General features: G+C 66.1%; 52 protein-coding genes (2 of these 52 only partly in view). 31 read left to right on the forward strand and 21 right to left on the reverse strand.

The genetic code is table 11. The annotated features are described in order from the left end of the window. Positions 1 to 412: the 5' portion of a Holliday junction branch migration protein RuvA gene (ruvA, locus tag ARADN35_RS0112930; protein ID WP_010462759.1), read on the reverse strand. Its footprint begins 164 nt before the window's first position; 412 of the gene's 576 nt are visible here — the first part of the coding sequence; its start codon is at positions 410 to 412; its stop codon lies off the left edge, out of view. Between the two features lie 47 nt (positions 413 to 459). Between ruvA and ARADN35_RS0112935 the strand changes: the two genes are divergently transcribed. The 5 genes from ARADN35_RS0112935 (at position 460) to ARADN35_RS0112955 (ending at position 6,964) form a co-directional block, all read left to right on the forward strand. After that, a complete protein-coding gene (locus ARADN35_RS0112935) occupies positions 460 to 1,416 on the forward strand; it encodes a PhoH family protein (protein WP_010462761.1) in 957 nt (318 codons plus the stop codon). A gap of 62 nt (positions 1,417 to 1,478) precedes the next feature. Beyond that, the gene (gene ybeY, locus ARADN35_RS0112940) at positions 1,479 to 1,943 is read left to right on the forward strand and encodes an rRNA maturation RNase YbeY (protein WP_010462763.1); all 465 of its coding nucleotides are present in this window, start codon (positions 1,479 to 1,481) and stop codon (positions 1,941 to 1,943) included. Between the two features lie 136 nt (positions 1,944 to 2,079). Then, positions 2,080 to 4,029, forward strand: a complete 1,950-nt coding sequence (locus tag ARADN35_RS26320; RefSeq protein WP_081474622.1) for an FG-GAP repeat protein — start codon at positions 2,080 to 2,082, stop codon at positions 4,027 to 4,029. Between the two features lie 67 nt (positions 4,030 to 4,096). Continuing rightward, positions 4,097 to 5,929: an FG-GAP repeat protein gene (locus tag ARADN35_RS26325; protein ID WP_081474623.1), complete on the forward strand. Its 1,833-nt coding sequence runs from the start codon at positions 4,097 to 4,099 to the stop codon at positions 5,927 to 5,929. Between the two features lie 294 nt (positions 5,930 to 6,223). Then, entirely contained in the window at positions 6,224 to 6,964 is a 741-nt protein-coding gene (locus ARADN35_RS0112955) for a sulfite exporter TauE/SafE family protein (protein ID WP_010462768.1), read from the forward strand. A gap of 4 nt (positions 6,965 to 6,968) precedes the next feature. On the opposite strand, the gene ARADN35_RS0112960 is transcribed toward ARADN35_RS0112955, so the two are convergent. The 3 genes from ARADN35_RS0112960 to ARADN35_RS0112970 form a co-directional block, all read right to left on the reverse strand. Then, complete coding sequence (locus ARADN35_RS0112960; protein ID WP_050812507.1) at positions 6,969 to 8,228, reverse strand: MFS transporter; 1,260 nt, start codon at positions 8,226 to 8,228, stop codon at positions 6,969 to 6,971. Positions 8,229 to 8,372: 144 nt separating this feature from the next. After that, a complete protein-coding gene (gene dtd, locus ARADN35_RS0112965) occupies positions 8,373 to 8,828 on the reverse strand; it encodes a D-aminoacyl-tRNA deacylase (protein WP_010462771.1) in 456 nt (151 codons plus the stop codon). Beyond that, positions 8,825 to 9,763 carry a cation diffusion facilitator family transporter gene (locus ARADN35_RS0112970; RefSeq protein WP_010462774.1) on the reverse strand — a complete coding sequence of 313 codons (939 nt, stop codon included), beginning with the start codon at positions 9,761 to 9,763 and terminating at the stop codon, positions 8,825 to 8,827. Before ARADN35_RS0112970 ends, dtd begins: the two co-directional genes overlap by 4 nt. Positions 9,764 to 9,882: 119 nt before the next feature. On the opposite strand from ARADN35_RS0112970, the gene ARADN35_RS0112975 reads away from it, so the two are divergent. The 4 genes from ARADN35_RS0112975 to ARADN35_RS0112990 all read left to right on the forward strand — a co-directional run bounded on the left by ARADN35_RS0112975 (position 9,883) and on the right by ARADN35_RS0112990 (position 13,404). Next, entirely contained in the window at positions 9,883 to 11,424 is a 1,542-nt protein-coding gene (locus ARADN35_RS0112975) for a sensor histidine kinase (RefSeq protein WP_010462775.1), read from the forward strand. Next, positions 11,414 to 12,043: a response regulator transcription factor gene (locus ARADN35_RS0112980; RefSeq protein WP_010462777.1), complete on the forward strand. Its 630-nt coding sequence runs from the start codon at positions 11,414 to 11,416 to the stop codon at positions 12,041 to 12,043. The genes ARADN35_RS0112975 and ARADN35_RS0112980 overlap by 11 nt, the downstream gene beginning before the upstream one ends. Before the next feature lie 132 nt (positions 12,044 to 12,175). Continuing rightward, entirely contained in the window at positions 12,176 to 12,673 is a 498-nt protein-coding gene (locus ARADN35_RS0112985) for a GlcG/HbpS family heme-binding protein (RefSeq protein ID WP_010462779.1), read from the forward strand. Between the two features lie 41 nt (positions 12,674 to 12,714). Next, positions 12,715 to 13,404: an ankyrin repeat domain-containing protein gene (locus ARADN35_RS0112990; protein WP_010462781.1), complete on the forward strand. Its 690-nt coding sequence runs from the start codon at positions 12,715 to 12,717 to the stop codon at positions 13,402 to 13,404. 38 nt (positions 13,405 to 13,442) lie between these two features. On the opposite strand, the gene ARADN35_RS0112995 is transcribed toward ARADN35_RS0112990, so the two are convergent. The 4 genes from ARADN35_RS0112995 to dbpA form a co-directional block, all read right to left on the reverse strand. Further along, positions 13,443 to 14,261 carry an amidohydrolase family protein gene (locus ARADN35_RS0112995; RefSeq protein WP_010462783.1) on the reverse strand — a complete coding sequence of 273 codons (819 nt, stop codon included), beginning with the start codon at positions 14,259 to 14,261 and terminating at the stop codon, positions 13,443 to 13,445. Positions 14,262 to 14,264: 3 nt separating this feature from the next. Beyond that, positions 14,265 to 15,275, reverse strand: coding sequence for a tripartite tricarboxylate transporter substrate binding protein (locus tag ARADN35_RS0113000; protein ID WP_010462784.1), 1,011 nt, complete (start codon positions 15,273 to 15,275; stop codon positions 14,265 to 14,267). 122 nt (positions 15,276 to 15,397) lie between these two features. Continuing rightward, the gene (locus ARADN35_RS0113005) at positions 15,398 to 16,141 is read right to left on the reverse strand and encodes a GntR family transcriptional regulator (RefSeq protein ID WP_010462787.1); all 744 of its coding nucleotides are present in this window, start codon (positions 16,139 to 16,141) and stop codon (positions 15,398 to 15,400) included. A gap of 227 nt (positions 16,142 to 16,368) precedes the next feature. After that, on the reverse strand, positions 16,369 to 17,772 hold the full coding sequence (gene dbpA / locus ARADN35_RS0113010; protein ID WP_010462789.1) for an ATP-dependent RNA helicase DbpA: 1,404 nt from the start codon (positions 17,770 to 17,772) through the stop codon (positions 16,369 to 16,371). 165 nt (positions 17,773 to 17,937) lie between these two features. Here dbpA and ARADN35_RS0113015 point away from each other — a divergent pair, with 165 nt between their 5' ends. From ARADN35_RS0113015 to ARADN35_RS0113025, 3 genes are all read left to right on the forward strand, one after another. Next, positions 17,938 to 20,010 (forward strand): putative bifunctional diguanylate cyclase/phosphodiesterase, encoded by a 2,073-nt coding sequence (locus ARADN35_RS0113015; protein ID WP_010462790.1) that lies wholly within the window; start codon positions 17,938 to 17,940, stop codon positions 20,008 to 20,010. Between the two features lie 69 nt (positions 20,011 to 20,079). Next, on the forward strand, positions 20,080 to 21,561 hold the full coding sequence (locus ARADN35_RS0113020) for an AMP nucleosidase (RefSeq protein ID WP_010462791.1): 1,482 nt from the start codon (positions 20,080 to 20,082) through the stop codon (positions 21,559 to 21,561). 30 nt (positions 21,562 to 21,591) lie between these two features. Continuing rightward, positions 21,592 to 22,728: a GGDEF domain-containing protein gene (locus ARADN35_RS0113025; protein ID WP_010462793.1), complete on the forward strand. Its 1,137-nt coding sequence runs from the start codon at positions 21,592 to 21,594 to the stop codon at positions 22,726 to 22,728. Between the two features lie 84 nt (positions 22,729 to 22,812). On the opposite strand, the gene ARADN35_RS0113030 is transcribed toward ARADN35_RS0113025, so the two are convergent. Next, positions 22,813 to 23,439 carry an FMN-binding negative transcriptional regulator gene (locus ARADN35_RS0113030; RefSeq protein ID WP_010462796.1) on the reverse strand — a complete coding sequence of 209 codons (627 nt, stop codon included), beginning with the start codon at positions 23,437 to 23,439 and terminating at the stop codon, positions 22,813 to 22,815. 115 nt (positions 23,440 to 23,554) lie between these two features. Further along, positions 23,555 to 24,346 carry a helix-turn-helix domain-containing protein gene (locus ARADN35_RS0113035; RefSeq protein ID WP_010462798.1) on the reverse strand — a complete coding sequence of 264 codons (792 nt, stop codon included), beginning with the start codon at positions 24,344 to 24,346 and terminating at the stop codon, positions 23,555 to 23,557. Between the two features lie 127 nt (positions 24,347 to 24,473). On the opposite strand from ARADN35_RS0113035, the gene ARADN35_RS0113040 reads away from it, so the two are divergent. Next, positions 24,474 to 25,415, forward strand: a complete 942-nt coding sequence (locus ARADN35_RS0113040; RefSeq protein ID WP_010462800.1) for an ATP-binding cassette domain-containing protein — start codon at positions 24,474 to 24,476, stop codon at positions 25,413 to 25,415. Positions 25,416 to 25,623: 208 nt separating this feature from the next. Next, entirely contained in the window at positions 25,624 to 26,457 is an 834-nt protein-coding gene (locus ARADN35_RS26970) for an SDR family NAD(P)-dependent oxidoreductase (RefSeq protein WP_010462802.1), read from the forward strand. On the opposite strand, the gene ARADN35_RS26335 is transcribed toward ARADN35_RS26970, so the two are convergent. Then, a complete protein-coding gene (locus ARADN35_RS26335) occupies positions 26,405 to 27,421 on the reverse strand; it encodes an AraC family transcriptional regulator (RefSeq protein ID WP_010462804.1) in 1,017 nt (338 codons plus the stop codon). The two genes, ARADN35_RS26970 and ARADN35_RS26335, sit on opposite strands and share 53 nt — an antisense overlap. An 89-nt stretch (positions 27,422 to 27,510) precedes the next feature. Further along, entirely contained in the window at positions 27,511 to 28,737 is a 1,227-nt protein-coding gene (gene purT / locus ARADN35_RS0113055) for a formate-dependent phosphoribosylglycinamide formyltransferase (RefSeq protein ID WP_010462805.1), read from the reverse strand. A gap of 332 nt (positions 28,738 to 29,069) precedes the next feature. On the opposite strand from purT, the gene ARADN35_RS0113060 reads away from it, so the two are divergent. Beyond that, on the forward strand, positions 29,070 to 29,642 hold the full coding sequence (locus ARADN35_RS0113060; protein ID WP_010462808.1) for a DUF3455 domain-containing protein: 573 nt from the start codon (positions 29,070 to 29,072) through the stop codon (positions 29,640 to 29,642). A gap of 109 nt (positions 29,643 to 29,751) precedes the next feature. Here the strand turns inward: ARADN35_RS0113060 and cynS are convergent, their stop codons facing one another. Then, on the reverse strand, positions 29,752 to 30,195 hold the full coding sequence (gene cynS / locus ARADN35_RS0113065) for a cyanase (protein ID WP_010462809.1): 444 nt from the start codon (positions 30,193 to 30,195) through the stop codon (positions 29,752 to 29,754). A 123-nt stretch (positions 30,196 to 30,318) separates the two neighbouring features. Here cynS and ARADN35_RS0113070 point away from each other — a divergent pair, with 123 nt between their 5' ends. The 4 genes from ARADN35_RS0113070 to ARADN35_RS28765 are packed head-to-tail and all read left to right on the forward strand — an operon-like array spanning position 30,319 to position 33,038. After that, positions 30,319 to 31,173, forward strand: coding sequence for an ABC transporter permease (locus ARADN35_RS0113070; protein WP_029413996.1), 855 nt, complete (start codon positions 30,319 to 30,321; stop codon positions 31,171 to 31,173). 22 nt (positions 31,174 to 31,195) lie between these two features. Next, positions 31,196 to 31,687: a hypothetical protein gene (locus ARADN35_RS0113075; RefSeq protein ID WP_010462813.1), complete on the forward strand. Its 492-nt coding sequence runs from the start codon at positions 31,196 to 31,198 to the stop codon at positions 31,685 to 31,687. Further along, on the forward strand, positions 31,684 to 32,340 hold the full coding sequence (locus ARADN35_RS28760) for a pyridoxamine 5'-phosphate oxidase family protein (RefSeq protein ID WP_341864659.1): 657 nt from the start codon (positions 31,684 to 31,686) through the stop codon (positions 32,338 to 32,340). Before ARADN35_RS0113075 ends, ARADN35_RS28760 begins: the two co-directional genes overlap by 4 nt. Then, positions 32,223 to 33,038, forward strand: coding sequence for a GAF domain-containing protein (locus tag ARADN35_RS28765; protein ID WP_341864660.1), 816 nt, complete (start codon positions 32,223 to 32,225; stop codon positions 33,036 to 33,038). Before ARADN35_RS28760 ends, ARADN35_RS28765 begins: the two co-directional genes overlap by 118 nt. Before the next feature lie 3 nt (positions 33,039 to 33,041). Here ARADN35_RS28765 and ARADN35_RS0113085 read toward each other — a convergent pair whose 3' ends face one another. Both ARADN35_RS0113085 and ARADN35_RS0113090 read right to left on the reverse strand, forming a co-directional pair. Next, positions 33,042 to 33,779, reverse strand: a complete 738-nt coding sequence (locus ARADN35_RS0113085) for a hemerythrin domain-containing protein (protein WP_010462817.1) — start codon at positions 33,777 to 33,779, stop codon at positions 33,042 to 33,044. Between the two features lie 188 nt (positions 33,780 to 33,967). Next, positions 33,968 to 35,557 (reverse strand): GMC family oxidoreductase, encoded by a 1,590-nt coding sequence (locus ARADN35_RS0113090; protein ID WP_010462819.1) that lies wholly within the window; start codon positions 35,555 to 35,557, stop codon positions 33,968 to 33,970. A gap of 129 nt (positions 35,558 to 35,686) precedes the next feature. On the opposite strand from ARADN35_RS0113090, the gene ARADN35_RS0113095 reads away from it, so the two are divergent. The 10 genes from ARADN35_RS0113095 (at position 35,687) to ARADN35_RS0113145 (ending at position 44,838) form a co-directional block, all read left to right on the forward strand. Further along, positions 35,687 to 36,535, forward strand: coding sequence for a 3-hydroxybutyryl-CoA dehydrogenase (locus ARADN35_RS0113095; protein ID WP_010462820.1), 849 nt, complete (start codon positions 35,687 to 35,689; stop codon positions 36,533 to 36,535). 83 nt (positions 36,536 to 36,618) lie between these two features. Beyond that, positions 36,619 to 37,440, forward strand: coding sequence for a crotonase/enoyl-CoA hydratase family protein (locus ARADN35_RS0113100; RefSeq protein ID WP_010462823.1), 822 nt, complete (start codon positions 36,619 to 36,621; stop codon positions 37,438 to 37,440). 270 nt (positions 37,441 to 37,710) lie between these two features. Then, a complete protein-coding gene (locus tag ARADN35_RS0113110; RefSeq protein ID WP_010462825.1) occupies positions 37,711 to 38,175 on the forward strand; it encodes a MarR family winged helix-turn-helix transcriptional regulator in 465 nt (154 codons plus the stop codon). Positions 38,176 to 38,247: 72 nt separating this feature from the next. Beyond that, complete coding sequence (locus ARADN35_RS0113115; protein WP_010462826.1) at positions 38,248 to 38,664, forward strand: organic hydroperoxide resistance protein; 417 nt, start codon at positions 38,248 to 38,250, stop codon at positions 38,662 to 38,664. A gap of 4 nt (positions 38,665 to 38,668) precedes the next feature. After that, the gene (locus ARADN35_RS0113120; RefSeq protein WP_010462827.1) at positions 38,669 to 39,052 is read left to right on the forward strand and encodes a DUF1304 domain-containing protein; all 384 of its coding nucleotides are present in this window, start codon (positions 38,669 to 38,671) and stop codon (positions 39,050 to 39,052) included. Positions 39,053 to 39,187: 135 nt separating this feature from the next. Then, positions 39,188 to 39,946: a metallophosphoesterase family protein gene (locus ARADN35_RS0113125; RefSeq protein ID WP_010462828.1), complete on the forward strand. Its 759-nt coding sequence runs from the start codon at positions 39,188 to 39,190 to the stop codon at positions 39,944 to 39,946. Then, a complete protein-coding gene (locus ARADN35_RS0113130) occupies positions 39,943 to 41,379 on the forward strand; it encodes a serine/threonine protein kinase (RefSeq protein ID WP_010462829.1) in 1,437 nt (478 codons plus the stop codon). The genes ARADN35_RS0113125 and ARADN35_RS0113130 overlap by 4 nt, the downstream gene beginning before the upstream one ends. A 356-nt stretch (positions 41,380 to 41,735) precedes the next feature. After that, the gene (locus ARADN35_RS0113135) at positions 41,736 to 42,833 is read left to right on the forward strand and encodes a DUF2855 family protein (protein ID WP_010462830.1); all 1,098 of its coding nucleotides are present in this window, start codon (positions 41,736 to 41,738) and stop codon (positions 42,831 to 42,833) included. Positions 42,834 to 42,878: 45 nt separating this feature from the next. After that, positions 42,879 to 43,943, forward strand: a complete 1,065-nt coding sequence (locus ARADN35_RS0113140; protein ID WP_010462831.1) for a serine/threonine protein kinase — start codon at positions 42,879 to 42,881, stop codon at positions 43,941 to 43,943. A gap of 190 nt (positions 43,944 to 44,133) precedes the next feature. After that, positions 44,134 to 44,838 (forward strand): response regulator transcription factor, encoded by a 705-nt coding sequence (locus ARADN35_RS0113145; RefSeq protein WP_010462833.1) that lies wholly within the window; start codon positions 44,134 to 44,136, stop codon positions 44,836 to 44,838. A 141-nt stretch (positions 44,839 to 44,979) separates the two neighbouring features. On the opposite strand, the gene ARADN35_RS0113150 is transcribed toward ARADN35_RS0113145, so the two are convergent. Continuing rightward, positions 44,980 to 48,462, reverse strand: a complete 3,483-nt coding sequence (locus tag ARADN35_RS0113150; protein WP_100199417.1) for an IPTL-CTERM sorting domain-containing protein — start codon at positions 48,460 to 48,462, stop codon at positions 44,980 to 44,982. Positions 48,463 to 48,774: 312 nt separating this feature from the next. On the opposite strand from ARADN35_RS0113150, the gene ARADN35_RS0113155 reads away from it, so the two are divergent. Then, a complete protein-coding gene (locus ARADN35_RS0113155) occupies positions 48,775 to 49,083 on the forward strand; it encodes a hypothetical protein (RefSeq protein ID WP_029413997.1) in 309 nt (102 codons plus the stop codon). A gap of 122 nt (positions 49,084 to 49,205) precedes the next feature. On the opposite strand, the gene htpG is transcribed toward ARADN35_RS0113155, so the two are convergent. After that, complete coding sequence (gene htpG, locus ARADN35_RS0113160; RefSeq protein ID WP_010462837.1) at positions 49,206 to 51,182, reverse strand: molecular chaperone HtpG; 1,977 nt, start codon at positions 51,180 to 51,182, stop codon at positions 49,206 to 49,208. A gap of 324 nt (positions 51,183 to 51,506) precedes the next feature. Here htpG and aqpZ point away from each other — a divergent pair, with 324 nt between their 5' ends. Further along, entirely contained in the window at positions 51,507 to 52,202 is a 696-nt protein-coding gene (aqpZ, locus tag ARADN35_RS0113165) for an aquaporin Z (RefSeq protein ID WP_010462839.1), read from the forward strand. A 39-nt stretch (positions 52,203 to 52,241) separates the two neighbouring features. Here aqpZ and ARADN35_RS0113170 read toward each other — a convergent pair whose 3' ends face one another. The 4 genes from ARADN35_RS0113170 to ARADN35_RS0113185 form a co-directional block, all read right to left on the reverse strand. Next, entirely contained in the window at positions 52,242 to 53,177 is a 936-nt protein-coding gene (locus ARADN35_RS0113170; protein WP_010462841.1) for an exopolyphosphatase, read from the reverse strand. Between the two features lie 135 nt (positions 53,178 to 53,312). Then, positions 53,313 to 54,578 carry an esterase/lipase family protein gene (locus tag ARADN35_RS0113175; protein ID WP_010462843.1) on the reverse strand — a complete coding sequence of 422 codons (1,266 nt, stop codon included), beginning with the start codon at positions 54,576 to 54,578 and terminating at the stop codon, positions 53,313 to 53,315. Between the two features lie 54 nt (positions 54,579 to 54,632). Next, positions 54,633 to 55,631: a pseudouridine synthase gene (locus ARADN35_RS0113180; RefSeq protein ID WP_373404701.1), complete on the reverse strand. Its 999-nt coding sequence runs from the start codon at positions 55,629 to 55,631 to the stop codon at positions 54,633 to 54,635. Between the two features lie 201 nt (positions 55,632 to 55,832). Continuing rightward, positions 55,833 to 56,703: the end of a putative bifunctional diguanylate cyclase/phosphodiesterase gene (locus ARADN35_RS0113185; protein ID WP_010462848.1), read on the reverse strand. 1,472 nt of this gene lie beyond the right edge of the window; 871 of the gene's 2,343 nt are visible here — the last part of the coding sequence; its start codon lies off the right edge, out of view; its stop codon occupies positions 55,833 to 55,835.

A 56,703-nucleotide genomic window follows, 5' to 3' on the forward strand; every position in this document is an offset into this window, starting at 1 on the left:
CGCCCATGTCTGCGCCCAGCTTGCCCTTGAGTTCCAGCAACAGCCGCTCAGCCGTCTTCTTGCCGATGCCCGGCACCTTGACCAGGCGGCCCGCCTCCTGCAGCGTGATGGCCTGGGCCAGATCGGCCACCCCCATGCCCGACAGTATGGACAGTGCCGTGCGCGGGCCCACACCCGATATCTTGATCAGCTCGCGGAACGCCTGGCGCTCGGGCGCCGTGGCAAAGCCATACAGCAGCTGCGCGTCCTCCCGCACAATGAACTGGGTGAGCAGGCTCACCCGCTCGCCCACGGCGGGCAGGTTGTAGAACGTGCTCATGGGCACATTCACCTCATAGCCCACGCCATGGCAGTCCAGCAGCACCTCGGGGGGATTCTTCTCCAGCAGGGTGCCGGTCAATTTGCCTATCATTGATGTCCTTTGCCGCGCACTGCGGCGATCCAACGGGAATTATCCGCGTGATCCTGCGCCACACCTTCACCCCCCACAACAACACCCGGCTCACCCACCTGTGCGGCCCGGCCGACGCACACCTGCGCACCATCGAAGTGGCCCTGCAGGTGAGCATTGCGCACCGGCATGAGCAGTTCAAAGTGGACGGCCCCAAAGCCAAGGCGACCCAGGCCATGGAGTTGCTGCAGGCGTTGTACGAGATGGCCGAGCGCCCTGTCACGGAAGACTACCTGCAGCTCATGCTGGCGGGCGACACCGCGCTGGTGGAGGCGCCCGAGGGCGCCATCGTGCTCAACACCCGCCGGGCCGACCTGCGGGGCCGCACACCCACGCAGAACCTGTACCTGGAAAACATCGCCAGCCACGACATCACCTTCGGCATCGGCCCTGCCGGCACCGGCAAGACCTATCTCGCCGTGGCCTGTGCCGTGGACGCGCTGGAGCGCAGTGCCGTGCAGCGCATCGTGCTCACCCGCCCGGCGGTCGAGGCGGGCGAACGCCTGGGCTTCCTGCCCGGCGACCTGGCGCAGAAGGTGGACCCGTATTTGCGCCCGCTGTACGACGCGTTGTACGAGCTGATGGGCTACGACAAGGTGCAGAAGGCCTTCGAGCGCAATGCCCTGGAAATCGCACCGCTGGCGTTCATGCGCGGGCGCACGCTGAACAATGCCTTCGTGATCCTGGACGAGGCGCAAAACACCACGCCCGAGCAGATGAAGATGTTCCTCACACGCATCGGCTTTGGCGCCAAGGCGGTCGTCACAGGGGATGTGAGCCAGATCGACCTGCCCAAGGGGTCGATGAGCGGCCTGATCGATGCCGAGCGGGTGCTCAAGCGGGTCAAAGGCATCTCCGTGACCCGCTTCACCACGGCTGACGTAGTGCGCCACCCGCTGGTCGCGCGCATTGTGGATGCCTACGACGCGCCGCGCCGCGCCCCGGCTTCTCGCAGCCGGGACTAAAACTATCATTTTTATAGCTATCAGCGCTTATCCATCAAGCGCTGGCGGCAAAAAAAGCAAAAATGTCCTTGAACCAACTCTCCCTGTCGCTGCAGTTCGGCACGTTTGACGGTGCGGCCGCGCACCGCGCCGTGCTGCCACGCCACAAGGTCACCCGCTGGATTCGCCACGCGCTGGCCACCGATGCCGAGATCACCGTACGCATCGTGGGCACCGAAGAAGGCCAGCAGCTCAACCGCGAGTACCGCAAGAAGGACTACGCCACCAACGTGCTCACCTTCGACTACACGCAGGAACCCGTGGTGACTGCCGACCTGGTGCTGTGCGCCCCTGTGATCGAGCGCGAGGCCAAAGAGCAGAACAAAAGCCTGGAAGAGCACTACGCCCACATGCTGGTGCATGGCACGCTGCATGCCCAGGGCTGGGACCACGAGACCAGTGAAGAAGATGCGCAGGCAATGGAGTCCTACGAAACGGACATCCTGGGCGAACTGGGGTTTGCAGACCCTTACGCCACTGGTCCATAGCTCCTCTGTTACGGGGGGGCACTCAGCCCCAGTCTTTGGAACCCAGACCAAAGCGCCCCGGAAACAAAAGGTATCAATTCTTCTGCTCCTTTACCAGATGGTATAAAAGTTTCCAACTTTCAGGGAGTTGGAAATAATGCACTTACCAGATGTGAAGGTACGGCGCATGCTGCTGCGCGCCTTTCAGTTCAGTGCAACGGGTGTTTTTGCTGCTTTGGCGATCAGCGCCTGTGGTGAAGGCAGTGGCGATGCGTCTTTGGACAAAACAACTGCCCCCTCCGGCTTCTCGGTCAGCTACGACACCAAGGGCTACCTTTTCCACTGGGGCTCCACGGCAGGCGCCACACACTACGAACTGGTGGAGGACCCAGACGGCCTCGGCCCCTTGCCCGAAGCCCAGGTGGGTGGAGCCATCGCCCCCACCAGTTACGCGCACAGCCTGGCCGCACAACTGTTGTACGAGCGTGTGAACGCCAGCTACCGAATGCGCGCCTGCGATGCCAGCGGCTGCGGCACCTTTACCAGCGCCGTGGTGCCTGACCTGGCCAAGGCCATCGGCTACTTCAAGGCCAGCAACAGTGACCAGGGCAAGGGCTTGTACGGCGCTAGCGTTACGCTGTCAGCCGATGGCAGCACCCTCGCGGTCGGGGCGCCTGATGAAGGCAGCAAATCTACTGGCATCAATGGCGACCAGGCCGACAACTCCCTCCGATCCGCCGGGGCCGTGTATGTCTTCACGCGGGCCTCCGGTAGATGGCGCCAGCAGGCCTATATCAAGGCCAGCAACAACCGGGAAGTCCTCCTGTTTGGCAGCATTCCACTTGCCACCGCCCGGTTTGGCACCAGCGTTTCGCTCTCGTCCGATGGCAACACGCTGGCCGTGGGTGCACCCGACGAGTCCAGCAATGCCAGAGGCGTTGATGGCGACCCAACGAATGCCCTGGCCCCCGGCGCAGGTGCCGCCTACGTTTTCACGCGCAGCAGCGGCGCATGGAGCCAGCATGCCTACGTGAAGGCCAGCAATACGCAGGCCAAGGCCGATATCGTGATTGGACTCGGGGTCTTCGGCGTGCGCTACCCCGCCCAGTTCGGCAGCAGCGTGGCGCTGTCTGCCGATGGTCGCGTGCTGGCGGTGAGTGCGCCAGGTGACACCAGCAATGCCAAAGGGATCAATGGCAACCAGCAAGACACGTCCGCGCCATTTGCTGGCGCCGTGTATGTGTTCGCCCGCACCCCCGCTAGCTGGGCCCAGCAGGCCTACATCAAGGCCAGCAACACCGCCGAACAGACCCAGTTCGGCAGCGCCCTTGCGCTGTCGGAAGACGGGCGTACGCTGGCTGTAGGGTCCAGACATGAGCACGGCACGTCCAGCGGCATCAACGGCGACCAGAACGGCTCCGGCACCCTCTTCTCAGGCTCCGCCTACGTATTTGTCCACAACGGCGACGGTCAATGGAGCCAGCAAGCCTACGTGAAATCCAGCAATGCGGACGCGTTCGACTCCTTCGGCTACAGCGTTGCCCTGTCGGCCGACGGAAACACCCTGGCCGTGGGTGCGCCCAAGGAATCCAGCGACACGGACGGGATCAACAAGGCACCCGGTCCGCGCTCTCTGATAGGTGCTGGCGCCGCCTACGTGTTCACACGCAGCAACTCCAATTGGAGTCAGCAGGCCTTCATTAAGCCCAGCAAAGCCGGGGTCAATGCCGCGTTCGGATCGAGCCTGGCGATTTCGGCCGACGGCAACACGCTGGCCGTGGCTTCGACGTCTGAAGCCGGCAGCGGAAGAGGCTTCAACGCCAACCAGGCTGAGCTGTCGGCCGGGGCCGCAGGCGCTGCATACATATTCCAGCGCAGCGGCAGCGCCTGGACGCAGAAGGCGTACGTGAAGGCCAGCAACACCGACCCCTTGGACCACTTCGGTGCCAGCATTGCACTGTCGGGGGACGGGGCCACGATGGCCGTGGGAGCAACGGGTGAAGGTAGTCTGGCTACGGGCATCCAGGGCAACCAGGCCGACAACCGCGGGGCACCCGTCATATCCGCCGGGGGCATGGCGGGCGTTGGCGCGGTGTACCTGTACTGATCACAGATAGACCCACACGCACCATTCCGCCGGGCAGCAACGCGCCATCACCACCAGGAAACCCACCATGCCATGGATCCCCCGGCGTCTGAGCGCATTGTTGCTCGCTGCGCCCCTGGCGCTGGCTTTGACGGCCTGCGGTGGCTCCGGCAGCACCGAGCCCTCTGATCCTGCGCCCTCAGGCCCCGTGCCCCCCACGGGCTTCACCGTGGGCTATGACGTCAAGGCCTACAACTTCAGCTGGAATGCCAGCCCTAACGCATCAAGGTATGAACTGTTCGAGGACCCCGATGGCGCAACGGGCTCCCAGCCAGCGGCGCAGATCGGCGGCGCCCTTACAACCACCGCTTACGCACACAGTCTGACATCCCAGTTGCTGCACGAGCGGGTGAATGCCATCTACCGCGTTCGCGCCTGCGATGCCAGCGGCTGCGGTGCCTTTACCGCCGCGCTACTGCCCAACCTCACGAAAGCCATTGGCCAGATTCAGCCTAACCACACGGGCCTATCGGCACGATGGGGCAGCAGCGTGGCCCTCTCTGCAGACGGCAGCACCCTGGCCGTGGGGGCAACGGGCGACGACAGCGGCGCCACCGGCATCAATGGGGATCCGGCGAACGCCGCAGCGTCCGACTCCGGCGCCGTGATGGTGTTTGTGCGCAGCGGCGGCGGCTGGACCCAGCAGGCTTACATCAAGGCCAGCAATACCGCGTCCCAAACGTCATTTGGCTTCAGTGTGGCACTGTCGGCGGACGGCAATACGTTGGCCGTGGGCTCCATTGGGGAACGTGGCGGTGCCACGGGCATCAACGGCGACCAGACGGATACCTCCAAGCCGGGCAGCTCCGGAGCGGCGTATGTCTTTACCCGCAACAACAGCCAATGGAATCAACAGGCCTATGTGAAACCGAGCAACACCGGCGTGGCCCAATCGTTAGGCTGGAGTGTTGCGCTGGCGGCAGATGGCAACACACTGGCCGTAAGCGCGGTGGGTGAATCCAGCAACGCCACCGGCATCCATGGCGACCAGACGAATTCCATGATGCCAACCGCCGGGGCCGTTTACGTATTCAGCCGTTTTGCGAACACCTGGAACCAGCAGGCCTATGTGAAGGCAAGCAACACCGAGCAGACGCCCGAATACGTGACAACCCCCGGGTTCATCAATGTCATCGCCAACGCCCAGCAATTTGGCACCAGCCTTGCCCTCTCAGCCGATGGGAACACGTTGGCGGTTGGTGCGCTGGGCGAACGCAGTGCGGCAACGGGCATCAACGGCAACCAGACAGACAGGTCCGCGAACAAAGCGGGGGCCGTATACCTGTTCACGCGAAGCAGCAGCGTCTGGAGCCAGCAGGCTTACGTCAAGGCCAGCAACACCGATGCCAACGACTTTTTCGGTTATCGCCTCGCCCTTTCAGGGGACGGGGCAACACTGGCTGTGGGCGCGCAGGGCGAAGCCAGCAAGGCCACGGGCATCCAGGGGGTGCAGAGTGACAACTCTGCACAAGGAGCCGGGGCCGCCTACGTCTACACGCGAGGCGGCGTCGGCTGGAACCAGCAGGCCTATATCAAAGCCAGCAATACCGACACCGGGGACGTGTTCGGCAATGCCCTGGCGCTATCGTTTGACGGCAACACACTGGCCGTCGGCGCCCCCCAAGAGGCAAGCAGCGCCACCGGCATCAATGGCAACCAAGCCGACAACACCGTCTGGCAGGCAGGCGCCGCGTATATCTACCGCCGCGACGGCAGCACCTGGAACCAGCGCGCCTATGTAAAGCCCGTGAGCACCAATATGTCGCTTGCCTTCGGCCGGACCCTGGCCTTGTCGGCCGATGGACACACGCTGGCCGTCGGAGCGGACAGCCAGTTCGACGGTGCGCTGTATCTTTACTGACCGCCCTCCAGAAGAAGGGCACCACCATGCTTTCGATCTCCCGTACCGGGGCACCCTTTTTTACAGCCGCGCTGCTGACGCTGGTTGACTGCCTGTGGCGATGACTCCTCCGGCCCCTCGGCGCCCTCAGGCTTCGCCGTGGACAATGGCGCAAAGGACCACAACTCCAGCCGGAACGCCAACGCCACACGGTACGAACTGTCATGTGGACGTTGGCCCTTGGATGTACGCAGACAAAACTGTTGCACCCGCGCCAGTACTAATGACCGCTGCGCCGCCTTCTACCATCGGTGCATGTTTAACACCGCCCTGCTGCTCACCGCCGCCTTCGTCGCTGGCGCCCTCAATGCCGTCGCCGGGGGCGGCAGCTTTCTGACGCTGCCGGCCCTGGTCTTTACCGGTGTACCCCCAATCATGGCCAATGCCACCGGCACCGTGGCACTGCTGCCCGGTTACATGGCCGGAGCCTGGGGATTTCGCGAGGACACCGCCCCACCACCAGGCCTGTCAATGCGGCTGCTGGTGGTGTTGTCGCTGATCGGCGGCGCGGCGGGTGCGGCGCTGTTGCTGGTCACGCCCGACGCCACCTTCCGCCGCGTGGTGCCCTGGCTGCTGCTGGCGGCCACGGCGCTGTTTGCCTTCGGGCCACAGTTGCGCAAGGCCATGGCGGGTGGCCACCCCTCCTCCACCAAAGCCACCGTGGGGGTGCTGGCAGTGGCGGCCTATGGCGGCTACTTCAACGGCGGGCTGGGCATCCTGCTGCTGGCGCTGTTCGGTCTGCTGGGGCAGACCAACCTCCACGCCATGAATGGCCTGAAGAACTGGGTGTCAGCCCTGCTCACCGCCATTGCCGTGGCGATCTACGCTGCTGGCGGCGTGGTGCTGTGGCAGCAGGCGCTGATGATGATGGTGGCAGCAACCGCTGGCGGCTACGGCGGCGCGCGGGTGGCGCGGCGCATTCCGGCGCAGTGGCTGCGCTGGGGGATTGTGGCCACGGGGCTTGTAATGGCGGGGCTGTTTTTCCTGCGCGGCTGATGAACTACACGGCGGCGCGCTGCAACAACGGCGAGCGTGGCAAGAAGCGAAAAGCGGTGGAAGCGGCGGCCAGCATGCAGGCGATGCCGATCATGACAGCTTGATAAGGCTCATATCCATGGCGCTGCGCCCACGCGGCCAGCAAGCCGGTGAGCCACTGCATCAGCGCCACGCCCAGGAACATCGACATGGTGTACAGCGACAGCGCACGCCCCGTCATTTCAGCGGGATACGAGGAGCGCACGTCCGCATACTGCAGCACACCATAGCCAGACAGCAGCCCCATGAGGAAGATGAGCGCCACATTGGCGGTGGCATGGTGCAGAAAGGCCATCAGCAAGAACAGGCTACCCATGAGCAGCGAAAAGTTGGTGATCCAACGCCGCCGCCGGGCAGGCCCCGGATCAATGCGACCGAACGCTGCAGGCACGAACAGCGCGATCAACGACAGCACCAGGGCAACGTTGCCGCTTTCGATGAGCGAAAACCCGTAGCGCCCCATCAGCAAAGGTCCCAGCCACAAACCCCGCAAAGTCAGGAAGGCCGCGTAGCAGGACATGCCCAGGACCAGGATGCCCCAGGTGTGCGGCACCTTGAACAAGCTGCCGAATCGGCCCGCCGCCTGCGACCATGACTCGCGGGGGCGCTCCGATGCAAGCGTCAATGTGGGCTCATGCACACGCAGAAAAATCAGCAGCCACGACAGCAGCGAAAGCACCGCCAGCACCGCAAAGCCCGTGCGCCAGCCCCAATGCTGAACCATCCAGGCCAGCGGGGTGCCGGTAAAGAGAAGCCCCAACCCGCCCACGCCCATGCCCACACCCGAGAAAAATGCGAAACGCTGCGCGGGAAAGTGGCGCGAGATGAAAACGGTGCAGGCCAGGAACGCGGGAGAACAGCCCACACCGATCAGCAGTTGCCCCAACATCAGCCAGCCGTAGCTGGGCGCCATGGCCGACATTGCTGCCCCCAGCACCGCCAGAGGGAAAGCCACCAGCACAGTGCGGCGCAGGCCATACAGGTCCATACCGATACCCATGAGGAGTTGGGCCACGCCGAAGGAGAGGCCAAACAAAGCTGCGAACGCGCCCAAAGAGTCCGGTGAAATGCCAAAGTTTGCCTGCAGGCCCGTGGCGATGATGCTGGTCACGGTGCGGTAAGCCTGGCTCAGCGCAAAGGCCGACAGCAGGCACAGGTACATGGCCCACAAGGTGCGCGGAGGCGGCAGAGGCCCGACAGACGGGTGAGTGGTGGATTCAGTCACGGCTGGGCAGGCAGATGGCTCAGAAGATAGGAAAAGCGGTTGCCCGAGCCTACAGACATTGCGCAGGACGCACCGGCGGCGCCCCGAACACGCACCCTTTCACGAGGGGTATGTGCGCTGCAGGAATGCAGCAGCTGGCCAGTCTCATGCCACAGCGGCGGGTGCCATGCGCAACGGAATGGTGATCGGCCCGTCATTGATCAGGTGCACCTGCATCTCGGCGGCGAACCGGCCCGTCTGCACGATGGGATGGGCGGCGCGGGCACACTGCACCAAGTAGTCAAACAACCGCCGCCCCTCTTCAGGCGCAGCGGCCTGTGTGAAGCTCGGGCGGTTACCGCCCGTGGTATCTGCCGCCAGAGTGAACTGGCTGACCAGCAGCAGGCCGCCCGCCACGTCCTGCACGCTTTTGTTCATCTTGCCTGCGTCGTCCGAAAAGATACGCAGCTTGAGAAGCTTGGCCAGCAGCTTGTTGGCCTCGACCTCGGTATCGCCGCGCTCGGCACACACCAGCACCAGCAGGCCCATGCCAATGGCGCCCACGGTCTGCCCTTCCACGTCGACTCGCGCTTCGCGCACACGTTGCAAGACACTGATCACTTCATTTCATCCTTCGGGTCGTCAAAATGCGCTTCCACATCGGTGGGCAGCAGCTCGATGGTGGCACGCAAGCCGGGCACGGCCGTCATCAGCGCGCGCTCGACCTGGCCGCGCAGTTCGGCGGCGTGGCCCAGGGTCCAGTGGGCGGGCATGTGCAGGTGCATGTCTACAAACTGGCGCTGGCCAGCACGGCGGGTGGAGACATGGTCAAACCGCACGGCGCCGGGCGGTTGCGCCAATACGAACTGCTGCAGCGTGGCGTCGATGGTGGCTTGCACCTCGGGTTCCACCGCCGAGTCCATGAGGCCCTGGGACGAGCGCCAGACCAGCTCCAGGCCCTCTTTCAGGATATTGAGCGCCACAGCGATCGCCGCCAGGGCATCGAGCCACAGCCATCCCGTGACGGCTGCACCGGCAATGCCTACCAGCACGCCTGCCGAGGTCCACACGTCGGTCACGAGATGGCGGGCATCGGCCTCCAGCGCGATGGAGCGGTGCTCGCGCGCCGAGCGGAACATGAGCCATGCCAAAAAGCCGTTGAGCGCCGAGCTGAGCACAGACAGGCCCAGACCCCAACCCACCTGCTCGATGGGCTGTGGGTCCATCAGCCGATGGCCCGCCGCCCACAAGATGCCCGCCGACACCCCCACGATGAGGATGCCCTCGAACCCCGAAGAAAAATATTCGGCCTTGTGGTGGCCGTAGGGGTGGTCGTCATCCGCAGGCCTTGCGGCCACCGTCACCATCGCCAACGCAAACATGGCACTGGCAAGATTCACAAACGACTCCATGGCGTCGGACAACAACCCCACCGAGCCGGTAACCACCCAGGCCAGCGTCTTGAGCGCGATGGTGACCACCGCCACCGCAATCGACGCCCACAGCAAGTTGCGAGGTGTGAGCCAGTGGTGTGACTTGGTGGGGGAAGGAGCCATTGGAAGTATTTGAAGAGCGCAAGGAACCGGATTGAGAATTACACCAGAGCCGTCTTAAGAACTGCTTTAACCGTTGGCACCGCAAGCTCTCCAAAACATCCCCATGCCAGAATCCGCGCATGACCCCGGCATGGCGCCGCCGCCTTCTTTCGCACCGCACCCTGCACCTCCCTAGCCTGTTGCTGTGGGTCGTGGTCGCCTGCGCGGGGGCCAGTTGGCTGGCGGTGGCCCGATTGCAGCAATTGCAGGCAGCGTTCGAGACCGACGCCCGCATCGTGCACCGGCTCCTGAGCCAGCGGGTGGTGCAGCACGACGCCATCATGGCCACGCTGGCGCTGCTGCAGCCTGCCGCAGCAGCAGGTGACAACAGCACATCGCCCTTGCCTCGCCTGACCTCGGTGTACCCCCAGATCCTGGCGGTGCTGCAGCGCACTGCGCAACGCGACTGGCCCGCCGCGCTGCAGGCAGAGCTGGCTTCGGCAGAGGCCACCTCGCGCCGCACCGGCCATGCCGCCATGGCGGGGCTGAATCTGCCAGCAGGCCGCTACTACCTGGTGCTGGCAGGCATGCCCGCCAGCTATGCACTGCACATCGACCTGCGCACCACCACCCCGGCCGACGAGTGGCCCATGGACATCACCACCAGCCCTGTGCGCGTGACGCTGGAGCGTGGTGGCGAGGCCTTTTTTGTGCAGCCGGGCCGGGGAGACCTGGGCAGCGGCATCCGCACCTACGACTTCCACAAACTGCTGGCCGCGCCCAGCCAGCCGCTGGACGTGGTGGCCCGCCGCAGCGTGAGCCCGCACGAGCTGCCCTGGTGGGGCATGCTCGGCTGGTGCCTGCTGACGGCAGCCCTGTGGGCGGCAGGCCGCGCCCTGTGGCGCCAGCGCGTGGCCCGCCAGCGCGCGGAAGAACTGCTGCGCCTGGGCCAGGTGGCGCGGCTGAACACGCTGGGCGAACTGGCAGCGGGCATGGCGCACGAGCTGAACCAGCCGCTGACCGCCCTGCTGTCCAGCACCCAGGCCGCCCAGCGCCTGCTCGCCGATGACCCGCCCGATCTCGACACCGCCCAGACCGCCATGGCCCGTGCCGTGGAGCAAGCGCGCCGCGCCTCCACCGTGGTGGGCCGCCTGCGCCGCCTGGTGGAACGCCCTGATCTGGCGGGCCAGGCCCAGCCACTGGCCCTGCCTGCGGCAGTGCACGACGCGCTGCACCTGCTGGAGCCCGAGCTGGCCCAACGCGGTGTGGTGCCCAACATAGCCACTGCCACCGACCTGCCCACCGCGCTGGCCGAGCCCGTGGCCCTGCAGCAGATCATCCACAACCTGCTGATGAATGCACTGCAGGCGCTGGAGCAGGTGCCGCCCGCCGAACGCCAGCTGCACATCACCATGGTGCGCGCGGATGCCGGGCACGTGACCCTGTCGGTGCGCGACCACGGCCCTGGGATACCGCCCGAGGCACGCCAGCACCTGTTCGAACCTTTCTACACCACGCGCGCCGGTGGACTGGGGCTGGGCCTGACACTGTGCGAAAGCCTGGCGCAGGCCATGGGTGCGCAGTTGACCTTGGCACCTGAAGCACCTGTGCCCACCCAAGCCCATCGGGGCGCCGAGTTTGTGCTGACCTTGCCCACAGCGCCGCCCACCAATGACCGATAGCGCCCCCTCCCTCTCGCCCCTGATCCACCTGGTGGACGACGACGCCGCCGTGCGCGACGGCCTGGGCCTGCTCATCAGCACCGTGGGCCTGCGCGTGCAGACCTGGGCCGACCCGCAATCGTTCATGGCGGGGTTTGACCGCGCGAGCATTGGCGCCATCGTGCTCGACGTGCGCATGCCCGGTATCAGCGGCCTCACGGTGCTGGAGCAGTTGCTGGCGCAGGGCGTGGACCAGCCGATGATTTTGCTGACCGGCCACGGCACGGTGGAGATGTGCCGCCGCGCGTTCAAAGCCGGGGCGGCGGAGTTTCTGGAAAAACCCGTGGACGACGAAGTGCTCATCGAAGCCCTGCAGAACGCGGTGCGCCAGCATGTGCGATCCCGCGAGCGCCACCAGGCCGACCAGCAGGCGCGCGAGCGCTTTGCGCAACTGTCGGCCCGGGAACGCGAAGTGCTGGGCCTGATCGTCGAGGGCCTGACCAACAAGGAAATCGGCCGGGCGCTGGAGCTTTCGCCCCGCACGGTAGAAACCCACCGCGCCAACCTGTTTGGCAAGCTGGGGGCGGAGTCGCTGGCACAGCTCATCCGGCGCTATGCGGCGCTGGTGGATGCGTCCTGACCCAACCAGCACTGCGTAGTTCTACGGAGGGGTGAACGTAGCGGCACGAATAGCCAGAAACGGCGGCAATTTCTACAGTTCTCCCACGGCGCCACAACGGGTGGAGCCGACACACAAACACCGGAGAACACCATGCAAAACCGCCTCACCACCGTAGCCGCCCTCACCCTGTCCCTGATCGCCACCGCCGCAGCCCATGCCGAAGGCGTGCGCACCGAAAAGAACATGTCGCTGGACCTGGCCACACAGATCGCCGCCCAGACCGTCGCCACCTGCAGCGCCAACGGCTACAACGTGACCGCTACCGTGGTGGACCGTGCAGGCACCGTGCGCGCCGTGCAGCGCGCCGACAACGCAGGCCCCCACACGCTGGAAGCCAGCCGTTTGAAGGCCTACACCTCGGCATCTGCCAAGAACACCACGCTGGCCATCATGGAAGGCTCACAGAAGAACCCCGCAGCCGCCAACCTGGGCCAGATCCCCGGCTACCTGCTGCTGGGCGGCGGCGTGCCCGTGAAGGCGGGCAATGAAGTGATTGGCGCCGTGGGCGTGGGCGGCGCGCCCGGCGGCCACCTGGACGAGCAATGTGCCGTGGCGGGTATCGCCAAGGTGCAGGATCTGCTGAAGTAATTTCCTACCTGCATCTACAACGCACGCCATCGGAAGCACCCATGAAGCACTGGAACCTTGCATACGCGCTGGCCATTGCGCTGGCCTGCGCCGGCCCCACCCTCGCCCAGGTGCCTCCCACGGCTGCCGAAACAGCGGCCTACCAGGGCCTGCATGCAGCCGCAGCGCGGGGCGACTTGCCCGCGCTGAACAAGCTGATTGCCGCAAAGGGTGATCTGAACGCCCGCGACGCGCAGGGTCGCACGCCGTTGCATGTGGCCACGTACGCACGGCAGGCCGAGGCGGTTCGCGCCCTCGCCAAGGCCGGTGCCCAGCTGGACCTGCTGGAAAACGACCGCTACGACGCCGTGACCATTGCCGCCGTGGCCGACGACGAGGCCACGTTGCGGCTGCTGCTGCAACTGGGCGCCAGCGCGAAGCAGGTGACCAGCCGCTACGATGGCACCGCCCTCATCGCGGCGGCGCACCTGGGGCACGACGGCGTGGTGCGGCAGCTGGTTGCAGCCGGCGCCCCGCTGGACCATGTGAACAACCTGCACTGGACGGCACTGATCGAATCCATCGTGCTGGGCAACGGCGGCCCGCGCCACCAGGCCACCCTGCAGGCCCTGCTGCAAGCGGGTGCCAGCCACACGCTGACCGATCGGCAGGGCAACACGCCACTGCAACTGGCGCGCCAGCGGGGTTTCAGCGCCATGGTACGAATGCTGGAAGCAGCAGGCGCCAGGTAGGTTTGCGGGATGCGTCCGCGCCGATGCATTCCCCCACTTCAGCGGTACAACTCTGCGCCCGCAATGCGCACCCTGCTGGCGTGCGCCGCGCCCAGGGCATTCACCACCGGCTCCCACACACTCGTGTAGGCGGGCATCGCGTCCGGTGCAAATGCAGTATGTGGCCAGTCCGAACCCCACACCAGCCGCTCGCCCATTAACCCGGCCACGCGGCGGATCGCACCGTGCAATTCAGCATAGGGTGCCGCGGCCTGCAAGCGGTACCAGCCCGACAGCTTGACCCACGCGCCCAGGTCGGCCAGCCTTGCCAGCGCCCGCCAGGCCGTATCGTCCTGCGCCAGGGCCGCATGCATTCCCGCCAGATGGTCCAGCACGCAGGGCAGTCCCGTTTGCGCATGCAGCTGGGCAATCTGCGCCAATTGGGCCGGTGCCGCATACCACTGCACATGCCAGCCCAGTACCTTCAGGCGGGGCGCCAGTGCCTGCATGGCCTGCGCCCCGTTGCCCACGGGGGACACCAGATTGAAACGCACGCCGCGCACGCCCAGTGCATGCATGGTCTGTAGCGCGTCGTCGGCAATGTCTGTCTCCACCACCACCACTGCGCGGTGCCGCCCCGGTTCGCGCACCAGGGCGTCGAGCACCAGCCGGTTGTCGGTGCCATACACACTGGGCTGCACCAGCACCAGACGCCCGACACCCAGCCGCGCGGCTTCGGCCTCTATGCGTTCGAGGGGCTGGTGAATAGGCTGGTAGTGCCCGGCCTGGACCGGGGCGGTTGCGTCAAAGACATGCACGTGCGTGTCCCATCCCTCCTGGGCGTCCCGCAACGGCGCGGATGTGGCCAGCGCACCCATGGGTCAGCCCACCACGATCTTGCGCTCGCGGATGACCTTGCCCCACTGCGCTTGCTGGGCCTGGATGAACTTGCCTGCACTGGCCTGGGTCGCATCGGGAAAGGCATCGCCGCCCAGCGCGCGGATGCGGCCCAGCACCTCGGGGTCAGCCAGCGCCTTGCGGATGGCATGGACCAGCTGCGTGCGCACCTCAGGCGCAATGCCCGTCGGGGCCAGCACAGGATTCCACTCCAGCACTTCGTAGTCGGCCACGCCGGCCTGAGCCATGGTGGGGACATCGGGCAGCGAACGGGCGCGCAACGCACTGGTTACCGCCAGCGGGCGCAGCTTGCCTGCCTGGATGTGACCCAGGGACGAGGCCAAATTGGCAAAAAACAGCGGCACCTGCCCGCCCATCACGTCGTTCATGGCAGGGCCGCCTCCACGGTATGGAATGTGGGACAGGCGCACGCCCGTGCGCTCTTCAAACAGCGCCCCGGCCAGATGCTGGGCCGAGCCATTGCCGGACGACGCATAGGCCACGTCCTCGGGCTTGGCTTTGGCGCGTGCGATGACCTCCTTGACGGAGTTGACGCCGAAGCCTGGATGGCACACCAGCACGTTCGGAAAGGTCGCCAACACGGCCAGCGGCACAAAGGCGGTGTTGCTGTCGTAGGGCAGCTTGGGATACAGCGATGGATTGACGGCGAACGACGACGCATCGAGCAGCAGTGTGGTGCCATCGGGCGTGGCACGGGCCACGGCCGATGCAGCCAGCTGGCCGCTGGCGCCGGGCCTGTTGTCCACCACCACGCCCTGCCCCAGCGCTTCGGCCATGCGGGGCGCGATGATGCGGGCCATCAGGTCGGCACCGCCGCCTGCCGGGTAGGAGACAACCAGGGTCACGGTGCGTCCGCCGCCTACGCCCGCTGCGCGGGTGTGCACCCAGGGGGCGGCCAGGGTGGCGCCCACGGCAGCCAGCGCCGCGCGGCGCGACAGGCCAGGGGGGTTCAGAGGATCGGACAGATGGTGCATACAGGTCTCCTTGGTTGAGTCTTCAGTCGTTCAGGGGGCCGCACCTGAAGCTGGGGAACCCCAAGCCAGTAGGCGCTGTGGAACTGGCTTGCCAGGCCCGGGCAGTGCTCAGGGGTTGCCGCTCACGTAATAGTCACGGTGTAGTGAAAGGCATGTGCATCGCCGCGCGTGGTGCGCCATTCGACACAGCGCCCTCCCAGGTCGTAGGCGGCCCGGTGCACCACCACGCCCGGATGGCCTGCGGCCAGCCCCAGGTGGCTGGCCTGCGGGGCTGTCAGCACAGCAAAACCAATGTCGTCCACGGCGCGGTGCACATGCACGCCGCAGCGGCGCGCGAACATGGGGTACAGCAGGTCGTCCCAGTCGGCGGTGCTGCCTTCGGACAGGGGCGCGAACACATCCAGCGGCAGCCACAGGTCCTCCAGCAGACAAGGCAGGTCGGCTAGCAGGCGCAAACGCTGCAACCGCAGCACCATCTCGCCCGTGGCCAGGCCCAGCCTGCGGGCCACGGCGGCCGGTGCCGCCACGCGCTGGCGCGACAGGATGCGCGAGCGCGGCATTTCGCCACTGCCGCTGTCAAACCGGAAAAACCGCAGCATCGACGCACCGGCAATGCCCTGGCGCACAAAGGTGCCCCGGCCGTGCACGCGCTCGACCAGGCCTTCCGCCACCAGAAGTTCCAGTGCACGGCGCATGGTGCCCAGCGCCACCTGGTGCTCCGTGGCCAGCAGGCTTTCTGCCGGCAGGGCCGAGCCGGGCGGCCATTCCCCGGCCACCACGCGGGCACGCAGTGCAGCAGCCAGGGCGGCGTAGCGGCTTAGGCCCGGGACACTGTCAAAGGCAACAACTTTGTGGGATGTGGTCATACCAAGAACTATAGTCCTCTATAGGTCTTGATGCAACGCGCAAATACCGCAGACGGTGTAAAAAAACAGCTGCGGGAATAATCCGTCGCCGGGCAGGACTTATTAACTATCGAATAGATAGCAACAAATGACGCCCATCAAGCGCTGAAGGCCGTTTTCACCCAAATATTCACCTACTACCAGCGCAGCCAGCCTCCGCGCAGCGGCGCTGGCCCCACGTTGGCGACTCAGTCCGTGACGAGCCGCGCCTTCACGGTCTTGCCCTTCACGCGGCCCTGGTTCAGGCGCTGCGCCGCCTGCGCGCCGATGGCGCGGTCCACCGCCACGTAGGTGGAGAAGTCGTTCACGTTGATCTTGCCGATCTGTTCGCGGGTGTAGCCCATCTCTCCGGTCAGCGCGCCCAGCACGTCACCCGCACGGATCTTCTCCTTGCGGCCACCGATGATCTGGATGGTGACCATCGGCGGCACCAGCGGGCCGCTGCCCGTGGGTGTCAGTTCCGCCACCGGGAACCAGCGCGACTCGCGGCCCTGCAGCACTTCGATCTTGCCCACAAAACCCATCTCGTCCAGGCTGGCCAGGTTCAGCGCCAGGCCCTCGGCATCGCCCCGGCCGGTGCGGCCGATGCGGTGGATGTGCACCTCCGCGTCGGGCGTCACGTCCACGTTGATCACGGCGGCCAGGTTGGCAATGTCGAGGCCGCGCGCGGCCACGTCGGTGGCCACCAGCACCGAACAGCTGCGGTTGGAAAATTGCACCAGCACCTGGTCGCGCTCCCGTTGTTCCAGCTCGCCAAACAGCGCCAGCGCGCTGAAGCCCTGGGCCTGCAGCACGCCCACAAGGTCGCGGCACTGCTGCTTGGTATTGCAAAAGGCAATGGACGATTCAGGCCGGAAGTGGTTGAGCAGCTGCGACACCGCGTGCAGGCGTTCGCTGTTTTTCACCTCGTACCAGCGTTGCTCGATCTTGCCCTCGGCATGCTGGGCCTGCACGGTGATCTGCACGGGCGACTTCATGAACTGGGCGCTGAGCTTGGCGATGCCCTCGGGGTACGTGGCCGAAAACAGCAGCGTCTGGCGCTCCTTGGGACACTGCTTGGCTACCACGACGATGTCGTCGAAGAAGCCCATGTCGAGCATGCGGTCGGCCTCGTCGAGCACCAGGGTGTTCAGCGCTTCCAGGCTCAGGTGCTGGCGCTCCAGGTGGTCCATCACGCGGCCGGGGGTGCCCACCACGATGTGCGCGCCATGCTCCAGGCTCAGCGTCTGCGCACGCAGCGGCACACCGCCGCACAGGGTCACGACCTTGATGTTTTCTTCGGCCCGCGCCAGGCGGCGGATTTCGCTGGTCACCTGGTCGGCCAGTTCGCGCGTGGGGCACAGCACCAGGGCCTGCACCGCAAAACGGCGGGGATTGAGGTTGGCCAGCAGCGCCAGGGCAAAGGCCGCGGTCTTGCCGCTGCCGGTACTGGCCTGGGCGATCAAATCCTTGCCCAGCAAGGCAGGGGGCAGGCTGGCCGCCTGGATGGGCGTCATCGTGGTGTAGCCCAGCTGCTGCAGGTTGGCCAGCGTGGCAGGGCTCAGGGCCAGCGCGCTGAAATCAGTGCTGGCTTGGTTTTCTTTGGAGGTCATGGGCCGATTATCCGGCCCCAGCGATTGAGACCCCGGTATCCGGGCAACTACCTTACGCACGCGTAAGGCGTATCGGCTATAACCGAAAGAACATATTTGCGGCCTGCACGGGGCCGCTTTGCCGTGCAATCGGGATGGGGACACGCTCTCAGCATCGGGTGGGATATGCCAGATTCAACCAACGCAGCCAATCCCCCCGGGCAAGGGGGCTCTAGCGACTCGCTGCTGCGCCTGATCGCCGACTCCATACCCGCGCTGATGGCCTACTACGATGTGCCCGCACTGCGCTGCCAGTTCGCCAACCAGGGCTACGCGGCCTACAACGGCCACACGACCGAATCCATCCTGGGCCTCACGGTGCAGCAGGCCATTGGCGACAAAGCCTGGCAGGCGATCCAGCCGCATGTGGAGCGGTCCACCCGCCGCGAACACGTGAAGTACACGCGCGAGCAGACGCTTCCCAACGGCGAGGTCCGCATGATCGAGGTCAACTTGATCCCGCACTTCGACGCCACCTCGGCACAGTTGGGTTCGTTTGTGCTGATCACCGATATCACCGAACGCTGGCGCGCGGAACGCCAGGTGCGCCAGAGCGAAGAGCGCATGCGCAAGTTCACCGAGGCTACGGACGAGGCCATCGTGTTCCACCGCGACGGCATCATCACCGACGGCAACGAGGCACTCACCCGCCTGACAGGCTATGCGCTGCAGGAGGTGGTGGGCGTCTCGATCTTCCACTTCATCAGCCCCGAATGGCGGGCCGTGGCACTCGACTACACGCGCACCGGGCGCGAAGACCCCTACGAGGTCACCATCCGCCACAAGGATGGCCACGCCATTCCCGTGGAAGTGGTGGGCAAGACCATGCCGATGCACCATGCGGACTACCGCATCGTGGTGGTGCGGGACATCACCGCGCGCAAGCAGGCGCAGGAGCGCGAGGCCTTCATTGCGCTGCACGACACCCTCACGCAATTGCCCAACCGGCACTTCCTGATGGAGCAGCTGTCGCAGGTGCTTTCGCTGGCCCGCAGGCGCCATGGCCGTGCAGCCGTACTTTTTGTGAACCTGGACCATTTCAAGACGGTGAACGATTCGCTGGGCCACCATGCGGGCGATCAGTTGCTGTGCAATGTGGCCGAACGCCTGCGCCAGGGCGTGCGCGACGCCGACGTGGTGGCGCGGCTGGGCGGCGACGAGTTTGTGGTGGTGCTGACCGATGTGCAGGGCCCCGACGATGCCGCCCGGGTGGCCGACAAGCTGCTGGAGTCCATGCACGGCGTGTTCACCCTGGGCCAGGTGCCGCTGACGGTATCCCCCTCGATCGGCATCAGCCTTTTCCCGGAACATGCCGCCACCGGTGATGCGCTGCTGCGCTGCGCTGATGCGGCCATGCACCACGCCAAGGACAGCGGGCGCGGCAACCGCCAGTTCTACACCCCCAGCATGGAGGCCAGCGCCATCGACGTGCTGCAGCACGAGCGCCTGCTGCGCGAGGCCATTGTGGACAACGCCTTTGTGCTGCACTACCAGCCGCAGATCTGCCTGGAAGACGGCTCCCTGCAGGGCCTGGAGGCGCTGGTGCGCTGGCGCCACCCGCAGCGCGGCCTGGTGGGGCCAGACGAGTTCATCACGTTTTCGGAATCGCGCGGCCTCATCACCCCCATTGGCCGCTGGGTGATGCGCGAAGCCTGCCGCCAGCTCAAGGCCTGGCAGGACAAGGGCCTGGCCCTGGTGCCGGTGGCGATCAACCTGTCGGCGCTCGAATTTCGCCAGCGCGATGTGGCTGGCGAGATCGCGGCCGTGCTGCGCGATACCGGCCTGGCGCCGCAGTACCTGGGCATCGAGCTGACCGAATCCGTGCTGATGCACCAGACCGGCCAGGTGCTGGACACCCTCAACGCCCTCAAGGCGCTGGGCGTGGGCATCTCCATCGACGACTTTGGCACGGGGTATTCGTCGCTGGCCTACCTCAAGCGCTACCCCATCGACAGCCTCAAGATCGACCGGTCTTTTGTGGTGGACACGCCCGGCAACCCCGACGACGTGGCCATTGTCACGGCCATCATCCAGATGGCCCGCAGCCTGCAGCTCAAGACCGTGGCCGAGGGGGTTGAAACCCCGGCACAGGTGCAATTGCTCAAGGACCTGGGGTGCGACCTGATCCAGGGGCATGTGGTGTCCGTGCCACTGGACGCCGAGGCGCTCCAGCGCTGGATGCGCGATTTTTCGGCGTGAGGACCTGTTCAGCTCCCTTTCCCGAGGCCCGTCACACAAACACGTTCCCGGCTTGTGGACAATAGGGGCATGCCCCTCATCCCCGACTTCATCGCCCCCACCCGCCACACCGACCCGGCCGACGCACTGGCCCAGGTGCAGCGCATCTACCAGCAACAGATTGGCCACCTGCGCGACGCCATGCAGCGTTTTGTGGCGGGTGAAACGCCCGAAGGCGCCGTGCGCGCGTTCTACCCCTTTGTGCGGGTGCACACCACCACGGTGGCGCGGGCCGATACCAAGCTGGCCTATGGCTTTGTGGAGGGCCCCGGGCGCTACGAAACCACCCTCACCCGGCCCGACCTGTTTGCCCACTACTACGCCGAGCAGTTCCGTCTGCTGCGTGCCAGCCACAACGTGGAGCTGGAAGTGGGCACCAGTGCCCACCCCATTCCGATCCACTTCTCATTTGCCGAGCACGACCACATCGAGGGCACGCTGACACCCGAGCGCCGCATGCTGATGCGCGACGTGTTCGACCTGCCCGACCTGGCAGCCATGGACGACGGCATTGCCAACGGCACCTGGCAAGCCCGCCCGGGCGAGGCACAACCCCTGTCGCTGTTCACCGCACCACGCGTGGACTACTCGCTGCACCGCCTGCGCCACTACACCGGCACGGCACCCGAGTGGTTCCAGAACTTCGTGCTGTTCACCAACTACCAGTTCTACATCGACGAATTCGTGCGCCTGGGCCATGCCGAGATGGCCAAACCCGACAGCGAGTACATCGCCTTCATCGAGCCGGGCAATGTTGTGACCCGCCGCGTGGGATTGAGTGCCCAGCCCGGCGACGAACTGGGCGTGGCCCCGCCGCGCTTGCCGCAAATGCCTGGCTACCACCTCGTGCGCGCGGACAGCAGCGGCATCACCATGGTCAACATCGGCGTCGGCCCCGCCAACGCCAAGACCATCACCGACCACATCGCCGTGCTGCGCCCGCACGCCTGGATGATGCTGGGCCACTGCGCGGGCCTGCGCAACAGCCAGCGGCTGGGCGACTACGTGCTGGCCCACGCCTACGTGCGCGAAGACCATGTGCTCGACGAAGACCTGCCGCTGTGGGTTCCCATCCCGGCGCTGGCCGAGATCCAGCTGGCACTCCAGCAGGCCGTGGCCGACATCACGCAGATCAGCGGCGCGGATTTGAAACGCGTGATGCGCACCGGCACCGTGGCCAGCACCGACAACCGCAACTGGGAGCTGCTGCCCGACAACACGCCCCAGCGCCGCTTCAGCCAGAGCCGCGCCGTGGCGCTGGACATGGAAAGCGCCACCATCGCCGCCAACGGCTTTCGCTTTCGCGTGCCCTACGGCACCCTGCTGTGCGTGAGCGACAAGCCCCTGCATGGGGAGATCAAACTGCCCGGCATGGCCAACCACTTCTACCGCGAGCGTGTGGACCAGCATCTGCGCATCGGCATGCGCGCCATCGAAATCCTGCGCAACGGTGGCGTGGACCGGCTGCACAGCCGCAAGCTGCGCAGTTTTGCCGAAGTCGCCTTCCAGTAAACACCCCGAATCACGGGGCCGATTCGACCCATGCCACTGGATTTTTTGACGCTGATGGCCGTCATGGCGGCCAACCTGTTCATGATCTCGGCCGCGCTGCCCATGATCATGGGCCGGGACGTAGGCCGCGCAGCCCGCCATGTGCAAGCCAGCATGCTGCTGCAGGCCGTAGCCTGGGCCGCCATCATTGCCTCGTCCACCCTGTGGGACCAGGCGCTGTCCACCGTGTCGATTGCCTGCAATGCAGCAGCGCAGTGGATGCTGTACCGGGCCCTGGAAGAGTGGCTGGGCCCACGCCCGCTGCGGCGCGTGCTGCTGGCATTGGTGGTCCTGGCACCACTGGGCTACACGCTGGGGTTTGGCCACTACGCATGGCGCGTGGGCTGGGCCAACGGGCTGATGGCGGTCATTCTGTGCATCGTGGCGCGCGCCACGCTGTACCCGCGCGTGCTGGCAGATGGGCGCTGGCGCGCGCTGCTGCTGGGCTGCCTGCTCACGTCGGCCGCTTTCACGCTGGCGCGCGGGCTGCTGGGTGCCTTTACCGACCAATACCCGAGTTTCCGCACCCCCCACCCAATCAACTTGGCCGCAGCCCTGGCCACCAATGTGAGCCTGGTGCTTGGCACCGTCGCCGTGCTGGTGGCTTGGCGCTACGAGGCCGAGCAGAAGCTGCGCACGCTGGCCATGACCGACGGCCTGACGGGCCTGCTCAACCGGCGCGGCTTCACCACGCAGGGGGTCAGCCTTCTGGCCCACGCCATCCGCCACCAGTTGCCCATGACTGCATTGATGCTGGACCTGGACCACTTCAAACGCGTCAACGACACCCAAGGACATGAGGCCGGGGACCGAGCCCTGCAGCTATTTGCGCGGCTGCTGGGCGACACGAGCCGCAGCGGCGACCTGGTAGGACGACTGGGCGGCGAGGAGTTTGGCGTGCTGCTGTTGCACAACAGCGCCCCGGCAGGCCTGTCGTTCGACCGGCGCCTTCGTCGGCGTCTGCATGCGGCCAGCGTGGCAGAACTGGGCTTTGCGCTGGACTACAGCGCCGGAATGGCCGTGATGGAGCCTGGCGAATCGGGCCTGGCCGAACTCATGGCCCGTGCCGACGGTGCGTTGTACGAGGCAAAAACCGCAGGCCGCGGCCGGTTGATGGCGGCATCCTGAGCCTTGCACCAGGAGGTGAATGCTATTTTTTGAGTAGCAAAGAGCGTTTGACAAATAAGCGCTAGCAGCCTTTTTTCATGCCCCTCACGGAACCACTAGCCGGGCCACATCGTGCGCGGCGCCCGAGCCCTCCTTGGACAGGTGTTCGATCAGGCTACGCCGATCCGCCTCGGTGCGTTGCTGCGACAGGAACCGTTTTCCCGTCAGATGATCGATATCGATTTCAAAACCCCGCAAACGCCGGGCGACCTCTTCCACAAACCCGGAGTCGGCATGCTCCAGCAGCCACGGCGCGTCGCGCCGGGCCTCCTGCGAGAGCGTGAGCGCCTGCAGGTGGGCCTGCAGCCAGTCACGGCAATCGACGCAGCGCAGGCGCCCCCGCGCCTCGACAGCCGCATAGTTCCAGCTGGGTGCCAGGCGGCCGCTGCGCTGGCCATTCACATACCAGCGCGGTGAAATGTAGGCGTTGGGACTCTGAAAAACGGCCAGCACCTCGGCGCCGTTCATGCCCGGCTGCAGCAGCGGGTGCCCCCGCGCCGCATGTCCCCGCAGCCGTGTGGGTCCACCCTCTTCGGTGCAGAGTTCCAGGGGCAGCAGATTCGCCTCCAGCCCCTGGCGCGTCACGGCCACCACCGTGGCCAATGGATAGACGCGCATGAGGTGGTGGATGGCATGGGGGTCTTCCAGCTGGAAAAGGGGTTGGCTGTGCATGGCATTGGGGCAATCAGAAACCCACAGTCTGGCCCTGGGCAAGGTTTGCGTCTTGAACGTTTCGGCCACGCTCCAATCGCAGCCCGAGGAAGGCCCTACCGATTCGGAGCCGTTTTTATCCGAACAAGCGGACCAGCGGAGCCGGTGGCGGCACTGTGGGCGTAAAGCCGCCAAACCGGCGGAACTCCCGGGTCATGTGCGCCTGATCGGTGTAACCAGCCGCCACGGCCACCCCGCTGAGCGGGCCACCTCCGGCATCCAGCAGCTCCAGGGCCCGCTGGAAACGCAAAACACCCGATAGGGTCCGAAGGGGGAAGCCGGCCACCGCCACAATGTCCCGGCGCAGGGTGCGCGACGAACTTTCTGCACCCGGCACATCGCCATAGGCTCCCGCCTGAATGCGCCTTTTCATCTGCGCGATGGCCTGGAGTGCCCGGCCATGCGCGGCAGTGACCACCGCCCGCGCAGCCAACGTACTGACCGCGGCACACAAGGCGGCCTGGGCACGCGGCACGGTGTCTGCGCGCACCACCGCATCGGCCAGCGGACCCAGCAGCGCCAAGGCACATGGCCCCGTGAGGGCCTGGTTGCGCAGCGTGCGGGGCACAACCCCCAGGCACACACCGCCCCAGCCCATGTGAAAGCGCACGCCCACCAGCACGGTGTTGGCGCGCAACACCACCTGCGTGGCCGTGTCGGCGGGGCCCGCCACGACCAGCCGGACCGACGCCACAGAGCTGTCCGGATGCAGCACACAATGCGCGACCAGGTCCATGCGGCCGTCTGGCAGCACCCGCTGCGGCTGCCCCGCAGCCAGGCCATAGCGCCACACCGCTTCGATCCGGGTGGCATCCAGTGTGCCCAACGGCAGCTCTACATAACCGAGGTCCAGCACAGCAATTCCCATATCCCCTTTCGTTCCGTCATGCGCCTTGCGCGACAAATCCTTGCCCCACACCATGGCGCGGCAACCGGCCAATGGGCTCTTGGCACCCCGCCGCCCTGGGAGCGCCAGCATCGCACACAATCAACCCATGACCGTACTCTTTGAAGCCCTGAACCTGCGCAAACGCTATGGCGAAACCACCGTGGTCGACGACGTGTCGTTTGCCATTGCCCCCGGCGAATGCCTGGGCGTCATCGGCCCCAACGGCGCAGGCAAGACCACCACCATCCGCATGTGCCTGGGCCTGGCGGCGCCCGATGGAGGTGCGGTGCACTTCCATCCGAAAGCGGGTGGCACCCCGCTGCACATGCCGCGCGATGCGCTGGCCATCAAGGCGCAGCTGGGCGTGGTCACGCAGTTCGACACACTGGACCCAGACTTCACCTGTGCCGAAAACCTGCGCGTCTTCGGCCGCTACTTTGGCATCAAGGGTACGGTGATGGACGAAAGAGTGCCTCAGTTGCTGGAGTTCGCTGCCCTCACCCACAAGGCAGATGCCAAGCCGGGCGAGCTGTCGGGCGGCATGAAACGGCGCCTGTCGCTGGCTCGCTCGCTGGTCAACAACCCGCGCCTGCTGTTGCTGGACGAGCCCACCACCGGCTTGGACCCGCAGGCCCGCCATCTGATGTGGGAGCGGCTGCAACTCCTGCTGCAGCAAGGCAAGTCGATTCTGCTGACCACGCACTTCATGGACGAAGCCGAGCGCCTGTGCTCGCGCCTTCTGGTACTGGACCATGGCAAGAAGATCGCCGAAGGCCGCCCGCGCGAACTGATCGCCCAGCACTTGGAGCCCGATGTGGTGGAGGTGTTTGGGGTGGGCGCCGTCCAGATGGCCGAGGATGCCGCGCTGCGCGCCTTGGCCGCCCGCGTGGAAATCAGCGGCGAGACCGTATTTTTCTACACCCAGAACGCCCAGCCGCTGCTGCAGGCGCTGGCCACCCACGGCCACCTGCGCACGCTGCACCGACCGGCGAACCTGGAGGACCTGTTCCTCAAGCTCACGGGACGGCAGATCCGGGAAGACGGCTGAACCAAAAAGCTACCAAAACAATAGCAGCTTGCGCCTGACTGCAAAGCGCCAGAGCTGTTTTCGCCCCAATTTCTTGCCACGGCGCTCCAGGCGTGCAGCGTGCAGGACACAACCACACTCCGTCGCCCCAGGCCGTGAAGTTGGCGTGTGCGGCCATTGCCCCGGCCGAAACGGCGGGACAGACTTGGCGCGATTTGCAGGAGATCGCATGACACGTCCCCCACCCCAACCCGCCCGAGCCGTCCAGACCGTTCTGATCACCGGAGGCTCGCGGGGCATTGGTCTGGCCATGGCCCGCGCATTTGGCATGGCGGGCGCCAAGGTGCTGCTGCTCGCACGCAGCGCGCCTGCCCTGGAAGACGCCGCAGCTGCCCTCGCGGCGGAGGGTATACCGGCCTGGTGGCAGGCCGCCGATGTCACCGACCCGGCCAGTGTGGCTGCAGCGGTCAGCGCGGCCATCGGCACGCACGGGCACATCGACGTGCTGGTCAACAACGCCGGCCGGGGCGCGCAACACCTGTGGTTGCACCAGCCCCCCGAGCAGGCGCGTCAGGAGATGGAGACGAACTACTTCGGCACCCTGAACCTGCTGCGCGCCGTATTGCCCCACATGATCGCGCGGGGTGCCGGAGTGGTGCTGAATGTTTCCTCTGTCTGCGGCATGGTGGCCACCCCCTCCATGGCGGGCTACAGCGCGAGCAAAGCCGCTGTGAACCTGCTGGTGCACTCACTGCGCGGCGAGCTGGCCGGCACCGGTGTGCGGCTGTGCGTTTTTGTACCCGGCCACACGGCCACCGATCTGGGCCACGCCAGCCGGTTCGACCGCGTGCCCATGAACAGCCCGGCCCATGTGGCACGGCAGGCTGTGCAAGCAGCCCGCGCGGGGCGCCCCGAGTGGTTTGCCAGCAAAGGAGACCACATGCTGTGGCGCGTGGCCCGGTTGTCGCCGCGGCTGGGCGAATGGCTGATGGCGGGCACGACCCGCGCTGTCATGCTGGACCTGGCCGCCACTGGCTCGCCGGCCTCCCCGTCCAGCGTTTGAAGGCCCGGTGAAAGCCCGCTGGATCGGCGTAGCCCAGCAACAAGGCGGTCTCCGAGGCCGACAACCCTATCTCCAGGCAGGCCACGGCACGGGTGCGCCGTACCTCGTCAACCAGGCCGGTCAGCGACAGTCCGGCCTCGGACAGGCGGCGCTGCAGGCTGCGCTCGCTGCAATGGAGTTGCGCCGCCAGCTGCGCCAGCGTGGGGACACACCCATCGGGCAGGCCTTCACAAATGCGCTGGCGCACCTGGTCCACCATGGCCGATGGGGAAGGCCGAGGCGCTACACCATGCCGCTCCTCCAGGTAGCGCGAAAAAAAACGCACCAGGCCAGGGTCGGCGCCGGGCAACGGACGATCGAGCACCTCGGCCGGCAAACACCATGTATTGCGGCGGGCGCCGAACTGCGGCAGCGCGCCAAAGCGCCGCTGGTAGTCGGGCAATGGGGCCAGCGGCGCGTGCGCCAGGCTGAACGACAAGACAGACACCGGCGCCCCCGTGATGCGCGGCGCCAGCACCAGACAGTCTGCGGCATACATGTCGGCCACGTGCGCGTGCGCCAGCCTGGGCGGCCCCCAGGGCACATAGCTGAAGCAGGCCATCCCGGCCGCCACATCCAGCTCGAAACGCTCCCCGTCAGTGATCCAGCGGTGGTGACGAATCACCCGCGCCAGCGCCTCACCCAGTGTGCTGCTGGCCATGGCCAGGAAGCCCACGGCATCCATCGATGCAGGCTGCACCTGCTCGATGTAGCTCACGCCAAACAGAGGGTCGTCCAAGGCAACTGCCGCAGTCTCCACCACGTCGTAATACAGCGACACGGGAATGCGCTGCTCGGGCACGCCGAGCCGCGCCGCCCGGCTGCCGAAGTGGTGCCGTGCCAAGCCTCGCCCTGCGGCATAGGCCATCACATCCAGCGCCCCCCGCGCCCAGCAGGTGGGCTCAGGCGGAATCCGGGCGGACATGCTGCGGTCTGCGGTTCATGGAAGCCTTGCGCCGCAGGTAGCTTTCCGCACAAACGGGCATCGCCATCGCTGCCTAGCTGCCGCCTGGTTCAGACCTTGCGTGGCTTGACCTTGCCGGCCGCCAGCTTGGCATTGGAGCGCGCCATGTCCACATCGGCCGCACGCGCCAGCGCCACGCCCATGCGGCGCTTGGTGAAACTTTCGGGCTTGCCGAACAGGCGCAGGTCCGTGTCGGGCACACGCAGGGCTTCTTCCACACCGTCGAAAACGATGCCCACGGCATCCACTCCGCCGTAGATCACCGCGCTCGCGCCGGGGTTGCGCAGGCGGGTGTCCACCGGCAGGCCCAGGATGGCGCGGGCGTGCAGCTCGAATTCGCTCTGGTGCTGGGTGCACAAAGTGACCAGGCCCGTGTCGTGGGGGCGGGGGCTCACTTCGCTGAACCACACGTCCTGGCCCTTGACGAACAGCTCCACGCCGAAAAGGCCAAGCCCGGAGGGTTTCCCGTCAAAGCCCTGGCCCAGGTTGTCGGTCACGGCCTTCGCAATCTGGCGCGACTTCTCGAGCGCCGCCGGGTGCATGGGGTGGGGCTGCCAGCTTTCCACATAATCGCCGCTGATTTGCACGTGGCCGATAGGGTCGCAGAAGCTGGTGGCGATCTGGCCATCCGCCCCCACCGAGCGCACGGTGAGCTGGGTGATTTCGTAGTCGAAGTCGATGAAGCCCTCGACGATCACGCGGCCGTGGCTCACGCGGCCGCCGGCCATGGCGTAGTCCCAGGCCTTCTTGACGTCAGCCGGGCCGTCGATCTTGCTCTGGCCCTTGCCCGAGCTGCTCATCACGGGCTTGACGATGCAGGGGTAGCCGATGCCTGCATCGATGGCGGCCTGCAGCTCTTCGAGCGAGTTGCAGAACTTGTACGGGCTGGTGGGCAGGCCCAGCGTCTCGGCGGCCAGCACGCGGATGCCCTCGCGGTCCATGGTCAACCGTGCGGCGCGGGCCGTGGGGATCACGCGCACTGTGCCGGCGGCTTCCAGCTCTTCGAGCATGGGGGTGGCGATGGCCTCGATCTCGGGCACCACCAGGTGGGGGCGCTCGGCCTCGATCAGGGCCTTGAGCTGGGCCGGGTCGCTCATGGTGATGGTGCGCGCGTGGTGCGCCACCTGCTGGCCGGGGGCGTTGTCGTAGCGGTCCACCGCGATGGTCTCCACGCCCAGGCGCTGCAGGGCGATCAGCACCTCCTTGCCCAGCTCCCCCGAGCCCAGCAGCATGACTTTGGTGGCACGGGGGGACAGGGGGGTTCCGAGGGTGGTCATGGGAGGTTTTCCAGAAAAAGTGAGGGCAAGGGCAGCGGAAGGCGGTGAACCGGCCACCGCCATCTGGCGACTTTAATGCATGGGTTCCGGGCGAAACCACAGGGAGCGCCTGCGCGGAACAAGTCCGCCCGAATTGACCAGGAATTACGCAAATCGAGATGCAACAACCGCCTCGCCTTGGGGTGAACCGCTTGCCTGCACCCTGTTTTGCGTAAGTCATGTTTATTTTGCACGGGGCACATCCAGGCCGCGCTTGCGCACGTACTCCCTGTTGCAGCCGGTCTTTCCGTGGCCGCTGTGCTCTCAACCCCATTGAAGAAAAGGGAACCACCATGCACACCCAGCCCATGCACTCTCGCCTCGCTCCCCTGACCTGCGCACTTGCCGCCGCGACCTTGCTGGCGGCCTGCGGCGCCATGAAGCCCTCCGCCAGCCCCATGTACTCACAAGACAGCCTGCCCGACACCATCAAGGTGCCTGCAGGCAACAAGGTCGCCATGGAAACCGTGGGCGTGGGCGAAATCACCTACGAATGCCGCGACAAGGCCAACGCGCCCGGCCAGACCGAATGGGTGTTCGTGGGCCCCAAGGCGGTACTGAACGACCGCAGCGGCAAACAAGTGGGCACCTACTACGGCCCACCCGCCACCTGGGAGTCGGGCGATGGCTCCAAGCTGACCGCCACCCAGTTGGCCGTGGCGCCATCGGGTGCAGGCAACCTGCCGTATCAGCTGGTCAAAGCCAACCCCGCCATGGGCACCGGCGCCATGACAGGTGTGACCTTCATCCAGCGCGTGGCTCTGAAGGGCGGCGTGGCACCCGCCTCGACCTGTGCGCCCGCCAATAAGGGCGAGCGCCAGATCGTCAAGTACCAGGCCGACTACATCTTCTGGAAGGCCGCGTAGGCCGCGCCCCCGACGCCGGCACAGCGCCCCGCCAGCGCACCCGTGGAACTGGCTCCGCCAGGCCACCGGGTGCGTCCCCCTTGGGGGAAAGCGCGCAGCGCCTCAGGGGTCAATACTGTTTATACGGCAGGAACTTGCCCGACAAAACGACGTTCACGCGGTCACCTTTCGGGTCTGCCTCGCGCGTGATGTCCATGCTGAAGTCGATGGCGCTCATGATGCCGTCGCCGAACTCCTCGTGGATCAGCTCCTTGATGGTGGTGCCGTACACGCTCACGACCTCGTACCAGCGGTAGATGAGCGGGTCGGTAGGCACGGGCGTGGGCAGCGAGCCCTTGTAGGGCACCACCTGCAGCCACTTCTGCTCCTCGGCCGTGAGGCCGAAGATCTTGCCCAGCACCTTGGCCTGCTCGGGGGTGGCGGTCATCTGGCCCAGGCACAGGGCGGTCGTCCACTCCTTGGACTGGCCGACCTTCTTGGCGATGGCGCTCCACTGCAGGCCTTTGGCGACCTTGGTGCTGATGATTTTCTCGGTGACGTCGGTGCGGTTCATGCAGTCTCCTGGGGGTGTTGTAAGGACAAAGATCGATACCTCCGTGGCACAAGCAATGCCCATGCCTGCCCTGGTGCACGACAAGTGCTGGCTGTCGCGAACCCGACGCCGCACAATAAGCGCATGCAGACCGCCCCCCCCTCCCCGCCAGTCTCCTCCGTCTCCCCACCTCCTCCATCCGTGTGGCGCGCGCCCAGCCTGTCAGCGCGCTGTTGGCCAGTGTTCCTGCGCAACCTGCTGGTGTGGCGCAAGTTGGCCATCCCCAGCCTGGTGGGCAACATTGCCGAGCCACTGATGTGGCTGGTGGCCTTTGGCTACGGCATGGGGGCACTGGTGGGGCAGGTGAACGTCGCGGGGGCGGGTGGCGACACCAAAGTGCCCTACATCCTGTTCCTGGCCAGTGGCTCGATCTGCATGAGCGCCATGAATGCAGCGAGCTTCGAGGCGCTGTATTCAGCCTTTTCACGCATGCATGTGCAAAAGACCTGGGACGGCATCATGAATGCGCCCATCAGCCTGGACGACGTGGTGCTGGCCGAAATGCTGTGGGCCGCCTTCAAGGCCCTGTTCACTGTCACCGCCATCCTGGGCGTGATGCTGGCGCTGGGCATCAGCCACAGCCCCAAGCTGCTGGTGGCCTGGCCGGTGCTGCTGTTCGTGGGGGTGATGTTCTCCAGCATCGCGCTCATCTTCAATGCGCTGGCCAAAGGGTATGACTTCTTCACCTACTACTTCACGCTGGTGCTCACGCCGATGATGTTCCTCTCGGGCGTGTTCTTCCCACGCGAGCAGCTGCCACCCATCGTGCGCGCGATTTCCGACTGGCTGCCGCTGACCAACGCGGTCGAGCTGGTGCGCCCGCTGTTCATGGACCAGTGGCCCGCCCATCCGTGGCGCCACGGGCTGGTGCTGGTGGTGACCACCGTGGCTGCGTTCTGGGTGGCGCTGGCGCTGACCCGCAAGCGCTTCAAGGCATGACCGCGCTTTTACCGGCCCGCCCATGACCTTGCTGCTCGACCCAGGCCGCATCGCGATGGTGTCCAAGGGTGTCTCCGCCATCGTGGCGTCGTGCAGCGCGGCGCTGCAGCCCAGCATCATGCGGGCGGTGGGCAGCCACCTCAGCGCCGATGGGCATTGCGTCACGGTGTACCTGCGGCGCAGCCAGTCGCGCCAGTTGCTGCAGGACATTGCGGATACCGGGCGGATCGCAGTGGTGTTCAGCGAACCCGCCACCCACCGCACGCTCCAGCTCAAGGCCCTCCAGGCGCATCAACGCGCGGCCACGGAGGAAGACCTGCCCGTGCTGCAGGCCTACCTGCGCTCCATGGAGCACGAGGTGGGCCTGGTCGGCTATGGCCCGCGCTACGTAGGCGCCATGCTGGCCGCGCCGCTGGCCGATGTGGTGGCGGTCAGCTTCACACCCACCGCGGCTTTCGACCAAACGCCGGGCCCCCGCGCCGGCGCCGCCCTGACAGGACCGCAGGCCGCATGAGCACCGTGAGCCTGTCGCTGCACGCCATCCGTCCCTGCCTGGAAGGTGCCATCCCGGCCATCATGGCCACCTGCGACGCGGACGGCATGCCCAACGTGGCCTACATCTCGCAGGCCGTTTATGTGGACGAGGGGCATGTCGCGCTCTCGTTCCAGTTCTTCAACAAGACCCGCCAGAACATCCTGCGCAATCCGCGCGCCGCCGTGCTGGTGCTGGACCCGCGCACGGCCAGCTTCTACCGGTTGCACCTGTACTACGAGCGCACCGAGGACCATGGCCCGGTGTTCGAGAGCATGCGCGCGCAACTGGCGGGCATCGCCTCGCATGCCGGCATGGCGGCGTCTTTGATCTCAAGGGCTCAGACATCTATCTGGTGGAGCGGATCGAGGCCGTCTCGGGCGACAGCCTGCCACCCCCACCGCAGCGCACCGGGCTGCTGCATGCCCTGCGCACGGGCAGTGAACGCATGGCCCGCTGCGTGGGGCTGGACGAATTGCTGGCCTGCACGCTCAGCACCTTGCAAGAGCAGCTCGATATCGGCCATGCGATGGTGCTCATGCTGGATGCCACGGCCGAGCAGCTTTACACGGTGGCAAGCCATGGCTACGCCACCTCCGGCGTGGGGTCGGAGATCCGTCTCGGGCAGGGCGTGATCGGTGTGGCCGCGCAAGAGCGCACACCGGTACGCATCAGCCACGTGACCAATGCCGCGCGCTACAGCCATGCCATCCGCGACAGCCTGGACGCCCATGCCGATGCCGGCGCGCAGCTGCAGCGCGGCATGGACATTCCCTACCCGGGCCTCGCGGAGCCGCACAGCCAGATCGCCGTGCCGCTGGTGTCGGCCGGGCGCCTGCTGGGCGTGTTGTTTGCCGAAAGCCCCGAGGACATGCGCTTTGGATTCGAGGACGAAGACCTGCTCGTGGCCATCGCCGGGCAGCTGGCCGCCGCCATCGACCTGCTGCAGGCGGCACCCGAAGTCACGGCAGAGCCACAACCAGCGACAGCCCACCCACCCGCCCTCAGCGGCGCAGCGCTGCGCGTGCGACATTTCGCGGCCAACGACAGCGTGTTCATCAATGACGACTACCTGATCAAAGGCGTGGCGGGCGCCATCTTCTGTAAGTTGCTGCGCGACCACCTGGCGAGTGGCCGCGTGGACTTCACCAACCGCGAACTGCGCCTGGACCCCGCGCTGCGCCTGCCCGACGTGGCCGACAACCTCGAAGCCCGGTTGTTGTTGCTGCAGCGCCGCCTGCAGGAAAACAGCCCGCACATTCACATCGAAAAGACCGGGCGTGGGCGCTTTCGACTGTGTGTGCTGCGCCCCCTGGTGCTGGAAGACGCTTGAGCTTCAGTGCACCAGCCCGGGCACCGGAGGCAGCCCCAGGCTGCGAACCAGCTTCGTCCATTCCTGCTGCGTGAGGTGGGGCTGCACGTGGGCCAGCACCGCCGCCAGCACCGGCTTGGGGGCATGTTGCTGCATGTCCGACAGCATGGCCGTGCGTTCGGCAGGTGACATGAAAGGCACGAGCCAGCGGGCCGTCACCAGCATTTCCTGGGGCGGAATGGACGCAACCAGTTCGTCGTGGATGCGCACCAGCTCTTCGTCGCTGTAGCGGCTCCACAGCACCTGGTTATGCGCTGTCTCCTCTTCGTGCATGTGCTCAAAGTTGTGGGCGATGAACAGCGCGAGCTGGCGGTACAAGGCCTGTGTGGCAGCGGGACGCGACGGCCGCGCGCAAGACAGCAAATGCGACACCCCGGCCGCCAGCGCAGCAATGGCCTGCTCATGCTCGACATGTTCGCTGTCCACCCGCTGGCTGGAGCCAGGCTGCCGCGCCTCCATGGCCGCGTGCACGAACTGGTTCTCGTGGCGCAAGTGCGATCGGCAGAAGTCGAGCATCTGCATCACCCGGTCGCAGGTCTGCGCAAACTCCAGGTCGTCGTCCACATCCATGCGACCCAGGCCCAGCAGCGTGTCGGCCATGAAGGCGCGCAGGGCCTTGTGAATGCCTGCGTACATGTCCATGCGGGGGGCGGAGGGCTGGGCTTGGGCCAGTGCGGCGATTTCGCGGGAATCAATTTTCATCACGTTCTTTCATGGCCCCGGTGGGCTCTGTCAGCGCCATGTTTCTGGCGCCGGGCCGGGTGCACCATGCGCCCGTTTCCATGAAAAGAAGTCTAGGAACGCGCCGCGTTCCTGCCTGTTAAAAACTCCTTAAACAGACCTTCCACAAACCTTAAAACCGGCGTTACGCGCAGTAAACGTGAATTCCTTCACGCGGCAGCGCGCAGCAGATCCACCGCTTTTTCCGCAATCATCACGGTGGGCGCATTGGTGTTGCCGCTCACGATGCGCGGCATGATCGACGCGTCCACCACACGCAGGCCCGACAGGCCGTGCACGCGCAGTTCGGCGTCCACCACGTCCATAGGCCCCGGCCCCATGCGGCAGGTACCCACGGGGTGGTAGATGGTGTCGGCGTATTGGCGGATGAACTGCTCGATCTGCGCATCGGTGCGCGCATTGGCCGAGGCCGCCAGCTCCTTGGCGCCGAACTTCGCCAGCGCTGGCTGCGCCAGGATCTCGCGTGTGCGCTGGAAGCCGCGCACCATGCGCAGCATGTCGTCCGGGTCCGCGAGGAAATTCGGGTCTACCAATGGCAACGCCATGGGGTCGCGGCTTGCCAGCGTGACCGAGCCCCGGCTCTTGGGCTGCAGCAGGCACACGTGGGCCGAGTAGCCATGGCCGAACACGGTCTTTCGCCCGTGGTCCACGAGCTTGCCGATCACGAAGTGCAGTTGCAGATCCGGCACGGCCTCCGACGGATCGCTCTTGATGAAGCCCCCCGCCTCGGCGAAATTGGTGGTCAACATGCCGGTGCGGTGCTTGCGCCATTCGGCAATGCCGCGCAGCGTCTGCGCCATGCCCGAGAGCGAGAGGCCGAACAGGTCCTTGAGTTCGGGGGCATCCAGCACCTGCACCACGTCGGGGTGGTCATGCAGATGCGCGCCCACGCCCGGCAGGGCGTGCAGCACCGGGATGCCGTGCTGCCGCAGCTGCGCGCCCGGCCCCACGCCCGACAGCATCAGCAGCTGCGGCGAGAGCAACGCGCCCGCGCTCAGCAGCACCTCACGGCTCGCCTTCACCTGGTGCAGCGCGCCGCCCTGGCGGTATTCCACACCCACGGCGCGCGTGCCCTCGAACAGGATGCGGGTGGCGTGCGCACCGATGATGACCTGCAGGTTGGGGCGCGCAAGATGCGGCGTGAGATAACCCTTGGCGGCGCTGTGCCGCTCGCCATTCTTGTGCGTGACCTGGTAAGGGCCCACACCCTCTTGCGAGGCGCCGTTGAAGTCGGCGTTGTACGGATGCCCGGCCTGCACGCCCGCTTCGGCAAAGTGGCGGCTGAAGCGATTGGGCGTGCGCAGGTCCGCCACGTTGAAAGGCCCGCCCTGGCTGTGCCAGGCATCGGCGCCGCGCTCGTTGTGCTCGGCGCGCAGAAAATAGGGTTTCACATCCTCCCAGCCCCAGCCAGGATTGCCCTGGGCGGCCCAGTGGTCGTAGTCGGCATGCTGGCCACGGATGTACACCATGGCGTTGATGGAGCTGGACCCCCCCAGCACCTTGCCGCGTGGCTGGTAGCCCTGGCGGTTGTTGAGCGCGGACTGCGGCGTGGTGTTGAAGCCCCAGCCGTTGAGCTCGAACTTGGCCATCACGGCCAGCCCGGCGGGGCAGTGGATCAGCACGCTCTTGTCGGCGGGCCCCGCCTCCAGAAGGCAGACCCGCACGGCCGAGTCTTCGGTGAGCCGCCCCGCCAGTACCGAGCCTGCAGAGCCGCCGCCAATGACGATGTAGTCGAACATGTTGTGTTGTCTCCTCCGCCATGCTGTGCAGCGGGTTGGTTGTCCAGGGTGAAGGCACGATAACCGAACGGTCGTGCGATTCGCTTTACCATTCCATCCATCCGTTTCACTTTGAAGAGAGCTCTCTATATGACGATTCAAACCGTTGGCATCATCGGCGCCGGCACCATGGGCAACGGCATTGCGCAGGCCTGCGCGGTGTCGGGCATCAACGTGGTGATGGTCGACATCTCCGATGCGGCAGTGCAAAAGGGCCTGGCCACAGTGGCCGGCAGCCTGGACCGCCTGATCAAAAAAGAAAAAATCACCGAGGCCGACAAGGCCGCCGCGCTGGGCCGCATCAAGACATCGACCAGCTACGACGACCTCAAAGCCGCGCAATTGGTGATCGAGGCCGCCACCGAAAACTACGAGCTCAAGCTCAAGATCCTGAAGCAGGTGGACGCCATCGTGGCGCCCGAGGTGCTGATCGCCTCGAACACCTCGTCCATCTCCATCACCAAGCTGGCCGCTGCCACCAGCCGCGCCGACCGGTTCATCGGCATGCACTTCTTCAACCCCGTGCCCATGATGGCGCTGGTGGAGATCATCCGTGGCCTGCAGACCAGCGACGCCACCCACGATGCCGTGAAGGCTCTGGCCGAGGCGCTGGGCAAGAGCCCCATCACCGTGAAGAACGCGCCCGGCTTTGTGGTCAACCGCATCCTGGTGCCCATGATCAACGAGGCCTTCTTCGTGCTGGCCGAAGGCCTGGCCACACCTGAGGACATCGACGCGGGCATGAAGCTGGGTTGCAACCAGCCCATCGGCCCGCTGGCACTGGCGGACATGATCGGCCTGGATGTGTGCCTGGCCGTGATGGATGTGTACCTGACCGAGTTTGGCGACAGCAAGTACCGCCCCTGCCCGCTGCTCAAGGAAATGGTGGCGGCCGGCCGCCTGGGCCGCAAAACGGGCCAAGGCGTCTATACGTATTGACCGTTCCGGGCGCGCTGTCCCCACGGAGACGGCGCGCCCATCGCGGTGGGTTTTCAATCATGGGCAAGGAGACATTCAAGCCCATGACGACCAGCATCACCCCCACCACGCCCCCGCCCGAAGGCTGCATCGACACCCAGGTGCTCGGCCATGTGCTGCTCATCGGTATCAACCGCCCGGCCAAGCGCAATGGCTGGACGCCGCCCATGTTCCGCCAGCTGGCCGAGGCCTACACGCGCCTCGATGACGACCCGCAGCTGCGCGTGGGCGTGCTGCATGCGTTCGGCGATCACTTCACCGCGGGCCTGGACCTGCCCGCCGTCAGCGCCTACATGCAGCGCGGCGAGAAGGCCATTCCTGAAGGCCTGGTGGAGCCCCACGACTACGGCCTGCCCGGCTACCGGCGCCGTACCAAGCCGATGGTGGTGGCGGTCAAGGGCATCTGCTTCACCGTGGGCATCGAGCTGATGCTGGGCGCCGACATCGTGGTGGCCGCCGACGACTGCCGCTTTTCGCAGATGGAAGTGCAGCGCGGCATCATGGCCACAGGTGGCGCCACGTTGCGCATGGCCGAGCGCGCGGGCACGGGCAATGCCCTGCTGCATTTGCTCACGGCCGACGAGTTTGGCAGCGCCGAGGCGTACCGTCTGAACTTTGTGCAGAAAGTGGTGCCGGCTGGCCAGGAGCTGGACGAGGCATTGGCGATTGCCCAGCGCATTGCCGCACAGGCGCCGCGTGCAGTGGTCGCCACTCGCCTGAATGTGCTCAAGGCCATCGAGCAAGGCCAGGCGGCTGCGGTGGCGGACTTCATCCCGGTGCAAAAGCAACTGGCCAACAGCGAGGACGCCGCCGAAGGCGTGCGCGCGTTTGTCGAGCGCCGGCCCGCGCAGTTCAGCGGGCGATGAGGACCTGGTAGTTCGTGCCGCCTGAAACACCACGCGCCAAATCCCAAGCCAAATCGACCGCTAGCGCGTATAAATTATGCACTTAATGCTCTGCTATTGATAGCATTTTCCTGAGAGCGACGTGGATGCTGCGCCCCCGCATGCGCCAGCGGAGCGCGCAAATAGCACCGATGGCGCGGCGCCGCTCCCCCACCGACACAATCCCATCCATTAACAAAGTTTTTCACAATTCAATTGCACACAATTGAATTCACGATCACAATTCACCCCATGCCCAGCCACAGCACACCCCACACTCCCAGCCCCGCCATCCTGCGGCTGGACAACCAGGTCTGCTTTGCGCTGTATTCCGCCTCGCTGGCGATGACCAAGCTGTACAAACCGCTGCTCGACCAGATCGGCCTGACCTACCCGCAGTACCTCGTGATGCTGGTGCTGTGGGAGCAGGATGGCGTGACGGTGTCCGAGCTGGGCGAGCGCCTGTTTCTGGACTCCGGCACGCTCACGCCGCTGCTCAAGCGCCTGGAGGCGCAGGGCCACATTGCCCGCCTGCGCGATGTGCAGGACGAGCGCCGCGTGCGCATCACCCTCACGTCGCAAGGCCGCGCACAGCGCGACCAGGCCGAGGCCATCCCGCCCTGCGTGCTGCAAAGCAGCCAGTGCTCGATTGCCGAGCTGACGGCCCTGACCACCGAACTCAAGCAACTGCGCGACCGGCTCAGCGAGCAACGCTGACGGCCTGCAGACAACGCAAAAACCGATTCCCTCCACCGCCCGCCAGTGGGCAACAACCGCAAGGAAGACACCATGACCAAGCTCGAAAAAGTCCTGTACACCGCCAAGTCGCACGTGACCGGTGGCCGCGATGGCGCCGCCAAGACCGATGACGGCCGCCTGGAAGTCAAGCTGTCCTCGCCCGGCACGGCCGGCACCGGCACCAACCCCGAGCAGCTGTTTGCCTCCGGCTACGCAGCCTGCTTCATCGGCGCGATGAAGGCCGTCGGCGGCAAGATCGGCATTCCTGTGCCCCAGGACGTGTCCATCGACGCTGAAGTGGACCTGGGCCCCATCCCGAACGCCTACGGCATCGCCGCCCGCCTGGCCATCAGCCTGCCCGGCCTGGACAAGGAAACCGCCCAGAAACTGGTGGACGCAGCCCACCAGGTCTGCCCCTACTCCAATGCCACGCGCGGCAACATCGACGTGACCATCACGATCGTCTAAGACCATGGGCCGCCTGCTGATTCCCCGCATCGCGGTGGCCCTGGTGGCCATCGAGCATGTGTACATCCTCGTGCTGGAGATGTTCTTCTGGAACAAGCCGCTGGGGATGAAGACGTTCAACCTGACGCAAGAGCTGGCCGACGCCACCACCACGCTGGCGGCCAACCAGGGTCTGTACAACGGATTCCTGGCGGCCGGCCTGTTCTGGGGCCTGTTCACCAGCAACCGGCTGTTCAAGATCTTCTTCCTGGGTTGCGTGATCGTGGCCGGGGTGTTTGGCGCCGCCACGGCAGCGCCCAAGATCTTCTTCAGCCAGGCATTGCCCGCGATCATTGCACTGGGCCTGGTGTTGGCCTTTGACAAGCCCGCCACACAGCGCAACCACTAAGCGTCAAAAATCATAGCTGCCAGCGCTTACTCAGTAAGCGCTGGCAGCTATTTTTGTTGAAATCCGCACAGGCCCATCGGCCTTTGCAAGCTGGCATTCAGCGACACGCGCGATGATGGGGCTGGAGACAACCCCATGAAGATCGCCCTGCTGTCTGACATCCACGCCAACCGCGAGGCCCTGGACGCCTGCCTGCAGCACGCCCGCGCCCAGGGTGCAGAGCAGTTCGCGCTGCTGGGCGACCTGGTCGGCTATGGTGGCGAACCCGTGGCGGTGGTCGAACAGGCGCGAGCGCTCGCGCAGCAAGGCGCGCTCTGCGTGCTGGGCAACCACGACGCCATGGCGCTGGCACCACCCGCCGCACCACGCAATCGCAGCGAAATGGGCGCGCAGTGGACCCACGACCAGCTCGGCAACAGCCACATCGCCTTCCTGCAATCGCTGCCCCTCACCGCGCGCCTGGGGACCAGTGCGCTGCTGGTGCACGCCAGCGTGGATGCGCCCGAGCAATGGCGCTATGTGGAGGACTCCAACGCCGCCGAGCGCAGCATGACGGCCGCCCAGGCCATCGACCCGGCCATCCGCTACGTGTTCTGCGGCCATGTGCACGCACAGGCGCTGTACTTCCTCACGCCCACCGCCAAGCTCATGCGTTTTGCGCCCGAGCCCGGCGTGCCCGTGCCCGTGCCACCGCACCGCCAGTGGCTAGGCATCGTGGGTTCGGTGGGCCAGCCGCGCGACGGTGACGCGCGCGCCATGTACGCGCTGTTTGACGACACGGCACGGCAGATCACCTTCTACCGCGTGCCGTATGACCACCTGGCCGCCGCCGCCGCCATCCGCGCGGCAGGCCTGCCGGGCTTCTACGCGGACCGCCTGGAGCACGGCCAATGAAGCTGCTGGCCGCCGGCACCGAGATCGACGGCTTTCGCGTGGTGGACTGCATCCACGCAGGCGGCATGGCGCACATCTACGCCGTGGAGTACGCGCAGGCCGACCGCAGCCCCGGCTTTCCGATGGCGATGAAGATCCCGCGTATGACGGCGGGCGATGGGGCCGAGAACATCGTGAGCTTCGAGGTGGAGCTGCAGATCCTGCCCGTACTCAGCGGCCCGCATGTGCCGCGTTTTGTGGCGGCGGGCGACCTCGTGCGCCTGCCCTTCCTCGTCATGGAGTACATCCCCGGCCAGACGCTGCAACACTGGGTGGATGCGCCTGAACGCTGCGACACCTCAACAATAGCCCGCCTGGGCGCGGCCACGGCCCATGCGGCGCACAGCCTGCACCAGCAGAACGTGTGCCACCTGGACCTCAAGCCCGCCAACGTGCTCATCAAGGCCGACGGCAACGCCGTGCTGCTGGATTTTGGCCTCTCTTGCCACGCCCATTACCCCGACCTGCTGGCCGAGGAAATGCGCCAGGCCGTGGGCTCGCCCGCCTGGATTGCGCCCGAGCAGGTGGTGGGTGTGCGCGGCGACCCGCGCAGCGACATCTTCGCCATCGGCGTGATGCTGTACGAGCTGGCCACGGGCGAGCTGCCGTTTGGTGCCCCCACCACCCGCGGTGGCATGCGCCAGCGCCTGTGGATGACACCCGCGCCCCCGCGCAAGCACCGCGCCGACATCCCGCCCTGGCTGCAGGAGATCATCCTGCGCTGCCTGGAGCCCGAGGCCTCCCACCGTTACCCCTCGGCCGCCCACCTCGCCTTTGACCTGGCGCACCCCGACCAGGTGCTCATCACAGAGCGCGGCGAGCGCACACAGGGGACATCCCTGCGCACCCACCTGCGGCGCTGGCTGCGGGCGGCCGGCATGCACTACACGCCCAGCCCCCTGCCCGCGCAGCAGATCGAGGAGACCCCCATCCTCATGGTGGCCGTGCCCCATGCCGGCGTGACGGACGCCACGCTGTATTCGCTGCGCCAGGCCGTGGCGCGTTCGCTAGGCATCCGCCCGGGCGCGCGCCTGGCCTGCGTGACGGTGTTGTCGCCCTCGGCCAGCAGCACCAGCAGCCACGACCGCAGCGAAACCACCCTGCACCGGCACCACATCGCACGTCTGCGCCAGTGGGCTCAGGGCCTGGACCTGTCAGGCCACCATGTGAGCTACCACGTGCTCGAATCGGGCGACGTGGCCCACGCGCTGGTGCGCTACGCAGCCAGCAACCATGTGAGCATGATGATCCTGGGCGCCGCCACGCACGGCCTGCAAACCCAGCGTTTCATCGCCACCGTGCCGATGCGCGTGGCGCGCGATGCGCCCTGCACTGTCATCCTGGTCAAGCAAGCGCTGCCCTTTGAGCAGCTGGGCGAGTCGTTCACGGGCTAAGAACCTGTTCAAGATCTTTTCGGGGTCGCGCAAGCGCCTTGCCGGGATGAGATGCAAGGCGCGGTGCGCAGCCAATAGCTCGGCTATTGGCAAGCGCCGCAACGCCGCAGACCGCCCGGCAAGGCACTTGCCCGAAGGGTTGGGGTGAAATCGGGCGATTGGACGCCCCGGCCGCTTGCATGGGCATGAGCCCATGCGGCGCATCCGAAGCATCCACTCATCCCGATTGCACTCCAACGCGATCCCCGAGAAAATTTTGAACAGGTTCTAAGAACCTGTTCAAAGGGAGGGCCGCGCTGTCGCCGAGGTGGCGTGGGCCCCTTGAGCCGCGCCGGGCTTTCGTTTAGCGTGGTGGCATGAGCACCACCACCCTCCTCGTGCGCCAGGACAACCTGGCCACCACCCGCCTGTCGGCCGCCGAAGACTCCGCCCTCACCGAAGGCCAGGTCCACGTGCGGGTCGATTCGTTCGCCCTCACGTCCAACAACATCACCTATGCCGCCCTGGGCGACATGCTGAACTACTGGCAGTTTTTCCCCACCGGCGAGCCCGGCTGGGGCATCGTGCCCGTGTGGGGCTTTGGCACGGTGACCGGGTCATTGCACCCCGACGTGGCCGTGGGCGAGCGGCTTTATGGCTACTGGCCCATGGGCACCCAGGCGGTACTCTCGCCCCACCGCGCCAACGCGGCCGGTTTCAGCGACGGCGCGCCCCACCGCGCGGGCCTGCACGCCGTCTACAACCACTACCTGCACACCAGCACCGACCCGCTGTACCGCACCGACAACGAGGACGTGCAGGCACTGCTGCGGCCGCTGTTCATCACCTCGTGGCTCATCGACGACTTTCTGGAGGACCAGCAGTTCTTCGGCGCCCAGCGCATGCTGCTGTCCAGCGCATCGAGCAAGACGGCCTACGGCACCGCGTTCCAGCTGGCGCAGCGTGAAGGCATCGAGGTCATCGGCTTGACCTCACCCGGCAATGTGGCCTTCTGCGAAAGCCTGGGGTGCTACAGCCGCGTGGTCACCTACGACGCGCTGGAATCACAGCTCGACGGCGCCACGCCCAGCGTGTACATCGACTTTGCAGGCAGCGTGGGCCTGCGCCAGCGCATCCACGCCCACTTCACGGGCCTGTCCTACAGCTGCTCGGTGGGTGCCAGCCACGTGCAGGACCTGGGCGGCGCCGGCCAGCTGCCCGGCCCGCGCCCGGTGATGTTTTTTGCCCCTGCCCAGGTCAAGAAGCGCCACACCGACTGGGGTGCGCAGGGCCTGAACGACCGCCTGGTGGCGGCCTGGAACCAGTTCAGCGCCGCCGTACAGACCGCCTCCACCCCCTGGCTGGTGGTGCAGCACCATACGGGGCCCGAGGCCACGCAGGCGCTGTTTGCCGCCGTGCTGGCCGGCAGCGGCGACCCGCGCGCAGGCCATATCGCCACCATGCTGCCGGGCTGACATTTCACGGGCAGCTGAGGGCGGGGCAGGCAGCGACAATGGGGCATGACCCCACTGCCCCCTGAACCCGCGCCCGACACCCACGCCGCCGCCGACCAACACCCCTACGCCCGCCTCACCCCCGACCAGGTGCTGGACGCACTGGCCGGCGTGGGCCTGTATGGCGATGGGCGCCTCATGGCCTTGTCGTCGTACGAAAACCGGGTGTACCAGGTCACGCTGGAAGATGGCGAGCGCGTGGTGGCCAAGTTCTACCGCCCGGGCCGCTGGAGCAAAGCGCAGATCCTCGAAGAACATGCCTTTGCCGCCGAGCTGATGGCCGCCGAGGTACCCGCCGTGGGACCGCTGGTGTTGAGCGGCAGCACGCTGCACCAGCACGATGGGTTCGCGTTTTCGGTCAGCCCCTGGCGTGGCGGCCGGCAGCCCGAGCTGGATGATTTTGAGGTGCTGGAATGGATTGGCCGTTTTCTGGCGCGCATCCACACTGTGGGCGCAGCCCAACCCTTTGTGCACCGCCCGCTGCTGGACCTGCAGAGTTTTGGTACGGCTTCGTACGACTGGCTGCTTGCCCAGGCAATCATCCCGCTCGACATGCAGGCCCTGTGGAAGGCCCAGTGCGAAAAAGCTCTTGAATTGATAGCTGCTAGCGCTTATCCATCAAGCGCTGGAGCCCCATTTTGCTTGAAAGATGCGACCCCCATCCGCTTGCATGGCGACTGCCACCCCGGCAACATCCTCTGGACCCCCCTCGACGAATGGGGCCGGGGTGGCCCGCACTTCGTGGACCTGGATGACGCGCGCATGGGGCCGGCCGTGCAGGACTTGTGGATGCTGCTGTCGGGCGACCGGCGCCAGCGCACCCACCAGCTCAGCGCACTGATCGACGGGTACGAACAGTTCCGCAGCTTCGACCGCCGCGAGCTGGCGCTCATCGAGCCACTGCGCACGCTGCGCCTGATCCACTACAGCGCCTGGCTGGCGCGCCGCTGGCAGGACCCGATCTTCCCGGTGAACTTCCCGTGGTTTGGCACCAGCGACTACTGGCGCGGGCAGGTGGACATGCTGATCGAGCAGATCGAGGCCATGCAGGAAGAGCCTCTGGCGGTGTGAGACGAACTCTCCCTGCGCCGCCTTAGGCGCTGGGGCCCGGGCGGGCGGGCGCGATGGCGCACCGCCCATTGCAAACGATTGTCAACCCGTGTGCACAGGGGCGCGATGTCGCGCAACATCAGAAAAACGACCTCTCAGATAGGGCGCTTCTCTGACTTGCCAGGGGCAGCTTTGCCCGAAGACTCACACCATGCGCATTGCCGTCCTGCACGACGACCCCCTTTTGCCCGACATGATCCGGGGCGCCCTTGAGCGCCACCACCATGTGTGCCATTTCTATACCAGCGGTGCGAGCCTGCTCAAGGACGCACGGCACGAAACCTTTGACCTGCTGATCTCTGGCTGGCACCTGCCGGACATGGACGGCATCGAGGTCATCCAGCGCCTGCGCGAGATGGCCGGCCAGCAACTGCCCATCCTGCTGGTCACACGCCGCAACGAAGAACGCGACGTGATCGAGGCCCTCAACCGTGGCGCGGACGACTACATGGTCAAACCCCTGCGGGTGGGTGAGCTGGTCGCCCGCGTGGCGGCCCTGCTGCGGCGGGCGTACCCGCAGGCCATGGGCGAGCAGCTGGCTTTCGGCCCCTACCGATTCGACCCGGAGAAACGGCTGCTGTTTCTGCAAGGGGAACCGCTGACACTGAAGAACCGGGAATACGAGCTGGCCCTTTTCATGTTCCGCAACGCGGGGCGGCTCTTGTCGCGCGCACACCTGCGCGAAGCGGTGTGGGGTGAACGCAGCGAAGCGCCTTCGCGCTCGCTCGACACCCACGTTTCGCGCCTGCGCGCCAAGCTGCAGTTGGCGCAGCAGGCCCACGGCTACACGATCACCGCCATCTACGGCATGGGCTACCGGCTGGACACGGTGGACCTGGCGAACCTACGCCCCTGAACGGCCACGCGGAAGGCGCTGCATCAGCCGCCATCCGCTCCACCCTGACCACAAAAAAGGCCAGCACGCTTTGCAGCGTGCTGGCCTTTTGGCGTTCCACCGGCCGCCGCGAAGTGATCGCGACGGCGGCTGTGCCCAGGTCTACCGGCGGCGGCCGATGGCAGGGTGTTGCCAGGCCATCAGGCCCAGCAGGGCCGCCAGCAGGATCAGGCCCCATTCCGACAGCGTGGGAATGCCGCTGACCGGCAGGTTCGACACGGTCGTCGTTGCGCTGGAGGTGTTGTTGCTGGGGTTGGTGTCGCCCGGTGCGTCCAGCGTGGCCGTGTTCACCAGGGGGCGAGCGCCGTTGTAAGGAGACGCCAGCGTGGTGCTGATGGTGAAGGTGCGCGAAGCCCCCACTGCCAGTGCGCCCACAGCGCAGCGCACGGTACCTGCGGAGTTGACGCAGCCCGCAGCGGACACAAAGTTGACGCCCGGTGGCAGGGTATCCACCACCTGGGCACCATTGCTCGCCAACGGGCCGTTGTTGGTGACCACCAGCGTGTAGTCAATCGGCGCACCGGCGGCCAGAGGTCCGGCTGCTGCGGTCTTGCTCAGCGCCAGATCGGTCGCCACGGTGAAGCGGCGTGCGGTGGTGTCATGCGTCACCACGTTGTTGGCCAGCGTGGTCTCGGTTTCTTCCACCACCACACTCGCCTGGTTGAAGGCGGTGCCACTGGTGGCGCCTGCCACGGTGAGGGTCTCGGCGCGCATGGCGTAGGTGATCGTGGCGCTCTGGCCGCTGCTCAGCCCCGGGAAGCTACAGATCAGCGTGCCACTGGTCGCACCCACGGTGGGTTCGGTACAGGCGCCGCCTGCATTCACCGTGAGCGCGCCCTGGTAGCTGAAGGTGGCCGTGGGCGAGGAGCCCGGCGCGGGGAAGACGTCGGTCATCACCACGTTGGTACCAAAGGACGGTCCGCTGTTGTTCACCGTGATGGTGTACGTCGTCGATTGCCCCAGGTCCACCGGGTCAGAGCTGTCCACCTTGTTCACCAGGATGTCCAGCTGCGCCGCCGTCACGGGCGTGGAGGTCGTGGCGCTGTTGTTGGCGGTGTTCGACTCGGTGGTGGCCGTGGTGGCGGCCACGCTGTTGACCACCGTGCTGCCCGTCGCACTGCCCAGGGGGCGCATGCGGTAGTTCACCGTCTGCTGCGTGCCGGAATTGATGCTGGCCCAGTTACAGGTGAGCGTTCCGCCCACCGTGCCTGCGGCGATGGGCGCGCAGCTGCCCCCCCCGCTCACGCTCACCACGTCGATAAAGGCGGCATTGGACGGCAGGGTGTCCACCATCTGCACGGTCTGCGCGGTGGAAGGTCCCGTGTTGCCGATCGTTGCCACAAACGTGATGGGTGCCCCGGCCGCAACGGTGGAAGGCGTGGCCGTCTTGGCGGCGGTCACGTCCACGATGGCCGTGACCTGGCTGGTCACACTGCCACTGTTGTTGGCCTGGTTGGGGTCGCCCACGTCGGGGGAGCGCACGGTGGCGGTGTTGGTGCGCGGTCCGGTGACGGCGATGCTGGGGCGCACCACCACGGTCACCGTGGCCTGCGCCCCGGAGTTCAGCGTGCCCAGGTTACAGCTCAGGTTCTGCGAAGTACCGTTGGTGACGCCGTTGGGGGTGCAACTGCCTTGCGAGGCCACGGCGGACTGGAAGCCGCCGGTGTTCACCAGGCTGGCCAGCGTGTCTGACACGATGACGTTGGAGGCAGCCGCCGGGCCGACGTTGTCGACCGTGATGACGTAGGTCAGGTTCTGGCCCGCGACCACGGGGTCCGGCGCAGCCGTCTTGGACACGACGCGCAGGTCAGCCTGGGTGGCCGTGGCGGTGACGCCCACGCCCACGCAATTGTTCGCCCCATTGCTGTCCACTCGCGCACCAACCCCCAGCGCCACACAGGCATTGTTGGTGACGGTACCCGCGCTGGCCAGCACGGCGGACACGGTGACGGCAGGCGCATTGGAGTTCGCGTTCAGGCCCGTGGAGCGGGTGCAGTTCCAGGCTGCCACGCCGTTGCCGACAAAGGGCAGTGCATCGCAGGTCCAGCCCGTGGCGCTAACAAGGCTGTTGAGCGTCACACCGACAGGCACCACGTCGGAGATGGTGATGGCCTGGCCGTTGGGTACCGCCAAGGGGCCGGCGTTGCGCGCCGTCAGCGTGTAGTTGAACGTCTGGCCCGGCACCACAGGGTTGATGCTGGCCGTCTTGGTCAGCAGCATGTCCGCATCGTTGCTGGCCGTCACGTTGAACGAGGCCGAGTTGTTCCCGGGCACCGGGTCGGACAGCAGCGTGCTGACGCCCGCCGTGTTGCCCAGCGTACCTGCGCTGTTGGCCGTGGCGGTCACGGTGATGACGGGCATGTTGGTGAAGTTGGCGCCGGTGTATTCCGTGCGCGAGCAGGTGATCGTGGCGTCACAGGTCCAGCCCGTGCCCACAGCGGACACGAAGGTGAGCCCCGCGCCGAGCGTATCGGTCACCGTGACGGGCTGGCCCACCAGCGACACCCCGCCATTGAGCCGTGGCGTGAGGGTGTACACCACGTTGGAGCCCTGGGCCACGTTGGAGCTGGAGGCTGTCTTGGTGATGGACACGTCGGCGCCCGAAGCGGACGTCACGTCCGCCGAGGTGGTGTTGTTGGACGTATTGCCATCGGGCATGGCGGAGTTGTCGGGCTTGATGCCATCGATGGCAAAGGCCGCCGTGACCGTGCCATTGACATTGGACACGGCGGGAACAGTCAGCACCGAGGCGGACGCTCCGTTGGCCAGTGTGCCCGTGCGCGTGCAGGTGACCGTGCCGCTGCTCAGCGGGTACCCGCTGGACGGTGTGCACGACCAGCCCGATCCCGAAGGCGCTGCCGTGATCGACGCGCCGCTGGGAACGGTGAAGGTGATGCGCTGGCTGCCATCGGCCGCGTTCGGGCCGTTGTTGGCAGCCTGCAGCGCATAGCTGTAGGCCTGGCCGGCCACCACGTTGGCGGCCGAAGGCGTGGCCACGAGCGCGAGGTCCGCCGCCTGCGTGGCGGTGGTGTCCTGCACGCTGTTGACGTTGTTGCTGGTGTTGGGATCGGACGTGGCGCTGGAGGCCGTGGCCGTGTTGGTCCACACCCCGGCGGAAGGCAGCCTTACGCGGATGGTCACGGTCTGGTTGGTGTTGAACGCAATGTTGCCCAGCGCGCAATTGACCGTCCCGCCCGCTTGGTTGCAGGTGCCCGCCGTGGTGTTCACGTCGATGAACGTGGAACCCGCCGGAAGGGTGTCCACCAGGGTGACGCCGGTAGCGCCGTTGGGGCCGTTGTTGTCGATGCGCAGCGTGTAGGTGAAGATGCCGCCAGCGGGCCCGGGGTCGGGGGAGTCTGCATGGTTGACCACCAGGTCGGCGGACTGCGCCATGGCAGCCCCCGCAAACAGGCCACCGGCCAGCAAGAGCCAGCGAAAGCGGCGTACCGCGCTTTGCACAGGGCGCGGGGCAACCCGCGCCTGCGGGGTGGCAGGGCTTGTGGCCGGCTGCACGGACCCGCTGGATGTCTGCGCGCGCCAGAAGGCGCATGCGCTCATCCAGGGTCGCGTCAATCGATAGAGCATCAAAATTCTCCTGAGGTGAATGGCTTCAACTTCCGGCCACGCCGCAACCTCACCAGGCCCCGACGGGCTGGCAAAAAATGCATGGGAGTGCGTGGATATGCCGTGGCCGCCACGGACCAAGGCTGGGTTGGAATTTATCGACGGACGGGTGCGCAATCCGCGCGGCAACAATCGTTAACGGTTGTGAACGGTATTGCGTATTGTTTGCACCACGGGCGCGCACCCTCCCTGTGGGCAACACAGGTGGTGGACCGGCTGGGGACCCCTGGGCTATGCTGCGCCATCTTTGATCCACCGCGAGTTGGCCCACCCATGAAGGACATGTTTCGCACGCTCCTCTCCATTCGCCAGAAGCGCAGGCCCGCCCCCGTGGGGCCTTTGCCCGCCGTGGGCACCGTCATCCTGCGGGGAGAGGTCAAGATGGCCATCACCCACCCGGTGCCCCGGGAGCTGTGGGACTGGCTGGTGCTCTCGGGATGGCGCAACCTGCCGGTCAAGAACGACCGGCGCAAGGGACAGCGCGTACCAGAGGGCGCGCTCAAGGAGCTGATCGACACCGACCCGCAGGAACGCAACCAGGCGCACAGCCGCATCCTGGAGCAGGCACAGCCCGAAGACTGAACAGCCTCGGCAAGCCCCATAAAAAAACCCCGATGGCGCCAGGCGCCACCGGGGTTTGCTATTATTTCAATAGCTTATAGCGCTTGATATACAAGCGCCAACGGCCCATTTGGCCTCAACTCTTACACCAGCAAGGCGTTCACGCGCTTCACATACGCAGCGGGGTCTTCGGGCAGGCCGCCTTCGGCCAGCAGCGCCTGGTCAAACAGGATGTGCGCGAGGTCGTGGAAGTGCACGCTGCCGTCGAGCTTCTTGACCAGAGCGTGTTCGGCGTTCACCTCCAGCACGGGTTTGGTCTCGGGCGCCTGCTGGCCAGCCTGCTTGAGCATGCGGGCCAGCTGGGTGCTCATGCCGTCGTCCTGCACCACCAGGCAGGCGGGTGAATCGACGAGGCGCGTGGTCACGCGCACGTCTTCGGCCTTGTCCTTCAGCGCTTCTTTGAGCTTGGCCAGCACGGGCTTGAAGGCTTCGGCGGCTTCCTCGGCGGCCTTCTTCTCGGCTTCGTCCTGCAGCGTGCCCAGATCGACCGCGCCCTTGGCCACGCTTTGCAGCGGGGTGCCATCAAACTCGTGCAGGTAGTTCAGCGCCCACTCGTCCACGCGGTCCGTCATCAAGAGCACTTCGATGCCCTTCTTCTTGAAGACTTCGAGCTGCGGGCTGTTCTTGGCGGCGGCCAGGGTGTCGGCAGTGATGTAGTAAATCGCCTCCTGGCCTTCCTTCATGCGCGCCTTGTAGTCGGCAAAGCCCACGGTGGCGGTATCGCTTGTGGTGGACGCAAAACGCAGCAGCTTGGCCAGGCGCTCGCGGTTGCCAAAGTCTTCGCCCAGGCCTTCTTTCAGCACAGCGCCGAATTCGGCGTAGAACTGGCTGTACTTGCCTTCCTTGGCCTTGTCGTCGGCATCCACCACGTCGGTCACGCCGTCCGCGTTGGCCGACGCGTCGTGCTTGTCATGTTTGGCCAGGTCTTCCAGCATGCTCAGCACGCGCTTGGTCGAGCCTTCGCGGATGGCGCGCACGTCGCGGCTTTCCTGCAGCAACTCGCGGCTCACGTTCAGGGGCAGGTCGGCCGAGTCGATCACGCCCTTCACAAAGCGCAGGTAGGTCGGCAGCAGCGCCTCGGCGTCGTCCATGATGAACACACGCTTCACATACAGCTTCACGCCCGCCTTCTTGTCGCGGTTCCACAAATCGAATGGCGCCTTGGCGGGGATGTACAGGAGTTGCGTGTACTCGGTGTTGCCCTCGACGCGGTTGTGCGCCCAGGTCAGCGGGGCTTCGTGGTCGTGGCTGATGGTTTTGTAGAACTCGGCGTACTGCTCGTCGGTCACGTCCTTCTTGGGGCGGGTCCACAAGGCGCTGGCCTTGTTGATGGTTTCCCACTCGCCGGTCTTGACCATGCCGCCGGGCTGGCGGCCTCCGGCTTCGTCGCCGGGGGTGATGAGCTCGCCGTCTTTCCACTCTTCCTTTTCCATCAGGATGGGCAGGCTGATGTGGTCCGAATACTTGGCGATGACCTGCTTGAGCTTCCAGGCGTTGAGGTATTCCTCGGCGTCATCGCGCAGGTGCAGAATGATGCTGGTGCCGCGCTGCGCGCGGGTGATGGCTTCGACCTCGAAGTCGCCCGTGCCGCCGCTCACCCAGCGCACGCCCTGGTCGGCGGGCAGGCCCGCGCGGCGCGATTCCACCGTGATCTTGTCGGCCACGATGAAGCCTGAATAAAAGCCCACGCCGAACTGGCCGATGAGTTGCGCGTCCTGCTTCTGGTCGCCGCTGAGCTTGCCCATGAAGTCCTTGGTGCCGCTCTTGGCAATGGTGCCAAGGTGGTCAATAGCCTCCTGTTCGCTCATGCCGATGCCGTTGTCGGTGATGGTGAGCGTCTTGGCATCCTTGTCAAAGGTCACGCGCACTTCGAGGTTGGGGGCGTCCTCGAACAGTGCAGAGTTGTTCAGGCCTTCAAAACGCAGTTTGTCGCAGGCGTCCGAGGCATTGGAGATCAGCTCGCGCAGGAAGATTTCCTGGTTGGAATACAGCGAATGCGTGACAAGGTGCAGCAGTTGGGCCACTTCGGCCTGGAACGACAGGGTCTGTTTGGTGCTCATGGTGTCTTGGGGGTTGCTGTGTAGGGGGCAAAAAGAACGCCTTTCGCGCGCCAAAGGTCGGCGAGGAAAGGCGTTCGCGCGTGTTCACCTCGGGGCAGACTGGTTGATTTCAAGGGCAGGCCTGCGCAGCAACCCCCCGCACCACCCGTCCTCGCTACCTGGGCCCGCCCCCCAAAGCCGGCCAACGCTGAAGATTGTTGACAATTTGCAGGAAGTTGGCAGTATTTTTTGTCATTTAGACCCCATAAGATGCACGCGGCTGAAGCTGCTCTGCGAGGGGCGGCCTTCAAATCCTTTGCCCCTTCCCTTCGGAGCCTTCCTGCCATGCCCACATCCCTTCAAAAATGGTCCGCCGAGTTCCTCGGCACGTTCTGGCTGACCCTGGGCGGCTGCGGCAGTGCCGTGCTGGCCGCCGCCTTCCCGCAGCTGGGCATTGGTTTTGTCGGCGTGTCCCTGGCCTTTGGCCTCACGGTGCTGACAGGGGCCTACGCCCTGGGACCGATCTCGGGCGGGCATTTCAACCCCGCCGTGTCGGTGGGGCTGGCGCTGGGGGGCCGGTTCAAGGCGTCCGAGCTGCCCGGCTACGTGGTGGCCCAGGTACTGGGCGCCATTGCCGCGGCGGGTGTGCTGTATCTCATTGCCACGGGCAAGCCAGGCGCAGACATCGGTGGCTTTGCCACGAACGGTTATGGCGAACACTCCCCCGGCGGCTATGGACTGGTGGCTGCTGTGGTGACGGAGGTCGTGCTGACGGCCATCTTCCTCATCGTGATCCTGGGCGCCACGGCCAAACGCGCGGCCAGCGGCTTTGGCGGGCTGGCGATTGGCCTGTGCCTCACGCTCATCCACCTGATCTCCATCCCGGTGACCAACACCTCGGTCAACCCAGCCCGCAGCACCGGCCCGGCGCTGTTTGGCCCGGCCTATGCGCTGTCGGAACTGTGGGTCTTCTGGGCCGCCCCCATTGCAGGTGCTCTGCTGGGCGCCGCCATCTACCGCGCGCTGCTCAGCGACGACTGAAACGACTCCCGCACGGGCCGCGGGCCGTGCTCCGGGTGATCAGCCCTCGATCGTGATGCGCTGGACGAGGGTCTGCAGGATCTGATCGGCCTTGTCGTTGGCCACCTGGCAGGTGCCCGCCGCCGCATGTCCGCCGCCCCCAAACTCCAGCATGAGGTTGCCAATGTGCACCTGGCTGCTGCGGTCCAGGATGGACTTGCCGGTGGCAAACACCGTGTTCTGTTTTTGCAGCCCCCACATCACATGGATGGAGATGTTGCAGTCGGGGAACAGCGCGTAGATCATGAAACGATTGGTCGCCCAGATGGTCTCCTCCTCGCGCAGGTCGAGCACGACCAGCTTGCCGATGCGGATGGCGCAGCGCTGCAGCTGGTCCTTGGCCTTGGCCGCCTGCTCGCGGTACAGCGTCACACGCTCTTGCACATCAGGCAGGGCCAGGATGTCTTCGATGGTGTGGTCGCGGCAGTACTGGATGAGGTCCATCATCAGCGCGTAGTTGCTGATGCGGAACTCCCGGAAGCGCCCCAGGCCCGTGCGCGAATCCATCATGTAGTTCAGCAGCACCCAGCCCTGGGGGTCGAGGATGTCCTGGCGCGAATACTGGGCCGAGTCGGCCTGGTCCACGGCCGCCATCATCTCGTCGGTGATGCGCGGAAAGGCCGCCTTGCCGCCGTAGTGGTTGTAGACCACGCGGGCCGCCGAAGGGGCATGGGCTTCGATGATGTGGTTTTCATCGCGTCGGCCCGAATTGCGGATGGTCTCGGACTCGTGGTGGTCAAACACCAGGTGGGCCCCGGGCACATAGGGCAGGTTGGTGGTGATGTCGCGGCTGGTGATGGCAACCTTGCCATCCTGCATGTCCTTGGGGTGGACGAAGGTGATCTCGTCGATGAGGTTGAGCTCATTGAGCAGCACGGCGCACACCAGGCCGTCAAAGTCGCTGCGGGTTACCAGGCGGTATTTCACGTCGCTCACTAGCTTCTCCTTGTTACATATCTTGTGGTCACATGGTAGCGGCGGACCCACACCCGGCAAGACCGCTGGCAGGGAAAAACGGACCATCCGGGCCGCTTTCCCTCTTCTATCTTGTTCCCTGGATTTTTCTTCTCTTCACGCGGGCTCCAGCCATTGCTCCAGCTGCCGTGCCACGCCCGCATCACCCAGCAGCGCCAGATGGCCCATCCGGTGGAACACGGCCTGCCGGCTCTTGGCAAAACCCAGGACTCGCCTCGCATCATCATGGATGCCCAGGGCACTGTGCAATGGCACCAACCCGTCCCCCACCAGCCGCTCAGCCACCGGACTGCGCCGCGCTGCCAACGTGGCGGCCACGGCATGGCAGGCCACCCCTTCGGGCAGGGGCACAGGGGTGCGCCGGTCAGGGTGCCGCACGAAGCGGTCACGTCCCTGCCAGTCGGCCTCCAGCACATGGCCATGGCGCAGGTCGGTAATGCCCGCGCTGCGCAGCTGCGCCAGCTTTGCAAAAGGCCGGGAATACGGCGTGCTGCCCAGCAGGGTGTCCACCCAGTGGCCCGCTTTCTCCAGCGGAGCCCCATGGTGGGGCGTGCCCAAAAATACGAGGTGCCGCAGCAGCCCCAGCCAGCCCTGCCCCGCAGCCGCTGCCTGGTGGCAGGCACTGCGGGCCACCAGACCGCCCATGCTGTGCGCCAGCACCGCCACCTCCTCCACGGGCATGGGCCAGGCCGCCACCAGGGACTCCAGCTGGTTTGCCAGCTCGGCACCATTGGCGGACGTGTGCAGGCCCGTGTTGTAGCGCAGGTAGACCGGCGTGTAGCCCAGCGCCTGCGCGAGGGTGGCGCCATGGTCATGGCCCTGGTGCAGCCACTGCAGATCGTTCATGCACAGGCCGTGGACCAGCACCAGCACCTTGCCGGTGACCGCACCGCTGGCGGCCAGGGCGGGCAGGTCCAACGGCAACCCATCCCGGTAGAACCCCATGCGGGTGCACAGCGGGTTGTCGTCGTGTTGCAGGCGGTCGCCCATCACGCCGTTGAGGGCAGCCAGCACGGCCTCGCGCTCCCACTGCACTGCGGCAGACGGCACATCGGATTCAAAAAACGGCTCCAGCCGCGCCAGACCTGCCTGCAGGCCCGCATCCACCAGGCGTGTCACGCCCCGAATGCTCTGGTAGACCAGCCCGGTCAGGCCCCGCGCCTGGCCCGGCTGCTGCCCACCGGGCAACCCCAGGGTGCCCAGCACCGACTGGTGCACGCCCTCAGCCACCCGGCTGATGCCCGTCGTGGCCTGTGTGGCCAGCCGAGCCACCCCCCGCAAGTCGGACGCGCGCAGCTGGCGCAGCGGATTGGGTCTGGCGGCGTTGGCAGCATCGGCACGCGGGCGCGGTGGGGTGGGCATGGAGAAGGCTCCGTTCAGAAGATGCGATGCGGTGACGCGAGAGCCTGGCGGTACTCAGAACCGCTCGTTGGGAGACAGGTAGCGCCACTGCCCCACCGGCAGATTGCCCAAGGTGACGCGCCCGATGCGAATGCGCTTGAGCCCCACCACCTTGAGGCCCACCAGCTCGCACATTCGGCGGATCTGGCGCTTCTTGCCTTCGGTGAGCACAAACCGCAGTTGCTCGGGGTTCTGCCAATCGACCTTGGCGGGCTTGAGCGGCTCGCCGTCCAGGCTCAGGCCGTGGCGCAGGCGATCCAGCAATTCGGGCGGAAACACCGCCTGCACATTGGTGCTGACAGGATCGCGCTCGTCAATCTCCTGCAGCGGCGCGGAGCGTTCACTGGGATGGCGTGGCACTGCCTGACCTGGTGCCTGGTAAACCACACGCACCAGGTATTCCTTGTCGACCGTGGAGTCCTCGCCAATCAGCTGGCGCGCTACCCGGCCGTCCTGCGTCAGCACCAGCAGGCCTACCGAGTCGATGTCCAGCCGCCCCGCAGGCGCCAGACCACGCAGCTGCGGCGGCGAAAAGCGGTTGCGGCTGGGGTCGTCGCGCCAGTGCGTGCGGGGGTTGATCAACGCCACGGCGGGCGTGTGGCCATCTTCGGCCTGCCCACTCACATAGCCCATGGGCTTGTGCAGCAGGATGGTGACGCGCTGTTCCTGAAAACCCTGGGCCACCTTGTCCACGTCGATGCGGTCGGTGGGCAGCACCTGCACGCCCATCTCGGCCACCTGGCCATTGACTTTGACCCAGCCCTGGGCGATCCAGTCGTCCGCCTCGCGCCGCGAGCACAGGCCCAGCTCGGCCATGCGCTTGTTCAGGCGGGAACTGACCATGCCGTTCACCGTGACGGTCGCGGACGCTCGTTCTGGGGCTTGCTTGATGGGCGCCACAAACGGGCCCGATGCTGTGCGGTAGTTGGGGGGTGCCGGCGCTCTGGCGGGCCGGGGCGGTGGTGCGGGCCGAACGGGCGCAGCCTTGGCCGCCACGGTGGGGCGACGCAGCACGGGGCGCGTGGGGGATGCTGCGGGGGCAGAGGCGGCTGGGCCGCCTGCACCGGAAGCAGGGGCAGGAACGGGGCCAGCAGGTGGGCGGGGACTGGAAGAGGACATTGCGCGTATTTTCGCCTGAGGGCCAGAGGTGCCAAAAATGAAAACGGGTCGGCAATGCACAAAGGGTCGTCGCGACCGGTGAAAAGCACCAGAAGCTTACCCCTGGCGCGCCTGCCAGGCCAGAAAATCATCGACCGGCAAAGGCCGGGCAATGTGGTACCCCTGCGCCTCGTCGCACGCCAGGGTGCGCAGGCGCTCCAGAATGGCTGCAGTCTCCACCCCCTCGGCCACCACGGTGAGCCCCAGGTTGTGCGCCAGGTCGATGGTCGAGCGCACGATCATCGCGTCGTCCTCGCCCGTCTCCATGCCCATCACAAACGATTTGTCGATCTTGAGTTCGTCCACCGGCAGGCGCTTGAGGTAGGCCAGCGACGAATAGCCGGTGCCGAAGTCGTCAATCGACAATTTGAAGCCCTGCTCCGACAGGCGGTTGAGCATGGCCTCGGCGCGCTGGGGGTCGTCCATGATGGCGCTTTCGGTGATCTCCAGGCAGAAGGCGCTGGCCAGCACACCATGGCGCACCAGGATGTCGGCGAGGCGGGTGCTGAGTTCCGGGTCCAGCAGGTCGCGCGTGGACAGGTTGACCGACACCCGCAATGCCAGGCCCTGGGTGCGCGGGTCCGCCAGCAGGCGCGCCACCTCTTCAAACATCCACAGCGTGAGCTGCCGCACAAACCCCGTCTGTTCGGCAAACGGGATGAACTGCATGGGTGGCACCAGGCCACGCTGCGGGTGCTGCCAGCGCACCAGGGCCTCGGCGGCCCGGCCGGGCTGCCCGTGCAGCGGCACCTTGGGCTGCAGGTACAGACGCAGCTCGTGGTGCTCCACCGCGTGGCGCAGCTCGGTCAGCAGCGACAGGGTCTGCGTGCTGGCCGAATCGAACGATGCGTCGTACTGCAGCGCCCCGCTGATCCTGCGCTTGGCGGCATACATGGCGATCTCGGAGCGGCTCAGCAGCGTGTCTGCA

The organism is Acidovorax radicis N35 (assembly GCF_000204195.1).
Lineage (GTDB): Bacteria > Pseudomonadota > Gammaproteobacteria > Burkholderiales > Burkholderiaceae_C > Acidovorax > Acidovorax radicis.

Coding starts and splice junctions, on each gene's coding strand:
- ARADN35_RS0112985 (WP_010462779.1), top strand. CDS start 12,176: ATGCAAAACCGCCTCACCACCGTAGCCGCCCTCACCCTGTCCCTGATC.
- ARADN35_RS0113140 (WP_010462831.1), top strand. CDS start 42,879: ATGACCCCACTGCCCCCTGAACCCGCGCCCGACACCCACGCCGCCGCC.
- ARADN35_RS0112970 (WP_010462774.1), bottom strand. CDS start 9,763: ATGGCTCCTTCCCCCACCAAGTCACACCACTGGCTCACACCTCGCAAC.
- ARADN35_RS0113030 (WP_010462796.1), bottom strand. CDS start 23,439: ATGCACAGCCAACCCCTTTTCCAGCTGGAAGACCCCCATGCCATCCAC.
- ARADN35_RS0113155 (WP_029413997.1), top strand. CDS start 48,775: ATGAAGGACATGTTTCGCACGCTCCTCTCCATTCGCCAGAAGCGCAGG.
- ARADN35_RS26970 (WP_010462802.1), top strand. CDS start 25,624: ATGACACGTCCCCCACCCCAACCCGCCCGAGCCGTCCAGACCGTTCTG.
- ARADN35_RS0113090 (WP_010462819.1), bottom strand. CDS start 35,557: ATGTTCGACTACATCGTCATTGGCGGCGGCTCTGCAGGCTCGGTACTG.
- ARADN35_RS26320 (WP_081474622.1), top strand. CDS start 2,080: ATGCACTTACCAGATGTGAAGGTACGGCGCATGCTGCTGCGCGCCTTT.
- dbpA (WP_010462789.1), bottom strand. CDS start 17,772: ATGACCTCCAAAGAAAACCAAGCCAGCACTGATTTCAGCGCGCTGGCC.
- ARADN35_RS0113120 (WP_010462827.1), top strand. CDS start 38,669: ATGGGCCGCCTGCTGATTCCCCGCATCGCGGTGGCCCTGGTGGCCATC.
- ARADN35_RS0113085 (WP_010462817.1), bottom strand. CDS start 33,779: ATGAAAATTGATTCCCGCGAAATCGCCGCACTGGCCCAAGCCCAGCCC.
- ARADN35_RS0113035 (WP_010462798.1), bottom strand. CDS start 24,346: ATGGGAATTGCTGTGCTGGACCTCGGTTATGTAGAGCTGCCGTTGGGC.
- ybeY (WP_010462763.1), top strand. CDS start 1,479: ATGTCCTTGAACCAACTCTCCCTGTCGCTGCAGTTCGGCACGTTTGAC.
- ARADN35_RS28760 (WP_341864659.1), top strand. CDS start 31,684: ATGAGCACCGTGAGCCTGTCGCTGCACGCCATCCGTCCCTGCCTGGAA.
- ARADN35_RS0112995 (WP_010462783.1), bottom strand. CDS start 14,261: ATGGGTGCGCTGGCCACATCCGCGCCGTTGCGGGACGCCCAGGAGGGA.
- ARADN35_RS0113125 (WP_010462828.1), top strand. CDS start 39,188: ATGAAGATCGCCCTGCTGTCTGACATCCACGCCAACCGCGAGGCCCTG.
- cynS (WP_010462809.1), bottom strand. CDS start 30,195: ATGAACCGCACCGACGTCACCGAGAAAATCATCAGCACCAAGGTCGCC.
- aqpZ (WP_010462839.1), top strand. CDS start 51,507: ATGCCCACATCCCTTCAAAAATGGTCCGCCGAGTTCCTCGGCACGTTC.
- ARADN35_RS0112980 (WP_010462777.1), top strand. CDS start 11,414: ATGACCGATAGCGCCCCCTCCCTCTCGCCCCTGATCCACCTGGTGGAC.
- ARADN35_RS0113150 (WP_100199417.1), bottom strand. CDS start 48,462: ATGCTCTATCGATTGACGCGACCCTGGATGAGCGCATGCGCCTTCTGG.
- ARADN35_RS0113135 (WP_010462830.1), top strand. CDS start 41,736: ATGAGCACCACCACCCTCCTCGTGCGCCAGGACAACCTGGCCACCACC.
- htpG (WP_010462837.1), bottom strand. CDS start 51,182: ATGAGCACCAAACAGACCCTGTCGTTCCAGGCCGAAGTGGCCCAACTG.
- ARADN35_RS0113040 (WP_010462800.1), top strand. CDS start 24,474: ATGACCGTACTCTTTGAAGCCCTGAACCTGCGCAAACGCTATGGCGAA.
- ARADN35_RS26335 (WP_010462804.1), bottom strand. CDS start 27,421: ATGTCCGCCCGGATTCCGCCTGAGCCCACCTGCTGGGCGCGGGGGGCG.
- ARADN35_RS0112955 (WP_010462768.1), top strand. CDS start 6,224: ATGTTTAACACCGCCCTGCTGCTCACCGCCGCCTTCGTCGCTGGCGCC.
- ARADN35_RS0113110 (WP_010462825.1), top strand. CDS start 37,711: ATGCCCAGCCACAGCACACCCCACACTCCCAGCCCCGCCATCCTGCGG.
- ARADN35_RS0113020 (WP_010462791.1), top strand. CDS start 20,080: ATGCCCCTCATCCCCGACTTCATCGCCCCCACCCGCCACACCGACCCG.
- ARADN35_RS0113095 (WP_010462820.1), top strand. CDS start 35,687: ATGACGATTCAAACCGTTGGCATCATCGGCGCCGGCACCATGGGCAAC.
- ARADN35_RS0112975 (WP_010462775.1), top strand. CDS start 9,883: ATGACCCCGGCATGGCGCCGCCGCCTTCTTTCGCACCGCACCCTGCAC.
- ARADN35_RS0113000 (WP_010462784.1), bottom strand. CDS start 15,275: ATGCACCATCTGTCCGATCCTCTGAACCCCCCTGGCCTGTCGCGCCGC.
- ARADN35_RS0113175 (WP_010462843.1), bottom strand. CDS start 54,578: ATGCCCACCCCACCGCGCCCGCGTGCCGATGCTGCCAACGCCGCCAGA.
- ARADN35_RS0113145 (WP_010462833.1), top strand. CDS start 44,134: ATGCGCATTGCCGTCCTGCACGACGACCCCCTTTTGCCCGACATGATC.
- ARADN35_RS0113060 (WP_010462808.1), top strand. CDS start 29,070: ATGCACACCCAGCCCATGCACTCTCGCCTCGCTCCCCTGACCTGCGCA.
- ARADN35_RS0113025 (WP_010462793.1), top strand. CDS start 21,592: ATGCCACTGGATTTTTTGACGCTGATGGCCGTCATGGCGGCCAACCTG.
- ARADN35_RS0113070 (WP_029413996.1), top strand. CDS start 30,319: ATGCAGACCGCCCCCCCCTCCCCGCCAGTCTCCTCCGTCTCCCCACCT.
- ARADN35_RS0112990 (WP_010462781.1), top strand. CDS start 12,715: ATGAAGCACTGGAACCTTGCATACGCGCTGGCCATTGCGCTGGCCTGC.
- ARADN35_RS26325 (WP_081474623.1), top strand. CDS start 4,097: ATGCCATGGATCCCCCGGCGTCTGAGCGCATTGTTGCTCGCTGCGCCC.
- ARADN35_RS0113100 (WP_010462823.1), top strand. CDS start 36,619: ATGACGACCAGCATCACCCCCACCACGCCCCCGCCCGAAGGCTGCATC.
- ARADN35_RS0113115 (WP_010462826.1), top strand. CDS start 38,248: ATGACCAAGCTCGAAAAAGTCCTGTACACCGCCAAGTCGCACGTGACC.
- ARADN35_RS0113005 (WP_010462787.1), bottom strand. CDS start 16,141: ATGACCACATCCCACAAAGTTGTTGCCTTTGACAGTGTCCCGGGCCTA.
- purT (WP_010462805.1), bottom strand. CDS start 28,737: ATGACCACCCTCGGAACCCCCCTGTCCCCCCGTGCCACCAAAGTCATG.
- ARADN35_RS0113015 (WP_010462790.1), top strand. CDS start 17,938: ATGCCAGATTCAACCAACGCAGCCAATCCCCCCGGGCAAGGGGGCTCT.
- ARADN35_RS0113130 (WP_010462829.1), top strand. CDS start 39,943: ATGAAGCTGCTGGCCGCCGGCACCGAGATCGACGGCTTTCGCGTGGTG.
- ARADN35_RS0113075 (WP_010462813.1), top strand. CDS start 31,196: ATGACCTTGCTGCTCGACCCAGGCCGCATCGCGATGGTGTCCAAGGGT.